We start from the raw sequence: 55971 nt of genomic DNA, 5'->3' as shown, positions 1-55971 counted from the left end.
AAGGACACACCCCACATGATCACCGCCAGCCACACGGCGTTCTTGACCATCAACTTGCCGTTCTGCGCGTAGAGCACGACGCCTTGCCTGGCGGTCTCGAAAGGTGAGTTGGAATTGATGCGGATGTTGTAGCCGAGGATGATCTCGTCGACATAGGTCAGCGACAGGCGGATAACGGTGTTGATGAAGCTCACCAGACCGCTCAAGCCTGGGATGGGCAGGAACGCAGCAATGCCGCCGATCAGCCCGGTGATGGCGCGGATGGCGCCTTTGACGAGCTGGTCGACGACGAAAAGGATGTTGGCCTCGGCGAAGCGCTTCGTCACCACTTCGCGCGCATAGGCGATCTGGCCCTGGCCGTCGGGAACGTCGTGCCCGTCGAGCAGATGGACCATGACGGCGATATGGCCGGCCTTGAGCACATAGAGGATGTATTCGCGGATCCAGTAAACGGCAATCGAGACCACGCCGAAGCCGACGACCCCACCCCACAAGGCAAAGGACATCGGCCCGTCCGGATCGGTCGAGATGTGGCCGACGCCGTAACCGACGCTGGCGCCGGTGCCGGTCGCCATGATGTAGGCCACCGTGATGCCGAAGTAGACGATGATTCGAAAGACGATGAACGGCCACGTCCGCATCATGATGGACACCGACCGGCCGATGCTGAAGTCCCACATGGCCCCGACCCTCCGCCTCAGAGAATTGGCGGGAGAGGATGCGCTCGCTCCTGCCAAAGTCAATGTCGCAGGGATTTTGAGCGGGGGACAATTGTTGGGGGCAGCGCGGACCCGGGTGATCGCCCGGAACGCCGCGGCCGCATGCTATTTGCTTTTCAGGCCTTCCAACAGCTGCTTGAACGCCGCCACAACCTTCTTCGATGTCGCTTCCGGATCCTTGGAATTGGCGATGCGCTGCGAGGCTTGGCTGCTGGCGCCGTTGATGAGCCGCGCCGCGGTCTCGGGATCGAGATCGGGAACGACGATGCCCTCCTCCTGCAGCTTTGACAGGTGATCGGTCATTGAAGCCGTGCAGGCGCTGGCGTTGGGCCACTGAGCCGGATCGCCGAGCACGGCCGGGCCGTCCCGGAACATGATGCGCTGGATTTCCGGCTCAAGCGCCATCTCGATATAGGTGGTGCATTCGTCGACGAAATGCTGCCAGCGAGTAGGCGCCCGCGAGGCCACCTCATTTACCCGCGCCGCCATCTCGGCGTCGATCTCGGCGATCACCGCCTGCAGCAGCCCCTTCTTGTCGCCGAAATGGTGATAGAGCGCGCCGCGCGTCAGACCCGCCGAAGCGGTGAAATCATCCATCGAGGCCTCGGCATAGCCAATGGCGCCGAAGGCTTGGCGCGCGGCCGCGATCAGCTTGGCGCGCGTCTCGGCGATCATCTCCTTGCGGGGTTTGTGCATGCCTTCTGGCCCTGTTCACATACGTCGCGTATGCCAATTGACATACGCCACGTATGAACTATATGACACTCATACGCTGCGTATGTAATTGCGGCGCCTTCCCTTGTCGAGGAAAAGCACCATGCGAAACCCCTATTCGGAAATCTTTCGGGCTCCCGGCACGAAGGGCTTCGCCGCGGCAGCCTTTATCGCCCGGCTGCCGATCGCCATGGCGCCGATCGGCATTGTGGCGATGCTGTCGCAAACGCATGGCGAGTACTGGCTGGCCGGCGCGGTCTCGGCCACATACGCCCTGGTCAACGCCTTCCTGTCGCCGCAGGTCTCGCGGATGGTCGACCGCCTCGGCCAGAGCCGCGTTGCCGTGCCGACGACGCTTGTCTCGGTGCTTGCTTTCGCGACCTTGATCGTCGCGGCCAACCAGCACTGGCCGGTATGGACCTTGTTCCTATCCGCGCTGCTTGCCGCCTTAATGCCCAGCATCCCGGCGCTGGTCAGGGCGCGCTGGACCGAGATTTTTCGCGACCGCCCCGAGCTCAACACCGCCTTCGCCTTCGAATCGGCCGCGGACGAGCTGGTCTATGTCGCCGGGGCCTCGCTGTCGGTGGGCTTGAGTGCCGCGCTGTTCCCGGAAGCCGGGATGGCGGTGAGCACCTTGCTGCTCGCCTTCGGCTCGGCGGCATTCCTGCTGCAGCGTTCGACGGAGCCGCCCATTCGGCCGGCCGAGGATGGCGCGGCCGGTTCGGCGATCCGCCTGCGGCCGGTGCAGATCATCACCTTCGCGCTGATCTTCGTCGGCGCGACCTTCGCGACCACGGAAGTCGCCACCGTTGCCATTACCGAAGAGCTCGGCCAGCCCGAAGCAGCCAGCCTCGTCATCGGCGTCTATGCACTGGGATCCTTCGTGCTCGGCATCGTCGTCGGCGCGCTCAGTCTGCGCACGCCGCTGCAGCGCCAACTTGCGATAGCGGTCGCCGTCATCGCGCTCACCACGCTGCCGCTGCTTTTTGCCGACACGGTGCCGACGCTGGCGCTTGCCGTCTTCGTCAGCGGCGTTGCGATCTCGCCGACCTTCATCACCGCCTTCGGCCTGATCGAACGCCACGTGCCGCCGGCAATGCTCACGGAAGGCGTGACATGGGTGACCACCGGGATCGGCATCGGCATGGCGCTGGGCTCCTTCGCCGCCGGCTGGATGGTCGACACTTTTGGAGCGCAGAACGGGTTCTGGGTGTCGGTGGCGGCAGGCGCAGTCGCTTTGGTCACCGTCCTCGCCGGCCAGTGTCGGCTGGCGACGCCGGACTGCGACTTGGACGGAGACGAAGCGGCTGTCCCGGCCGAATGAACCGATGCATCCGACTCTGGCTGGCTATATGTCCTGCTGTCGAACGAACTTCGCCGCCGGGAATGCGTAAAGCCCCGTCGGCGCACCATGGAGCATGACCTCCCGCTCGAAAACGAAGCCGCATTTCTCCAGCACGCGCCGCGATGCCGGATTGGCGGGACGCGCCAGTGCGATCACCCGATCGGCGCGCAAGCGGCCAAAAGCCGCGCGCAGGGTCCCCCGGACGAGTTCCGTCGCGTAGCCATGTCCCCAGGTCTCGGGATGAAGATGATAGGACAAGTTCAGCCCATCGAAATCGCTCGATGAGGTGACGCCGCCGAAGCCAATCAGCTTCTCGTTGACTTCGACCGCCCAGCGACCAAATCCGTGCCTGTCCCAATGATCGATGTCGCGAGCGAGCCTTGCGGCACTCTGTTGCGGCGTGTCCGGCGTCGGGTCGGGGCGATGCGCAACCAGTTCGGGGCGCGAGAAAAGATCGGCCAAAAACTCCAGATCCGCCGGTGTGGGTCGGCGCAGCAGCAGTCGTTCGGTCCGCTGGCTGACAGGCAATGGCGCGGCCATCGTTTGTTCTCCGCCCCCTGTCGGCCGAAATGTCAGAGAATTTCCGTCTTGGCGATGTGGATGCCGAATCCTTCGAGGCCGACATAGTGGCGCTCGCGCGAGGCGATCAGGTTGATCGAGGAAATCCCGAGATCCTTGAGGATCTGGGCGCCAAGGCCGATCTCGCGCCACTCGTTCTCGCGACGGCGCGCCTCTTCGTGATCCTCGCGGTCGCCGCTCTGTGGCCGCTTGCGCTCCTGATGGGCGACGCCGACCGAGCCTTCGCGCAGGTAGACGATGACGCCACGCTTGCGCTCGCCCATCGCCTTCATGATGTGGTCCAAGCGGTGGGTGGTGCCGAAGACGTCGCTCACGACGTCTTCCGAATGCAGCCGCACCGGCACCTCCTCGCCGTCGCGGATATCGCCGAACACGACCGCGAGATGGTGCATGGAATCCCAGGGCAGCGTGTAGGTGAAGACCTGCGCCTTGCCGCCGGGCGTCTCGATGTCGGAGCAGGCGACACGCTCGACCAGCGTTTCCTTGCGCTGGCGATAGGCGATGAGATCGGCGACCGAGACCTGCTTCAGCCCGTGCTGCTCGGCGAAAGCCTGCACCTCCGGCCCGCGCTTGACGGTGCCGTCGTCGTTGACCAGTTCGGAGATGACGCCGATCGGCGGTAGCCCGGCGAGCTTGCAGAGGTCGACCGCGGCTTCCGTATGGCCCGAGCGCATCAAGACACCGCCCTCGCGCGCGATCAGCGGGAAGATGTGGCCGGGCCGCACGAAGTCGGAGGCACCAACATTGCCGTTGGCGAGGTTACGCACGGTGAGCGTGCGGTCGTCGGCCGAAATACCCGTCGTGGTGCCGTGCTTGAAGTCGACGCTGACGGTGAAAGCCGTGGTGTGGGCGGAATCATTGTCCGCCACCATGGGCGCAAGGTTCAGCCGCCTTGCGTCCTCGCGCAGCATCGGCGTGCAGACGATGCCGGAGGTGTTGCGGACGATGAAGGCCATCTTTTCCGGCGTGCAGTGGACGGCGGCAACGATCAGGTCGCCCTCGTTCTCGCGCCCGTCATCGTCCATGACGACGACGATCTCGCCGCGCTCGAAAGCACGGATCGCTTCGACGATCTTCTTCTGGTCGTATGGCATGGACGCTCGCTTCGCTCGCAGTGAATGGTGAATAGTGAATGGTGAATGGTCAGTAGTGAGTAGTCGGTAGCGGGAAATCACTGGTTGGGCGTAACGCACACATTGTGCCTTCCCGACCATTCACTATTCACCATTCACTATTCACCACTCCCTTCCCCGTCTGTCCTCTATGCCGCAGATAATGATCCGCAATCGCGCAGGCAACCATGGCCTCGCCGATCGGCACGGCGCGGATGCCGACGCAGGGATCGTGGCGGCCCTTGGTCATGACCTCGACATCCTTGCCGTCCTTGTCGATCGATTTCCGCGGCGTCAGGATCGAGGAGGTCGGCTTGACGGCGAAGCGGGCGACGATCGCCTGGCCGGTCGAGATGCCGCCGAGGATGCCGCCGGCATTGTTGGACAAAAACACCGGCTTGCCGTCATTGCCGATCCGCATCTCGTCGGCATTCTCTTCGCCGGTGATGCGGGCGGCTTCGAAGCCGTTGCCGATCTCGACGCCCTTGACGGCGTTGATAGACATCAGACCGGAGGCGATGTCCTGGTCGAGCTTGGCATAGATCGGCGCGCCGAGGCCCGCCGGAACACCTTCGGCGACGATCTCGATCACCGCGCCGACCGAGGAGCCGGCCTTGCGGATGCCGTCGAGATAGGCGGCAAAGACCGGAACCGAGGCCGGGTCGGGGGTGAAAAACGGGTTTTCCGCATCGCCGATGAAATTCCAGTTCCAATTGGCGCGATCGATTGACTTTTCGCCCATCGAGACCAGCGCGCCGCGCACCACCATGCCCGGAACCACCTTGCGTGCCAGCGCGCCCGCCGCCACCCGCGCTGCGGTCTCGCGCGCCGAGGAGCGGCCGCCGCCGCGATGGTCGCGCAACCCGTATTTGACCTGATAGGTGTAATCGGCATGTCCCGGCCGGTACTGGCGGGCGATCTCGCCGTAATCTTTGGAGCGCTGATCGACATTCTCGATCAGCATCGAGATAGGCGTGCCGGTGGAGATCATCGTCTCGCCGTCCTCGTCGAGGACGAAGCCGGAGAGGATCTTGACCTCGTCCGGCTCGCGGCGCTGGGTGACGAAGCGCGACTGGCCCGGGCGGCGCCGGTCGAGCTCGGCCTGGATGTCCTCGCGCTTGAAGCGGATGCCGGGCGGGCAGCCGTCGACAACGCAGCCAAGCGCGGCGCCATGGCTTTCACCCCAGGTGGTGACGCGGAAAAGATGGCCGAAGGTGTTGTGAGACATGGAAAAACGCCCTGCCCGGCGGCGGAGCCGGTTCGCCGGTTCAAGCGTGCCTTCTATTGGCGTTTTCCACAGCGGTCAAACGATGATCGGATGCATCAATCTGTGATCCGGAGGATTTAGTTTTGACACATTCGGTTGGTTTCTGCTCTCTTCCATCCGCCGTTGAGGATCCGCCGTTGCTCATGCCGGCGCAATGACCAAAGAGGACGACGATGCGTACCCTGATTGGCGCCGCCTGCGCCATGTTGCTCATTTCCACCGCCGCCGCGTTCGCCGGCCAGACCGAAGGCCTGATCAAGAAGGTCGACAAGGACACGCTGACGCTGACGCTGGATGACGGAAAGTCCTATAAGCTCAACGCCGAAACCGATCTCGACGCGCTAAAGCCCGGCATGGATATCGTCATCGCCTACGACGTGACCAATGGCGAGAATGTCGTGACCGATATGCAGCTGCCGGACAGCGACTAGAATCATCTACGCCGCGAGGTCTAGCCGAGGACGCAGTGCGAGGGCCGAGGACGCCTTGGCATTGGCCCGAGCCCCAAACGCTTGGTCATTCTGGAGCGAAGCCAGGAGCGCAGCGACGCAGTGCAGACCCCAGGATGACGACGTTCGAGGCCTTTGGCCGACCCCAACACACGACCTAAAACGCAGGCCCTACAGCCACTCCAGGCTGCGGCCCTCGAGCCGGAGCAGGCGGTCCTGCGGCATCTCGAGACTGGCCGCTTCCTTCTTGGACATGCCTTCGACGATGCGAAACAGGCAACGCATGACGCCGCCATGGGTGACGCAGACCGTCTGCCGTTGAAGCGCGTCGACCCACGGCCTGATCCGTTCGAGCAGCGTCTCGTAGCTTTCCGCACCCTCGCCGGGCGGCTGGAAATCCCATTTGGCGTGCCGGCGCCCGTCGGTCGAACCCGGAAGCCTGGACTCGAGCTCGGCAAAGGTGAAACCCTGCCAGTCACCGAAGCTCATTTCGACAAGCCGAGGATCGGTGCGGTAGGCGAACGGATCGAGCCCCATCGCGGCGCGCATCAGCTCCATCGTCTCGCGCGTGCGCCGCATCGGGCTGGCGACAAAGTCGAAATCCGCAGGATCTCTGACGAACTCAGCCAGCCGGCGACCGTTCCGGGTCGCCTGCGCGCGGCCGAGCGCGTTGATGTCGGTGTCTGCCTGCCCCTGCAGCCGACGCTCGGCGTTCCACTGCGTCTGGCCGTGGCGGGCGATGTAGACGAGCGGATACATCAGGTCTCCGGAGGTCGGGCCAGGGCCTGGACGGATAGATAGGCGGAGAGAACTAGTCCTTGACGGTCGAGATGTCGGGCGCGTCGACTGCCTTCATGCCGACGACATGGTAGCCGGAATCGACGTGATGGACCTCGCCGGTCACGCCGCGCGACAGGTCCGACAGGAAATAGACGCCGGAATCGCCGACCTCTTCCTGCGTCACCGTCTGCTTGAGCGGCGCGTTGTACTCGTTCCATTTGAGGATATAGCGGAAGTCGCCAATGCCGGAGGCGGCAAGGGTCTTGATCGGGCCGGCCGAGATGGCGTTGACGCGGATCTTCTTGGCGCCGAGGTCGACGGCGAGATAGCGAACGCTGGCCTCGAGCGCCGCCTTGGCGACGCCCATGACGTTATAGTGCGGCATAACCTTCTCGGCGCCGTAATAGGTCAGCGTCAGCAGCGAGCCACCTTCGCTCATCAGCGGCTCGGCGCGCTTGGCGATGGTGGTGAAGGAAAACACCGAAATATCCATGGTGCGCAGGAAATTGTCGCGCGTCGTCTCGACATAGCGGCCGGTGAGCTCGTCCTTGTCGGAGAAGGCGATGGCATGGACGAGGAAGTCGAGCTTGCCCCAATGCTTGGCGATGTCGGCAAAGACCGCGTCCAGGCTTTCCGGATCGGTCACGTCGCAATGGCCAGCGACATGCGCGTTGAGTTCCGCCGCCAGCGGCTCGACGCGCTTTTTGAACGCCTCGCCCTGATAGGTCAGCGCGATTTCGGCGCCGTGATCGACGCAAGCCTTGGCGATGCCGAAAGCGATCGACCGATTGTTCGCGACGCCAAGGATGAGGCCCCGCTTACCGGCCATCAGGCCCTGTCCACCCGCCATGTGCGCAATTCTCCGCAAGAATGTCTGCTTTGTGGAGCCCTATCGCACAGGCACAGGGCCCCTTCAAGCGTCGAAAACAGACTGGCTTGAGGAGAAAACCGCTTCGATCAGCCTTTCCGCCGGCGCATCAGGGCTTCGAGATCGGCGTCTCCACCCTCCGGCAGCATCAGCCGCACATGGGCGTAGAGGTCGCCGTGGCCGCCTACTTTTTCCGGCAGACCCCTGCCCTTCAGGCGCAACACCTTGTCCGAGCTCGACCATGCAGGAACGTTGACCGCGAGCCTGCCGGTCGGCGTCTCGACGGCCACCTTGGCGCCGAGCACCGCGTCGGCGAGTTCCACAGGCAGGTCGACATGCAGGTCGCGGCCCTCGATGCGATAGCGCGGATGGCGGCGAATGTGGATCTTGACCAGTGCGTCGCCCGGCTCGCCGGGCCCCTGCTCGCCCTGACCCTTCAGGCGGATGGTCTGGCCCTCCTCGACATAGGCGGGAAGCTTGACCGCCATCTTGCGACCGTCAGGGAACATCGCCGTCACCTTCTCCGCGGTGGCGGCCTCTTCGACGGTGATGTCCAGCGTGACATTGAGGTCAGGCGCCTGGACCGGCTGGCGACGGTCGCCACGGCCTGGACCGCGCGCACCCGAAAAGGCCTCGCCGAAGATCTGGCTGAAGATATCGCTGTTGCCGTCGAAAGGATCGCCGCCCGGACGACCGCTGCGGAATTCGAAATGCGCCCCGCCAGGGCCCTGCTGACGGCGGAACCCGGCAAACGGATCGCCGCCGGCCGCGCCCTCGAAGCCCTGGAATCTCGGCTTTCCGTCGGCGTCGATCTCGCCGCGATCGTAAGCTGCGCGGCGCTTCTCGTCGCCGACGATCTCATAGGCCTGATTGGCGGCGGCAAAACGCTCTTTCGCCTTCGGATCATTCGGATTCTGGTCCGGATGATGCTGCTTGGCGAGCTTGCGGTACGCCGATTTTATTTCCTTGGCCGAGGCGTTCTTGGCAACGCCCAGCACCTCATAGGGGTCGCGCATGCTTCCTGCCTGAAAAAGAGATTGGGTCCACAGTCGCCCTCTATATGCGCTCGCATAGGAAGAAATTCCAGTGGCGCAAGTTGCCTGGAGAGTGAAATTAGAGCGCCTTGAACTCCTGCATGCGCCAGCCTCCGGCGCTGGCCATGCAGAGTTCGCCCTGGTACATGGCGACGCCGTCGAAACTTTCCCGCGTCGCGTTGAAGCGGCGGCAGGTCAAGTCGCCATCCTTGAGTTCCACCAGCTCGGTGATCGAGCCGCGCGAGCCGGTGCCGGCATTGGCCCATGGCACTGCCTGGCCGCCGAGCTCCTGGACGTCGGCGGAAGACACCGCATTGCCGATCGTGGTCTGGTCCGAGTCGTTGTCGCTGGTTGCCGGCATGGCGGGCGAGGACGGCGCGCTGGAGGTGATGATCGAGCGGTCAACCTCCGCCTTCTCGAGGCTGAAGCCGCCGGCGCCACAGGCCGCGAGCGGAAGCGCCAATGTCAGCAACGCAGCCTTGGCGCTGGCCGAAGCAATAACGCTCCATTGCCCGCTGTCAAAAGCTTGCGCGATACGCGACAATCGGCGAACTCCTCCCGCAACGTTAAAAATTTGGAAAACTATGAACGAAAGCGAGTTAACAAGCGGTGACTTCGCCGGGGCTTTGGAGCCGTTCCGGCTGTTTGCCGAGTGGCTGGACGACGCTGTCAAGAGCGAGATCAACGATCCCAACGGCGTTGCGTTGGCAACCGTCGATGCCGATGGCATGCCGGATGTGCGGATGGTGCTGCTCAAGGGGTTCGACGAAAGGGGGTTTGTCTTCTACACGAATTTCGAGAGCGCCAAGGGCCGCGAGATTCTTGGCAGCATGAAGGCGGCGATGTGCTTCCACTGGAAATCGCTGCGCCGCCAGGTGCGCGTGCGCGGGCCGGTGGAGATCGTCAGCGACGCCGAGGCCGACGCCTATTATGCGACGCGGCCGCGCGGCAGCCGCATCGGCGCCTGGGCCTCGAAACAGTCGCGGCCGCTGGAAGGCCGCTTTGCGCTGGAGAAGGCGGTGGCCGAGTACACGGCGCGCTATGCGATCGGCGAAATCCCGCGGCCGAAACACTGGTCGGGCTTCCGCATCCTGCCGCAGACGATCGAGTTCTGGCACGACCGTCCGTTCCGGCTGCATGACCGCATCGTGTTCTCGAGAAACGACGCCGGCGGCTGGGACAAGGCGCGGCTCTACCCCTGAGATCGCCGAGAGTGGAGATTTTCAGCCTTTCTTGCGGGCCATGAAGGCGGTCAACGCTGCGCGCGCCTCGTCGGACTTCAGTCGCTCGCCAAAATACTCACTTTCGACCTTGATGCGGGCGACGAGTTCCTCGCGCGGCTCACGCATCAGGTCGCGGGCAATTTTGAGCGCCTGCGGCGGCTTGGCGGCGATCTCGGCGGCCGCAGCCAGCACCGCACCCTCCAGCGCGTCTTCCGCGACCACATCGTAGATCAGGCCGGCGGCCTTGGCGCGCTCAGCCGAAAAACCTTCGCCGAGACCGAGCAGCGCGAAGGCGCCCTGGCGGCCGAGGATCTGTTGTGCCAGCAGGCTGGAGCCGGCTTCCGGCACGAGGCCGAGGTCGACGAAGGGGGTGCGAAAGAGCGTGCGCGGCGTGGCGAAGGTCAGGTCGCAATGCAAATTGAGCGTGGTGCCGATGCCAACCGCGATGCCGTCGACACCCGATACCATCGGCTTCTCCGCCTTGGCCAGCGCCATCAGGAAATCCCACACCTCGTTGCCGCCCTCGCCGCCGGTGGCGATCACCAGGAAATCCGCAAGGTCGTTGCCGGAAGAAAAGGCGCCGGGCACGCCAAGGAAGACATGGGCGCGAACCGCCGGGTCGGCGTCGCCTTCAGAAAGGGCGGCCGACATTTTCGCGTACATGGCACGTGTCAGCGCGTTCTTCTTGTCCGGCCGATTCATGCGGATGATCTGCACGGCACCGCGGCGCTCGATGAGGATATGGTCGGTCACGATGGGTTCCTTCGGCTGACTGGCTCTTCAGGCGATCAGCGCCTTGCCGGCGGCGGCGAGACTTTCGGCGCCGTCGATGACGCGCTCCTTGAGCGCGCGTGTCTCGCCGAGGAGGTTTTCGGCAAAGAAGCGGCAAAGCGGGACGCGGCGGCGGTCGACGAGGCCCCCTTGCGCCAGATAGGCGCCGCCGGCGGCGAGCGAGATCAGGCGCAGATAGGGCGTGGCGCCGGCCATCGCGGCATCGGCCTTGCCGTCGGCCATCAGCCTTTGCAAGAAGCGCGTCGCCTCGTCGAGATCGGCAAGCGCGCGGTCGAGATTGTCGGCGGTGCGGCCAAAACCCTCGATGTTGGAGGTGCGCACCGCATCGGCCATCGCTTTCAATTCGCCGATGTAGCGATGCATATGCTCGCCGCCGCCGAGCGGCAGTTTTCGCGAGACGAGGTCGATCGCCTGGATGCCGTTGGTGCCTTCATAGATCGGCGCGATGCGGGCGTCGCGATAGAGCGCCGCCGCGCCTGTCTCTTCGATGAAGCCCATGCCGCCATGCACCTGGACACCCAGCGAAGCGACCTCGACGCCGACATCGGTCGAAAAGGCTTTCGCCAGCGGCGTCAAAAGATTGGCGCGGTCGCGCCAGTTCGCGCCGGCCTCGCCCTCGGCGACACGTGCACGGTCGATGGCGTGCGCACAGGAATAGGCGATAGCCCGCGCGATCTGGGTCAGCGCCCGCATGGTCAAGAGATTGCGCTGCACGTCCGGGTGATGGACGATCGGCGCCATGCCGGACCCGGCATAGTCCGAGGCCTTCCCCTGCCTGCGCTCATTGGCATAGGCGATCGCCTTCTGCGTTGCCGTCTCGGCCACCGCAACGCCCTGCATGCCGACGGCGAGGCGAGCGTTGTTCATCATCGTGAACATGCAGGCCAGCCCTTTGTTTTCCTCGCCGACCAGCCAACCGATGGCGCCGGGCGTAATGCCCTCAAACCCGTCGCCATAGATCATGGTGCAGGTCGGCGAGGCATGGATGCCGAGCTTGTGCTCGAGGCCGGAACAGAAGACATCGTTGCGGGCGCCGAGCGAGCCGTCGTCATTGACCAGAAATTTCGGCACCAGGAAGAGCGAGATGCCGCGCGTGCCGGCCGGCGCATCGGGCAGCCGCGCCAGCACCAGATGGACGATGTTGTCGGTGAAATCGTGCTCGCCATAGGTGATGAAAATCTTCTGGCCGAAGATGCGGTAGGTGCCGTCGCCGGCGGGCTCGGCGCGCGTGCGCAGCGCCGCAAGATCCGAGCCGGCCTGCGGCTCGGTCAGGTTCATCGTGCCCATCCACTCGCCGGAGACGAGCTTGGCGAGATACTTCGCCTTGAGCTCCTCCGACGCATGCTTGTCGAGGGCTTCCACCGCGCCCATGGTCAGCGTCGGACCGATGCCGAAGGCCATGGCGGCGGAGTTCCACATTTCGAGCGCGGCGACGGCCAGCATCGTCGGCAGGCCCTGGCCGCCATATTCGGCCGGCCCGGACAGCGCGTTCCAGCCGCCTTCGATCCAGCGCTGGTACAGCTCCTTCCAGCCGGGCGGCGTGGTGACAGAAGCTCCCTTCAACACCGCGCCACGCTCGTCGCCGATCTTGTGGAGCGGCGCCACCTCCTCGCTGGCGAAACGGCCGGCCTCGGCCAGGATCGCGTCGACCAGGTCCTCGCCGAGATCGCCGAAGGTGCCGGCATCCAGCGCGGGCTTCAGGCCGGCCACATGCTTCAGCGTGAAGGCGATGTCCTCGACCGGTGCGCGATACATGTTTGCTGCTTCTCCTCCAGTGCGGCCAACCGTAGTCGCGTGGCCGAAGCAAGGCCATCCATTCTTGGGTTGGCCTGTCCCTTCTTTTTACGTAAACGTCAAACTTTGTCACGCGGATTTTGCAAGCGTAGAACTTCGTCATCCACGGGCGGAAAGACGCGTAGCGTATTATCTGCCGTTGGCAGACCAGAGAGATATCGTGCACCGGGAAACCATGCTTGCCAGACCTGACGCCTATCGCTGCATCGAACGCGGTCTCCCATGGGCCGGCCTACTGGACGAACCGCGGCATATTGTGCTCGCCGCAATGCTCGCTGGCGCATCACGAGAAGCGCGCCGCCGAAGGCTCGCTGCCGCAGGAGTCGGCGCCCGATCCGTTCAAGGTTCAGTCGCTGTTCCGGCGCTGAACACCTCGCGGTTTGAAAGCACTTCCTTAACCATAGCGGTCCAGGATGGTCCTCTGGTCAGTGGGGACACCCTGATTGAAAAAGCCGGCGCGCCCTCTTCGCCGCCTGGCGCTTCTCGCGGCTGCGATGGTGCTGGGCACGGCGGCAAAGGCCTCGGATTTCTCCGAGCCGTGGAAGAATGCCGACCGCGCGCTGGTGATCGACGCCTACGAATATAATTCCATCGACTGGGCTGAGCTTGCCACCGACAAACGCATCGTCGGCTTCATCAACAAGGCGTCCGACGGGCTGCCGCCGCCCTATTTCTGCTTCGGCGACGAGACCGAGGTGAAGCTCTGCAAGGCGCTGTGGAAGCGCCATGCGGTGACGCGCGAGCTTTTCCAGACGCGCAAGGTGGTGGCCAAAACGCTCGGCCTGAAATGGGGCGCCTATCACCTCGCCCGCCCCGGCAATCCGGTCGAGCAGGCCAACAATTTCGTCGATTTCGCCGAGCCGGCGCCGGACGATCTCATTGCTCTCGACATCGAGGGCATCGATCCCACGCAATGGATGTCGCTCGAGGACGCGGAAGAATTCGTCCGCCAGGTTCACCGCCGCCTCGGCCGCTTCCCAGTGCTCTATTCGAACGGCAAGACCGCCCAGTACATCGCCGACAACCGCTACACCTACCGGCTGCTGTCGCGGCTGCCGCTCTGGTATGCGCGCTACAAGCCCGACATCGACGTGCATTTCCCGATGGGCAACTGGCAGGGTTACGCGCTTTGGCAGTTCTCGGCAAAGGCGAACTGCGGACGCTTCAGCTGCCCCTATCGCGTGCCGGGCACGCCCAACGACATCGACGTCAGCGTCGCGCCGTTGAAAGCCGATGAGTTGCGCCAGCAATGGGCGTTCGGCGGGCTGGTCGACGTGCCGGCGGATTACCTCGCCTCGATCCCGGTGCCGATCCCGCGCGAAGCGGGCCTCGCCGGCAAGGTCACCATCACCTATGCCGATGTGGCGACACCGCCGACCATCGAGGAAATTGTCGCGGTGCTCGGCGCGCGCTGGGTGAAATTCCGCGATGGATTCCGCATGCCGGTGGTCAAGACCGTGCCGCAGCGGCCGAGCTTCGGCATCGTGCAATATGTCGCCTGGAAACGGGCCGGACAGCGCACGCCCGAACAGCTCGACGCCGCCTTCGCGGCCGCCGATCCGGTCAGCACCGCATCGACGACGCTCGACCACCGCAGGCAGTAGTCGACGGCAGCGTCAACGATGATTACCCAAGCTGGCATACATGCCAGTGGTGCGAAACTGTGTAGGCGTGATGCCGTAGCAGCGGCGAAACACCTTTGAAAAGTAGTTCGGGTCGTCGAAACCGCACAGAACAGCGACTTCCTTGACCGGCAGGAAATCGGCCTTGGTCAGCAACTTGGCGGCGCGCTGCAGCCGCTGCTGCAGGACGAATTCGGCCGGCGGCAATCCTTCGCTCTCGGCGAAGCAGCGCGAGAAATGGGCGCGGCTGAGGCCGCTGATTTCGACCAGTTCCGCCACCGGCAGCGGCTTGTCGAGATTGACGTTTATGTGATCGATGACCGGCTGCATGGCGCTCTGCTTTTCGGCGAAGGCGTGCGAGCCGAAGACATCGTCGTAAAGCGCCATCGCCGCCTCATAGGCGATCGCCGACGCCGCGCCCGGCGAGGCGGCGCCCTTGATGAGGCGCAGGCTGCAATCGGCAAGGTGATCGATGGTCGCCGGCTGCAGCCGGAGCACGGGGCCTGAGACGCTGAGGATCGACTTGTGGACGCGCAGCGCCTCCTCGCCGTTCATCGAGATCCAGAAATATTCCCAGCGGTCGCCCTTGGCCAGCCAGTAGCGATGGTTGTGCGGCACCAGCACCAGCAGCGTATCGTTCGCCTGCAGGCGGTAATTGCGGCTTTCATAGCGCAATTGCCCGGTGCCGCTGATCGTATGCTGGAGCACCGTGAACGGGGTCTGGCCGCGCTTGCGCCCGTCCCAGTCGTAAGTCTCATCCTCGCGCACCTCGTAGCCGGTGCTGGTCGGCATGGCATGCAGGCGCTGGCGCCCGCGCGGGAGCGAGATCGTGCGCATCAGCTTTCCATTGGCGATCAGGTCGTGCAGCACAAAATTACCCTCGAAAGCATAATCCTTCTCTGGCCGCGCCGGCGAATAAGCGCATAATCCGGCTCACTCAAGAACGGGAAGACCCGCGGTCGAGGAGCGGACGGGAGGAGAAAGAGCCGGATTTCCGGCTCCAAATGGCGAGCGCGCCAGCCGGCGCACGGCCATATCCTCCCTTGCTGCTCCTTGCCTAACATTCGATCGGATCGAGGTGAAGGTGATGAGCTTCAAAATCGCTATTATCGGCGCCGGCAGTGTCGGATTCACCAAGAAGCTGTTCACCGATATTCTCTGCGTGCCCGAATTCAAGGACATCGAGTTCGCGCTGACCGACATCAGCGAGCACAATCTCGGAATGATCAAGGCGATCCTCGACAGGATCGTGGAAGCAAACGGGCTGCCGACCAAAGTGACGGCGACGACCGACCGCCGCAAGGCGCTGGAAGGCGCGCGCTACATCATCAGCTGCGTGCGCGTCGGCGGCCTCGAAGCCTATGCCGACGACATCCGCATCCCGCTGAAATACGGCATCGACCAGTGCGTCGGCGATACGATCTGCGCGGGCGGCATCCTTTACGGCCAGCGCAACATCCCGGTGATCCTCGACTTCTGCAAGGACATCCGCGAGGTCGCCGAGACCGACGCCAAGTTCCTCAACTACGCCAACCCGATGGCGATGAACACCTGGGCCGCGATCGAATACGGCGAGGTCGACACGGTCGGGCTCTGCCACGGCGTGCAGCACGGCGCCGAACAGATCGCCGAGGTGCTCGGCACGAAGTCCCCCAGGGAGCTCGACTATGTCTGCTCCGGCATCAACCACCAGACCTGGTTCATCGAGCTGCGGCTGAACGGCCGGCCGATCGGCAAGGACGAGTTGGTCGCCGCCTTCGAGGCGCATCCGGTCTATTCGAAGCAGGAGAAACTCCGCATCGACGTGCTGAAGCGCTTCGGCGTCTATTCGACCGAGAGCAATGGGCATTTGTCCGAATACCTGCCCTGGTACCGCAAGCGCCCCGACGAGATCACACGCTGGATCGACATGTCGGACTGGATTCACGGCGAGACCGGCGGCTATCTGCGCTACTCGACCGAGACCCGCAATTGGTTCGAAACCGAGTATCCGCAGTTCCTCGAAGCGGCGTCGAAGCCGATCGACCCGGCCAAACGCTCCAACGAGCATGCCAGCCACATTCTCGAGGCGCTGGAAACCAACCGCGTCTACCGTGGCCATTTCAACGTCAAGAACAACGGCGTTATCACCAACCTGCCGCACGACGCCATCATCGAGTCGCCGGGCTTCGTCGATCGCCTCGGCATCAACATGGCCGCCGGCATCACGCTGCCGGAGGCGTGCGCGGCCACCTGCATGTCCTCGATCAACGTCCAGCGCATGTCCGTGCATGCCGCGATCGCCGGCGACATCGATCTTTTGAAGCTTGCGGTGCTGCACGACCCGCTGGTCGGCGCGGTGTCGACGCCGGAGGAAGTCTGGCAGATGGTGGACGAGATGGTCGTCGCCCAGGCCGCTTGGCTGCCGCAATATGCCGATGCCGTGCCGGCGGCAAAGGACCGGCTGGCGAAGTCAAAGGTCAAGACCCGCGAATGGGCGGGCGCGGCGCGGCGCAACGTGCGCTCGATCGAGGAATTGCGCGCCGAAAAGGCGGCACTGAAACAGGCCGGCTGAGATTTCGGGCAGGCGGACCCGCAGGAGGCAGGCCTGCCGAAAATCGGCCGCCCAGAATCAAGATCAAGCGGCGGGCAGCAGCAGACGTCCAAAACAACTGGGAGGAGACAATGAGGAACTTACATAGAATTGGCATTGCCGCCGGACTGGCGCTCGGCGTTTCTATTCCGGCGCTCACCGCTTTCGCTTCCGAACCGACGATCCCGCCCGAGCCGGCGACATTCCCGGCCGAGGGCAAGATCCACTATGTGGCGCGCGACTCTATCCTGGAGTTCAAGGCGCTGTCCGAATATCACGAGCCGGATTGGGTGACCGAGAAATACGTCAAGACCGGCAAGCTGCCGCCGCTCAAGGACAGGCTGCCGAAGGAGCCGCTGGTCTTCAAGACCGCCAACATGCCGGACGGCATCGGCGTCTATGGTGACACGATGCGCCATGTCATCGGCGGCAGGCCGGAAGGCTGGAACTACGGCGCCGGCCAGACGCAAGGGTGGGGCGGCATCGACATCGCGCTTTCCGAGTGTCTGACACGCACCGCGCCGCTGTTCCAGGTCGATGCCAAGGACACCGAGCCGCTGCCGAACCTTGCAAAGAGCTGGGAATGGTCGAAGGACGGCCACAAGCTCACCATGCATCTCGTCGAAGGCGCCAAATGGTCGGACGGTGTGCCCTTCAACGCCGACGACGTCATGTTCTACTGGGACGACGAGGTCGTCGACCCTAACGTCTCGCCGCTCAACGGCGCGACGCCGGAAACCTTCGGCGTCGGCACGACGCTCAAGAAGATCGACGACTACACCGTCGAATGGACGTTCAAGGAAGCGTTTCCGAGGCAATATCTCTATGCGATGGCCTACGGCACCTTCTGCCCCGGCCCGGCGCACATTTTGAAGCCGCAGCATCCGAAATATTCGAAGAACACCTACGACCAGTTCAAGAACGCGTTCCCGCCGGAATACATGAACATGCCGGTGATGGGCGCCTGGGTGCCGGTCGAATACCGCCCGGACGACATCGTCGTCATGCGGCGCAACCCGTACTACTGGAAGGTGGACGAGAAGGGCAACCAACTGCCTTATCTCAACGAGCTGCAATACAAGCTCTCGACCTGGGCAGATCGCGACGTCCAGGCCGTCGCAGGCTCGGGCGACTTCTCCAATCTCGAGCAACCCGAGAACTTCGTCGCCTCGCTGAAGCGTGCGGCTGACAAGAACGCGCCGGCACGGCTTGCCTTCGGCCCGCGGCTCATCGGCTACAATCTGCGTATGAATTTTTCCGCCAATGGCTGGGGCAACCCGGACGAGCGCGGCCAAGCGATCCGCGAATTGAACCGCAACGAGGATTTCCGCAAGGCCGTGACCATGGCGATCGACCGCAAGGCGCTCGGCGACTCGCTGGTCAAGGGTCCGTTCACCGCCATCTATCCCGGCGGCTTCTCCTCCGGCACCAGCTTCTATGACCGCAAGTCGACGGTTTACTACCCGTTCGATCTTCAAGGCGCCAAGGCCGAGCTCGCCAAGGCCGGGCTCAAGGATACTGACGGCGACGGCTTCGTGAACTTCCCGGCCGGCACCGCCGGCGGCAAGAATGTCGAGATCGTGATGCTGGTCAACAATGACTATACCACCGACAAGAGCCTTGCCGAAGGCGTTGTGGCTCAGATGGAGAAGCTTGGGCTGAGGGTCGTGCTCAACGGGGTCAACGGCACGCAGCGCGACGCGATCCAATACTCCGGCCGCTTCGACTGGCTGATCCGGCGCAACGACCAGGAGCTCACCTCCGTTGTGCAGAACACGGAGCAACTCGCTCCGGTCGGTCCGAAGACCAGCTGGAACCATCGCGCGCCTGAAAGCGGCGAAGTCGATCTGATGCCGTTCGAGAAGGACCTCGTCGACATCGTGAACAAGTTCGTCACGACGCAGGACAACGAGCAGCGCACCGACCTGATGAAGAAGTTCCAGAAGATCTCGACGGAAAACGTCTACAATGTCGGGCTGACGGAATACCCCGGCGCGCTGATCGTCAACAAGCGCTTCTCCAACATCCCGCAGGGAACGCCGATCTTCATGTTCAACTGGGCCGAAGATTCGATCATCCGCGAACGCGTCTTCGTCGCAGCCGACAAACAGGCGAAATACGAGCTCTTCCCCGACGAGCTTCCCGGCAAGCCCGGAGACAAGGGGCCGATGAACTAGTTAACCTCCCTGACGAAGAGAGCTCCGGTCGCGCCAGCTGGCGCGGCCGGACAGAACCAAATCTCCGGTGGCGCCCAAGGAGCGACCGGCCAGCAAAGGAAGCTGACCATCCATGTTGCGATTTCTGCTCATGCGCATCGCCTCGGCGCTTCCCGTGCTCGCCATCTTGAGCCTCGTCACCTTCGCCATCATCCAGGCCCCGCCTGGCGACTATGCCGACTACATCAAATCGCAGCTCATCAACCAGGGCGGCGCCTCCTATGCCGAGGCGGATGCGCAGGCCCAGGCCTACCGGAAAGAACACGGTCTCGATAAGCCGCTGCCCGTTCAATATCTCAACTGGATCGGCGGCATCGTCACTCGCGGTGATTTCGGCTACAGCCTCTATTACAACAGGCCGGTGGCCGATGTGGTGGGCGAGCGCCTGCCGCGCACGCTGCTCTTGGCGCTGGTCTGCCACCTGCTCGCCTCGGTGCTGGGCATAAGCTTCGGCATTTGGGCGGCGACCCGGCAGTATTCCTGGATCGATTCGACGCTCTCAGCCATCTCTTTCCTCGGCATGACGGTGCCGCGCTTCCTGATGGCGCTGATCATCGTCTACCTGCTGGTCTTCCAGTTCAACGTGTCGGAGATCGGCTCGTTCTTCTCGCCGCAATATGGCGGTGCGCCATGGTCGTGGGCGAAATTCCTCGACCTCGTCAAGCATGTCTGGCCGGTGGTGGCGATCGCGACCTTCGGCGGCCTCGCCTACAATATGCGCGTCATGCGCGGCAACCTGCTCGATACGCTCAACGCCCAATATGTCGAGACGGCGAAGGCAAAGGGCCTGACCGGCGGCGCCGTCGTGATGCGCCATGCCGTGCCCAATGCGCTGCATCCTTTGGTCATGTATCAAGGCGTGGTGCTGCCCTATATGCTGACCGGCGAGATCGAGACGGCGATCATCTTCGCGCTGCCGACCGTCGGGCCGGCGATCGTGGGCTCGATGGCGGTGGGCGACGTCTATGTGACCGCAACCTTCATGATGGTTCTGTCGGCGACGCTGATCGTCGGCAACATCATCGCCGACATGCTGCTGGTCCTGCTCGACCCCCGCGTGCGCCAGTTCGGGGAGCGCTAGATGCTGGCCCGCGATCCCTCACCCCCGCCACCCGCCGAAGGAACCGCGCTTTCGGCCCCGCATGGCAATGAGAGCTACATCGCGCTCGTCTGGCGCCGGCTGAAGCGCTCCTGGACCGGCATGGCCGGGTTATGCCTGGTCGTGCTGCTGCTTCTCATGACCCTGTTCGCGGAATTCCTGGCGCCTCTCGACCCGAAAGCGACCGATATCGCCTTCGCACCGCCGCAGGTACCCAGCTTCCACGACAAGGACGGCAATTTCGTCGCGCGGCCGAGAATCTATGCGCTGGCCGAATCGACCGACCTCGATCCCGTGACCTTCCAGCCGATCGTCGGCCCCGATTACGACCATCCACGACTGCTCGGCTTCTTCGTTCAAGGCGCGCCTTACAGGCTTTTCGGCGTCATCCCGGCGGATCGGCATTTCTTCGGCTCGATGGACGGCCAGCCGGTGCATTTCCTCGGCACCGACAAATTCGGCCGCGATGTGCTGTCGCGCGCCATGTACGGCTCGCGCGTCTCGCTGATGATCGCGCTGACGGTCGTCTTCATCATCACCGTTATCGGCACCAGCGTCGGCATGGTGTCGGGCTATTTCGGCGGCCGGTTCGATGTCTGGATGCAGCGCTTCGTCGAACTGGTGCTCGCCTTCCCGCAACTGCCGCTTTATCTGGCGCTCACGACGCTGATCCCGGTCACCGCGCCGACCAATGTCTTTCTTGCCTTCGTCATCATTGTCATGTCGGCGCTGGGTTGGGCGCAGATGTCGCGCGAGGTGCGCGGCAAGACGCTGGCGCTGGCGCGCATCGACTATGTGCGCGCCGCCATGGCGGTTGGCGCCACCGACCGGCGCATCATCATCCAGCACATCTTTCCCAATGTGATGAGCCATGTGATCGTCGCCGTGACGCTGGCGATCCCGACGGTGGTGCTTCTGGAATCCTTCCTCGGCTTTCTCGGCTTCGCGGTGAAGCCGCCGCTGATCTCGTGGGGCCTGATGCTGCAGGACACCGCAACCTATTCAGTCATCGGCACCTATCCGTGGATCCTGTCGCCGGTCGGCTTCGTGCTGGTCACGGTCTTTGCCTTCAACGCGCTGGGCGACGGCCTGCGCGATGCCGTCGATCCCTATTGAGGTGGCCGGGATGACGACGATAGCGCTTGCAGACAATTTCGCACCGGCCGTCCGGCATGATCATGGCGGTCGCCATGATCAGCCTGTGATCGACGCCCGCAACATCGAGGTCGCCTTTAAGGTCGAGCACGGCATCGTCGAGGCCGTGAAGGACGTGTCGTTCCAGCTCTATCGCGGCGAGACGATCGCAATCGTCGGCGAATCAGGTTCCGGCAAATCGGTAACGGCGCGCACCGTCATGGGGCTCTTGTCGCGGCGGGCCACCGTATCGCCGAGATCAAGCGTCGAATATCTCGGGCAAAACATCCTGAAATTCGCCGAGACTGCCCGGCGCAAGCTGCGCGGCAACCGCATCTCGATGATCTTCCAGGAGCCGATGAGCTCGCTCAACCCGATCTATTCGGTCGGCAGCCAGATCGTCGAGGCAATCCGGGTGCATCGCAAGGTGAGCCGCAAGGAAGCCTGGGCGCGCGCGCTCGAACTTCTCAAGCATGTCCAGATCCCCGAACCGGAAGCACGCCTCAAGCAGTATCCGCACCAACTCTCCGGCGGCCAGCGGCAGCGCGTCATGATCGCCATGGCCTTGGCCAACGAGCCCGATGTGCTGATCGCCGACGAGCCGACCACCGCGCTCGACGTCACGGTCCAGGCGCAGATCCTGAACCTGATCCGCAATCTGCAGACAGAAATGCGGATGGCGGTTATTCTGATCACCCACGACCTGACCGTGGTGCGCAAGTTTTCCGACTATGTCTATGTGATGCAGCATGGCGAGATGCGCGAGCATAACGTCACCGAGCGGCTCTTCGCCGATCCGCAGCATCCCTACACAAAGCGGCTGCTCGCATCCGAACCACACGGCCGGCCGAAGCCGCTGCCCGATAAGTCCAGCACGATCCTCGAGGCAAACGGCGTGCGCGTCTGCTTCACGCTTCGGCATGGCACGTTCCTGAAGCCCAACTGGCGCGAGCTGGTCGCTGTCGACGACCTAGACCTCAAACTATGCCGCCACGAGACGCTTGGGCTGGTCGGCGAATCCGGCTCCGGCAAGACCACCTTCGGCCAGGCGCTGCTCCGGCTGTTGGAGGCCAAGCGCGGCGAGATCCGTTTCGATGGCCAGCCGATCCAGGATCTCACGCGCGCCGAGATGCGGCCGCTGCGCTCGCGCATGCAAATCGTCTTCCAGGATCCGTTCTCCTCGCTCAACCCGCGCATGACGATCGGCCAGATCATCGAGGAAGGGCTGGTCGTCAACAGGATCGGCGCGACGCGGCGCGAGCGGATCGAGCGGGTGCGTGAGGCGCTGGTCAGCGCCGGCATGCCCGGCGATATCCTGTCGCGGTTCCCGCATGAATTCTCCGGCGGCCAGCGGCAGCGCATCGCGATCGCGCGGGCCATCGCACTGGAGCCGGAATTCATCCTTCTCGACGAGCCGACATCCGCGCTCGATCTTTCCGTCCAGGCGCAGATCATCGACCTGCTGCGCAAGCTGCAGGACGAGCGCGGCCTGAGCTATCTCTTCATCTCGCACGACCTCAAGGTGGTGCGGGCGCTCTGCCACCGCGTAATCGTCATGCAGCACGGCAAGATCGTCGAACAGGGGCCCGTGGACGAGGTCCTCACCAATCCCAAGACCGCCTACACCGAACGGCTCGTCCGGGCCGCTTTCGATGTGGCGTGACCATATTCCGGAGGTTCATAGTGGCTAGAAATCCCAGGATCACCTTCATCGGCGCCGGCTCGACGGTTTTCATGAAGAACATCGTCGGCGACGTGCTGCAGCGCCCGGCGCTTTCAGGGGCGACGATCGCGCTGATGGACATCAACCCGCAGCGGCTGGAAGAGAGCGCCGTCGTCGTCAACAAGCTGATCGCGACCCTCGGCGTGAAGGCAAAGGCCGAGACCTATTCCGACCAACGCAAGGCGCTCTCCGGCGCCGACTTTGTCGTCGTCGCCTTCCAGATCGGCGGCTACGAGCCCTGCACCGTCACCGACTTCGAGGTGCCGAAGAAATATGGCCTGCGTCAGACAATCGCCGACACGCTCGGCGTCGGCGGCATCATGCGCGGCCTGAGGACCGTGCCGCATCTGTGGAGGATCTGCGAAGACATGCTCGCCGTCTGCCCCGACGCGATCATGCTGCAATACGTCAACCCAATGGCGATCAACACCTGGGCGATCGCCGCGAAATTCCCCCAAATCAAGCAGGTTGGGCTCTGCCATTCGGTGCAGGGCACGGCGATGGAGCTGGCGCACGATCTCGACCTTCCCTACGAGGAGATCCGCTACCGCGCGGCCGGCATCAACCACATGGCCTTTTATCTCAAGTTCGAGCATCGCCAGGCGGACGGCTCCTTTCGCGACCTCTATCCCGACCTTGTCCGCGCCTATCGCGAGGGCCGCGCCCCGAAGCCCGGCTGGAGCCCGCGCTGCCCGAACAAGGTGCGCTACGAGATGCTGACCCGGCTCGGCTATTTCGTCACCGAAAGCTCGGAGCATTTCGCCGAATACACGCCCTATTTCATCAAGGACGGTCGCCCCGACCTGATCGAGAAATATGGCATCCCGCTTGACGAATATCCGAAGCGTTGCATCGAGCAGATCGAGCGCTGGAAGGGCCAGGCGGAGGCCTACCGCTCGGCCGACCGGATCGAGGTCGAGCAATCCAAGGAATATGCCTCCTCGATCATGAGCTCGGTTTGGACCGGCGAGCCGTCGGTGATCTACGGCAACGTCCGCAACAACGGCTGCATCACCTCTCTGCCTTTCGATTGCGCGGCGGAAGTGCCGTGCCTGGTCGATGCTTCCGGCATCCAGCCGACCCATATCGGCGAGCTGCCGCCGCAGCTGACGGCGCTGATCCGCACCAACATCAACGTTCAGGAACTGACCGTGCGGGCGCTGATGAACGAAAGCCGCGAGCACATCTACCATGCGGCGATGATGGACCCGCATACCGCGGCCGAGCTCGATCTCGACCAGATCTGGTCGCTGGTCGACGACCTGCTTGCAGCGCATGGCGACTGGTTGCCGGCCTGGGCGCGGACAGGCAAAAGCAAGGCTGCCTGATTAGAGCAATTTCAGGAAAAGTGTGAAGCGGTTTTCCGTCCGAGATTGCGTCAAACAAAGAGATAGGACATTTCGCCGTGTCGGTGAAACGGTCAACATGTCCTATCTGCCGGTCTGCTCGCGCTCGACGGCGCGCCAGCCGATGTCGCGGCGGAAGAAACCCTGCGGCCAGTCGATACGATCGATCGCCGCGTAGGCGTTTTTCTGCGCCTCCCCGACCGTGGCGCCGGTTGCCGTGACGTTGAGCACGCGGCCGCCATTGGCGACCAGCGCGCCGCCGTTGATGGCGGTGCCCGCGTGGAAGATTTCGGTGCCGTCGCTCGCCGCCTCGTCGAGGCCGCGGATCACCGAGCCCTTTTCCGGCGTGCCGGGATAGCCCCTTGCCGCCATCACCACGGTCAGCGCCGCCTCGTCGCTCCAGCGGGCCGACATGTGCGCGAGCTGGCCGTCGACGGCGGCGTTGAGCAGGACCAGCAGGTCGTCCTTCAGCCGCATCATCAGCACCTGGCACTCGGGATCGCCGAAGCGGGTGTTGTACTCGATCAGCTTGGGGCCCTGGTCGGTGATCATCAAACCGGCGAAGAGAATGCCGGCGAAAGGCGCGCCGAGATTGGCCATGCCGCGCATGGTCGGCTCGATGATCTCGCGCATGGTGCGCTCGCTCATCTCGGGCGTCATCACCGGCGCCGGGGAATAGGCGCCCATGCCGCCGGTGTTCGGGCCGGTGTCGCCGTCGCCGACGCGCTTATGGTCCTGCGCGGTGCCGAAGGGCAGCGCGGTGGCGCCGTCGCAGAGGCAGAAGAAACTCGCCTCCTCGCCGGTCAGATATTCCTCGACGACGACCTCCGCGCCGGCGGGGCCAAACGCGCCGTCGAAACAGGCGTCGAGCGCGGCAAGCGCCTCATGCTGTGTCATGGCGATGGTGACGCCCTTGCCGGCGGCAAGCCCGTCAGCCTTGATGACGATCGGCGCGCCCGTCTTTTCGACATAGGCCTTGGCCGCGGCGAGATCGCCGAAGCGGCCATAGGCTGCGGTCGGGATGTTGAACTTGGCGCAAAGATCCTTGGTGAAGCCCTTCGAGCCTTCGAGCCGCGCCGCCGCCTTGGAGGGGCCGAAGACGCGGATGCCCCAGGCGCGCAAATCATCGGCAATGCCGGCCACCAGCGGCCCTTCCGGACCGACCACGACGAGGTCGATCTTCTTCTCCTGGCAGAAGGCGGCGACCGCGGAATGGTCGGCGACGTCCAGCTTGACCAGCTCGGCGAAACGGCCGATGCCGGGATTGCCGGGCGAAGCATAGAGCTTCGTCAGCAGCGGCGAGGCGGCGATCTTCCAGGCGAGCGCGTGTTCGCGGCCGCCCGAGCCGAGAAGAAGAACGTTCATGGCCACCTCTTGCTGATCGTCTCCCCGAACCCGCTATTGGTCCAAGGGCGACGGGTCAAGGCGTCTTGGCGTTTTGGCGGCGATTGCACACGGGAACATTGCCCACATCAAGACGCAATCAGGCGATTGCCAGTGAGGGGAACGATCTCGCCGGCCGAATCCGAAGTCCACTGAGCTCAGAGCTGCAGCGCAGCATGGTGGCGAACGGCTTCAGCGTTGCGGTGAGTTACACCAGGCCGCATGGCGACGGGAGCTATGACGGCCTGCCGCTGGTCTGCAAGCCAACTTCCGATCCGCTTCCCATGCAGCGCATTATTCTCGCCCACGACGCCGGCCTGCGCCTATCGAAGACGGCGCTCGCCTTCATCGAGACAGCGAAAGCAGGGTTCGCCAGTCACGATGTTTTCACTGGCTGAGCGACAACGCGGCCGCTTGACGGCGCCCATCGCTGCTGCCACTCCAGCACGATGGAAACCATCCAGTCGAAAGCAGCCCAGGGCCGCGTCGCTGACGCGCCGAGCGGCCATTGGGTTTACCGAGTGCTGCCGCGCTGGCTGTGGCCTTATGCGCAGCTTGCGCGCTGGGATAGGCCGATCGGCTGGCAATTGCTTTTGTGGCCCTGCTGGTGGTCGGCGGCTCTTGCGGCGAGCGCCTATCCGCGCCCGACGGATCCGCTTTTGACGCTGCTGCCGGCGCCCTGGTACCTGTTCCTGTTTTTCGTCGGCGCCGTCGCCATGCGCGGCGCCGGCTGCACGTACAACGACATCGTCGACGAAGACATCGACAACCAGGTCGAGCGCACCCGCTCGCGGCCGCTGCCGGCCGGCAAGGTGACCCGCCGCCAAGCCTGGGCGTTTCTGATCATCCAGGCGCTGGTCGGGCTCGCCGTGCTTTTGCAGTTCAACAGCTTCGCCATTCCGCTCGGCATCGCCTCGCTGGCGATTGTCGCGATCTACCCGTTCATGAAGCGCATCACCAACTGGCCGCAATTCGTGCTCGGGCTCGCCTTCTCCTGGGGCGCGCTGATGGGCTGGGCGGTCGAGTTCGGCGATCTCGATGGCCCCCCCATCATGCTCTATATCGGCTCGATCCTGTGGGTGATCGGCTACGACACGATCTACGCGCATCAGGACAAGGAAGACGACGCCATCGTCGGCGTGCGCTCGACGGCGCGGCTGTTCGGTGACAACACCAAGACCTGGCTCACCGGGCTCTATGGCGGCACGCTCGTCTGCTTCGCCATCGCCTTTGCCTCGGCTCAAGTGCCGATGCCGGCGCTGGCCGGGCTGATCGCCGCCGGCGCGCATATGGCGCGCCAGATCATCCGGCTCGACATCAACGATCCCGATCAGTGCCTGAAGCTGTTCAAGTCGAACAACCAGGTCGGCTGGCTGATCTTTCTGGGGCTGATCGGCGGGGCGTTTTGGGTGGTGCTGAAGCCGCTGTTGTAGCGGGACTCCCCCTTCTCCCTTGTGGGAGAAGGAGAGGCGCCATGCCTACTCGCGCGCGATAATCTCCTGACCGCCGATGACGAGACGCAGGCCGAGATTGCCGGTCCTGCGGCGGGCGAGGAAGCGCGGGCGGCGCATGTTGGAGACACGGCCCTTGCGGCGTTCCTGCGGCGGCAGCGCCTTGATGGCGGCGCCGAGCGATTCCTCCAGCGTGCGGGCAATGCCGTCGGCCTCGATCAGAAGCATCGGCAGGCGATAGGCGTCGGCCCAGGCGCGCCAGTCGGCGGCGACGTCGTCGAGATCGTCGGCGACCAAAAGCGGCACCGACAGCATCGGATCATTGTGCAGAAGTTCCAGCGTCACGGTGACATTGCCGTCCGGATCCTCCATGGCGCGGGCGGCGACACCGCGGAAGGCATTGGCGGGCAGCGCGATGATCGCCGGCACGCCGCTCATCTCCAGCGTGCGGCGGATGACGGCGCCGCGCTGGTCGATGGTGAAGGTTACATCGCCATAGTCGTCGCGCGTGGCATAGCTTACCATCTGCGGCAGGCGAAACGGGTCGAGACGCATGTTGCGCCCCGCCCAGACTGGCTTCAGTCCAGTGTTCATCGAATGCCTTCCTGTTTCTCCTGAGGGCCGTTTTCCGGTTCTCTCCGGGCCGGTTTTTCCGGCCTCGTTATGGGAGAAACATTAGCGCTCGCTTCTTACCGCCGCGCTTAAGAAAGTCAGTTAAATTTTGCTGATCGGAGCCGATGGTTATCGGATTGCGACCAGCCGCAAGAGTGTTGGAAGAATTAGATAACCTTACCGGGATTCATGATGCCGGCCGGGTCGAAGGCCGCCTTCACCCGGCGCATCAGATCGATCGCCATTGGCGGCGCCGTGGCGATCAGTTCATCGCGCTTCAACTGGCCGATGCCGTGCTCGGCCGAGATCGAGCCGTGGAAGGAACGCACGACATCGTGCACGGCCTTGTTCATCGGGTGGTAGAGTTCAAGGAACGGCTCGTCCTGCCAATCCACCGGGCGAGAGATGTTGTAGTGAAGATTGCCGTCGCCCATGTGGCCGAAGCAGACGACGCGGGCGCCGGGACAGACAGTCTGGACCACGCCGGCAGCCTTTTCGATGAACTCTGGAATCGAGGCGATCGGCACCGAGATGTCGTGCTTGATCGAGGCGCCCTCCGGCTTCTGGCATTCGGGCAGCGTCTCGCGGAAATTCCAGAAGGCGTCGCCCTGGGCAAGGCTTGCCGACACCACCGCATCGCCGACGATGCCCTGCGCGAGGCCGGCGGAAAGAATCTCCTCGATCAGCGCCTTGCCATCTTCTTCCGAGCGACCTGAGGAGACCTGCATCAGGGAATACCACGGCCAGTCATCCGCCAGCGGCCGGGTGATGCCTTGGCCGTGCTTTAGCGTGAAGTCGTAAGGCCTTCTGGCGATCAACTCGAAAGCCGTGAGCGAAGCGCCGGCGCGGTCCATCGCCAAAGTGAACAGCGACAGCGCTGCCTTGGGCGACGACAGGCCGGCGAAGGCAACCTCCCTGCCCTTCGGCTTGGGAAAGAGCTTCAGCACCGCGGCGGTGATGACGCCGAGTGTGCCCTCGGCGCCGACGAAGAGGTTTTTTAGATCGTAGCCGGTGTTGTCCTTCTTCAGCTTGCGCAGATCGTCGAACACTTCGCCGGTCGGCAGCACCACTTCGACGCCGAGGCAAAGCTCGCGCGCATTGCCATAGGCAAGCACGCCGGTGCCCCCGGCATTGGAAGAGAGATTGCCGCCGATCTGGCAGGAGCCTTGGGCTGCAAGCGACAGCGGGAACAGCCGGTCGGCGGCGTCGGCCACTTCCTGCAGCGTCTGCAGGACAACGCCGGCCTCGGCGGTGATCGTGTTCGACAGGACATCGATCTCTCGGATGCGGTTCAGGCGCGACAGCGAGAGCACGATGTCGCGGCCGGACTTGTCCGGCACCTGGGCGCCGACCAGCCCGGTGTTGCCGCTCTGCGGCACGACCGGCGTTCCGGTCTCGGTCGCGAGCCGCATGATGCGGCTCACTTCCTCGACGCTGCCCGGCCTCAGCACCAGCGATGTCCGGCCATGCCAGAGGCCGCGCCGCTCGGTGATGTAGGGCACGATGTCAGCCTGATCGCGCAGCGCGTATTTGTCGCCGACGATGGCAGCGAAGCGGTCGATGAGGGCGGGATCGAGGTCGAAGGGCTGGTCGTTCATGCCCAAACCTAGAGCAATTCCAGGAAAAGTGTGAAGCGGTTTTCCGTCCGGAATTGCGTCAAAACAAAGAGATAGGCTCAGTCGATCTGGTCACGCGGGGCGGCGGCGCGCGCGAGCCGGTCGTTGATCGCCTCGCCCAAGCCGTCGGCCGGGATCGGCTCGACGGCGATAGTGGCCGCGCCGCTACGGTCGAGCGCCTGCATATAGGCGAACAGATTGGTGGCGGCCTCCCGCAGATCCCCCGCCTCGGAAAGATTGCGCAGCGCCACCGCATCCTGCCAGCCTTCGGCACGCTTGCGGCCGAAGGCGAGCAGCGCCTCGCCGCTCGCGATCTTGCCGGCGTTGAGGCGCATCGAAGCGTCCGGCGCATAATGCGAGGCGAGCATGCCCGGCGCCTGGATTCCGGCAGCGCCACGCATCAGCTTTGCGCCGGCGACCGCTTCAATGTCCCGGGCAGCGATGCCGCCGGGTCGTAGCAGACGCAGCTTGCCGTCTGCGATCTTGACGATGGTCGATTCCAGGCCGACGGGCGTCGCGCCGCCATCGACCACCAGCTTGATCTTCTCGCCGAGATCGGCCGCCACGGCCTCGGCCGTCGTGGCGCTGATCCTGCCGGAAGAATTGGCGCTGGGCGCGGCGAGCGGCCGGCCTAGTCTCGCGATCAGCTCGCCACCGAAGCCTCTCGGCATGCGCAGCGCGATCGTGTCCAGCCCGGCGGTGACGAGCGGATGGATGCCGTTTTCCGTGCGCTGCGGCAGCACCAAGGTCAGCGGACCGGGCCAGAAAGCTTCCGCCAGCTTTGTTGACAACGGATCGAACGCAGCCATGCGGTTTGCCATGGCGAGATCGGCGACGTGGGCGATCAGCGGGTTGAAGCGCGGGCGACCCTTGGCCTCGAAGATACGCGCCACGGCAGCCCCATTCGTGGCGTCACCGGCCAGCCCGTAAACGGTCTCGGTCGGGATGGCGATGACATCACCGCCTTCGAGCAGCGACAGCGCGCGTTCCATCGCCTCGCCGACGGCAAGTATCTCAGCCAAATTCACCACCGATCCTGAACATGCCGGTCCCGTAATACGACATGGAAGCAGGGGCAAGGGCGGGCATTGGCGATTTATCAATCCCTAAAATGCTAAGTTTCCGCGCAAGCCGGCATCAATTCGCCGGCACTAGGGTGCGGATTTCCAGTAGCTGGGCTCGGGAGTTCTCGTGTTGCGTATGCCTTGCGTTTATGCAATTCCGGACGGAAAGCTGTTACGTCCCTTTCCTGGAATTGCTCTAGGAGCGGTCTGTGTCGGCCTCTTGGCGACTGGCGGCTTGGCACAGGCTTCGTCCATCGTCGTGCTCGGCGCTGCGACCTCGACGCCATCCGTTGTCAGGCTGGCCGCGATCGAGCCCGGCAAGGCTACACCGTCAGTTGTGGCGCTCGGCGAGCCGGTGCCAGCCGTCACCGATGAGAAAGTGGCCGCGATCCCGGAGAAATCCGGACAGAGGCACGCGCAGGCGCCGACAATCATTCGCGGCGGCATCGTCGGCGGCGCTTCGGCGACGCCCGCGGTGACTGCCACGGATCAGGAGGCCGCGACACCGGCAAACGGCACCGCGCCCGCCGGCACGCCTCCTAACGGTACGGCTGCGGCTACGCCCCCCAACGGCACGGCTCAGGCTGCCCCCAACGGCGATACCAACGCGTCCGAGAACAACCCCGCCACGACGGCAACTGCGTCCGACGGCGAGACGCAACCGGAAGCCCAACCGGAAGCTGCCCCGACGCCGCCGCGCTTCAGCAAGGCAATGTAGGCGCGACGGCCTCCCGTGCCTGACGGAGCATGCGGCTTCGGAACCGGCATCTTGGGCTGTCAGCCGACGATTTTTGAAAAGTCGGCGACCTGGTCGGTGGCGGCGCGGATGCGGGCAAGCAGAGCCAGCCGGTTGGCTCGCACGGCCTGGTCCTCATCATTCACGAGAACCCCTTCAAAGAATGAATCAACCGGTTCACGCAAAACGCTAAGCGACAGCATGGCGGCGGAAAAATCTTCGTTTTGAATCGCTTGGCCGGCTTCCTTCTCGGCCTGATTCACCGCAACAAACAGGCTCTTTTCCGCGTCTTCGCGGAACAGCGCCGGCTCAACAGTTTCGGCGACCAGCGTTTTCTTCTTCTCCTCGGCGGCCAGGATGTTGGCGGCGCGCTTGGTACCGGCGAGCAGGTTCTTGCCGTCCTCGGTGTCGAGGAACGAGCCCAGCGCCTCGACGCGGCGGACGATCTGCAGAAGGTCGTCGGACTGCGGCGTGATGACGGCGTCGATCAGATCGTACCGTGCGCCCTGGTCGCGGAGATAGACCTTGAGGCGATCATGGAAGAAGCCGAGGAGATCCGAAATTTGTGCGGCACCGCCGGCGAAGCTCGCAAAGGCCTTGGCGAAGACCGATGTCAGTCCGAGGCGAATGCGGTTCTCGATCAGGATTCTGACCACGCCGAGTGCAGCTCTTCTGAGTGCGAACGGATCCTTGCTGCCTGTCGGCTTTTCATCAATCGCCCAGAAGCCGGTCAGCGTGTCGAGCTTGTCGGCAAGCGCGACAGCAACCGACACCGGATCGGTCGGCACCCGGTCGGACGGGCCTTGCGGCTTGTAGTGCTCCTCGGCGGCCGCAGCCACCGACGGATGCTCGCCCTGCAGCAAAGCATATTTGCGGCCCATGGCGCCCTGCAATTCCGGGAACTCGCCTACGACCTCGGTCTGCAGATCTGCCTTGGCCAGCACCGCGGCGCGGGCGACGAGCGCGGTGATCTCTCCCCTTGAGGGGAAGATGTCGCCGAAGGCGACAGAGGGGGGCGTCTCGCCTGGAGCGCCGACGCTTCCTCTCAGCGCGGAAGATGTCGGCGCTTCACGCGCGGCGACCCCCTCTGGCCTGCCGGCCATCTCCCCCTCAAGGGGGGAGATCGACTTCGCCACCGTCGGCGCCAGTTCTTCCGCCAGCCGCTCGATCCGCTCGACCCGGGCGCCTTGCGTGCCAAGCTTGGCATGGAAAGTCACGTTGAGATGGTCGAGGCGGGCCATGCGCTGGTCGAGCGGCTTCTTCAGGTCGAGGTCGAATTTCGCCGCCGACTCCTGCAGAGTGCCGAGGTCGGGCAGGTCGCCCTGGTCGGTCTTCCAGAAATAGAGCGCATCGGAGAGGCGCGCCCTGACCACCTTGCCGTTGCCGTATGCGATCTCCTTGCCTCCGTCCTTCGCCTCGATATTGGCAATCAGGATGAAGCGGTCGGAAAGGTCCTCAGCCGCACCTTGCGGCCGGGTGACGAAACACTTCTGGTTGGCGCGAATGGTCAGGCGAATGACCTCGGCCGGGATGGTGAGAAAATCTTGCTCGAACTCGCCCATCAGGACGACCGGCCATTCGACCAGGCCGGCGACCTCTTCCAGCAGGCCCTCGTCCTCGACGAGATCGAGGCCGTTGGCGAAGGCGACGTTGCGGGCATCGGCCAGGATGATCTCCTTGCGCCGATCGGCATCAAGCACGACCTTGGCCGCTTCGAGCTTGCTCACATAGTCGTCGAAGCGGCGCACGGTGATCGGGCCCGGTGCGTGGAAGCGGTGGCCGTAGGTGACGTTGCCGGAGCGGATACCGTCGACCTCGAAATCGACCACCACCGGCTCCTCAGTCTCGGGGCCGAAGGTGCAGACGATCGACTGCAGTGGCCGCACCCAGCGCAGCGAGCCGGGTTTGGCCGAGGCCGGCCCCCAGCGCATCGATTTCGGCCAGGGAAAGTTCTTGATGATGCCCGGCACCAGTTCGGCGATGATCTCTTCGGCCGCCCTGCCCGGCTTCGAGATGTGAGCAACGTAGAAGTCGCCCTTCTTGGGATCGGAATGGACATGCGCCTCGGCGATCGATGAAAGGCCGGCCTTGCGCAGGAAACCCTGCACCGCCTGCTCGGGCGCCGTGGTCGAGGGACCCTTTATTTCCTCGCGAATGTCCTTCGAGCGCGCCGTCAGCCCGCGGATGTCCAGCGCCAGCCGGCGCGGCGTCCAGTATTCGCGCCCCGCCTCATAGGTGAGGCCCGCCTCGACCAAGCCGTCGGTCAGCGTCTTGCGCAGATCGCCAGCCGCCTTGCGCTGCATGCGCGCGGGGATCTCTTCCGAGCGGAGTTCTAGGAGTAGGTCAGGCATTAGTTAGCTCCTTACCCTCCCCTTGATGGGGAGGGTCGGCGCGTAGCGCCGGGGTGGGGTGGCGCGTTTCAGCCGCCAGCACCTTCGGCACCATCGCGCAGACCAAGGTGTGATTTTCGTTCTTCCACCGCCGCATAGATTGTATCGAGTACGGAATCCAGTTCGTTTTTTATCTCGTGGTTCCAGAAGCGGACGACGCGATAGCCTTGGCTCTCAAACCATCTGGTTCGGACTTCATCATGGCGCTGCTGGCCATCAAAACCATGTTGGAAGCCATCCACCTCGATGATCAGCTTCAGCCGATGTGAGATAAAGTCAGGATAGTAACCGCCAACCGACGCTTGTCGACGAAAGTGCGTTCCTTCGACCGGAATGCGCCAGAGGTGCCGCCACAGCCTGCGTTCCTCCTCGGTCATTGCCGCGCGCAGCCTTCGTGCGGACTGCAGCTTGAACCGATCAAGTTTTGGCATAGGGAAGCGCCCGTCACCCCCACCCGCCGCTTTGCGGCGACCTCCCCCATCAAGGGGGAGATAGAGGGCGCATAGCAACTCGGCTCGCGCCTGTCACCCTGCCTGCCGATCGCCAGTTCGAGCTATTTCAGGAAATTTTCAGTTCTTTGTCGGGACGACGCGAGCCCACCCGTCTTAAGAACAGACATCCCATGAACCAAACGCGGTGCTGAAGCGACCAACGCTCAGGCGGAGAACTATTGGCTGAACGACCATGAAGACGGCATCGAGAATCCTGCAGATCCTGGCACTGAGCGCCTGCTTCGCCGCCCAGATGCATGGCACATTCTCGATGCCGGGCGTGCGACAGGCACTGCGCACGATCGATGCCGCGACAGTTCAGATCACGTTGCCGATTGCAGCCGCCGCCGAGATCGCCAGCTAAGCCGCCAGACCGCCCGCCCGCGTCTGCAGGAACGCCTCCCCGCAAGCCTTGGCCAAGTTGCGCACGCGCAGAATGTAACTCTGGCGCTCGGTCACGGAAATCACGCCGCGGGCGTCAAGCAGGTTGAAGACGTGGCTTGCCTTGATGCACTGGTCGTAGGCCGGGAAGACCATGCGATGATACCCCTCCCCCTTGAGCGGAGGGTGGCCAGACGAAGTCTGGTCGGGAGGGGTCGCCCGCGACGCGCTCGACGCATTTCTGGCGGTGCCTTGTGCGAGGACCCCCTCTGTTGGCTTCGCCGACATCTCCCCCTCAAGGGGGGAGATTGGCGCGCCGGCGGCCAGCAGCGCCTTGCACTCGGCTTCGGCGTCCTCGAAATGCCGAAGCAGCATCGCCGTGTTGGCGAATTCGAAATTGTGGCGCGAATATTCCTGCTCGGCCTGCCGGAAGACGTCGCCATAGGTGACCTTCTCAGGCCCTTCGCGGCCGTTGAAGTTCAAGTCGTAGATATTGTCGACGCCCTGCACATACATGGCGAGCCGCTCGAGCCCATAGGTGAGCTCGCCGGCCACCGGCGCGCATTCGATGCCGCAAACCTGCTGGAAATAGGTGAACTGGGACACTTCCATGCCGTCGCACCAGCACTCCCATCCGAGGCCCCAGGCGCCCAGCGTCGGGCTTTCCCAGTCGTCCTCGACAAAGCGGATATCATGCAGCAGCGAATCGATGCCGATGGCTTCCAGCGAACCGAGATAGAGCTCCTGCAGGTTCGGCGGGTTCGGCTTCAGGATCACCTGATATTGATAGTAGTGCTGCAGCCGGTTCGGATTCTCGCCGTAGCGGCCGTCCTTCGGCCGGCGCGACGGCTGCACGTAAGCCGCGTTCCAGCGCAGCGGACCGAGCGCGCGCAAGGTGGTCGCCGGGTGGAAGGTGCCGGCGCCGACTTCCATGTCGTAAGGCTGCAGGATGACGCAGCCGTAAGCTGCCCAGTAGTTGTGCAAGGTCAGAATCAGCCCCTGGAAGGAGCGGCTGGGATGCATGTGGGCAGGGATCTCGACGGTCACGGCGGCCTCGGAAAGCGCTGGGAGTGGGCCTTCCCTAGTTGCCGGGCCGGCAAGCGTCAAGGCAGGGCGCCACATCGAGGAGAGGTTGAACGCTTTGCCGGCGGCTGGCCCATTGCCGGCCGCTCACGCGGGCCGTTTGCTTTGGCAAGCCGCAACGACAAAGGTGCCCGCCATGCCCGGTCAACTCATCGTCCGTCCCGTCACCCGGCAGGACTACGAGCAGTGGCTGCCGCTCTGGGATGGCTACAACGCATTCTACGGCCGCTCGGGCGAGACCGCGCTTGCCGGCGAGATCACCCAGATGACCTGGTCGCGCTTCTTCGACGCCTACGAGCCGGTGCATGCGCTGGTGGCCGAGCGCGACGGCAGGCTTATCGGCCTCGTCCACTATCTCTACCACCGCTCGACCACGGCGATCGCGCCGAACTGCTACCTGCAGGATCTTTTCACCTCGCAAGCCGCACGCGGCCAAGGCGTCGGCCGGTCGCTGATCGAAGCCGTTTACGAGCGCGCCAAAGCCGCTGGCTCGGGTCGCGTCTACTGGCTGACGCACGAGACCAACCACACCGCCATGCAGCTCTATGACAGGATCGGCGAACGCTCGGGGTTCGTCGTCTACCGCAAAATGTTTTGAGAACGTGGCGGGGCCCAAAGGGCCCCGCCTGACTACAGGCTTGTGCGCCTCAGCCCTTCGGCGGTGCCGGCGGGACCGGTTTCACTTTCGGCGTTTCCTGCGCCGTGTTGGACTCGATCGGCGGCAGGCCCTTGAGCAGCTTCTGCTGCAAGGTGGCGAGCACGTCCGGGTCCGGCTTCAGGTCGCGTGCCTGGGTCCACTGGAAGGTTGCTTCGAGCTTGCGGCCGACGCGCCAATAGGCGTCGCCCAGATGGTCGTTGAGGACCGGATCCTCGGGCTTCAGCGACACGGCACGCTCCATTTCGCGGACGGCGTCGTCGAAGCGGCCGAGGCGGTAATAGGCCCAGCCAAGCGAGTCGACGATGTAACCGTCGCTTGGCCTGAGATCCACGGCCTTCTGGATCATCGCCAGGCCTTCCTTGAGGTTCATGTTCATGTCGACCCAGGAATAGCCGAGATAGTTGAGAACCTGCGGCTGGTCGGGCTGCAGCTCCAGCGCTCTGCGGAAATTGGGCTCGGCCTTCGGCCATTCCTTCAGCCGCTCATAGGCGATACCGCGCTGGTAGAAGATGTTCCAGTTGGCGGCGGTCGGCGTCTTCAGCTGTTCGACCGCCTTGTCGTAGAGATTGGCGGCAGAACGGTAGTCCTCCTTGGAGGAGTAGACGCCGCCAAGCGCCAGGTAGCCGCGCATGTCGGTCGGATGCGCGTCGACATAACCCTTGAGGTGCGCGATGGCTTCGTCGTGATGGTCGATGTCCGCAAGGTTCAGGCCAAGCTGCAGCTCAGAAAGCTCCTTCAATGGAGAGGAGGCCGGAATGCGCCGATAGAGCGCGATTGCGCCTTCGCCGTCCTTCAGCTGCTCGGCCACGGCGGCGAGTTGCACGAGGGCGGCGTCGCTGTCCGGCTTAAGCGCCAGCGCATATTGCAGATAAAGCCTCACGAAAGGCTCGCCGCCGCCACGGTTGAGCGCTGTGGCGAGGTCGAGCAGGATTTCCGAGGCGCCGTCGGCGGGGGTAGCGACCAAGGGCTCGATCTTATCGCCCTTGCTGATCCTGTCGCGCAGCGTGGTGATCTCGAGCTTGCCAGGCGCGAAGGCTTCGGCCTGGTTCAGCACCGCCATCGCCTTTGTCTTGTCGCCCTTGCGAGCGAGGAACGAGGCATAGGCCTGGGCATTGCGCATCCAGGTCTCGGGCGCGGAGCCGCCGGCGGCGGTGTCGGCCAGGGTGGCCGCGTAAATCTCGTCGGCCTTGTCCGAAAGGCCGGCGGCGTCTGCGATGAGCGCGCGGTGGAAAGACTTGAACAGGCCGAACCAGTCCGGCCCCTTGAGTTTGTCTACCGCAGCCATCGCCTCGGAGGCATCGCCCGCGCCTTGCTTGGCCCAACCGTCCATGACGCCGGAGAGCAGCCGGTCGAGATCGGATTCGAGCGACAGCTTCAGCCAGTACTGGGCCTTGGTGTAGTCCTTCTTGTGGAAGGAATCGACGGCAAGCGCCAGACGCGAGAAGCGCTCAACATCGGGAACTTCCTTGAGCTTGTCGGCATAGACCAGCGATTCCTCGAAGCGGCCCTGCGCGACCAGCGCCAGCATCAGGCTCTGCTGCAACTCGGTGTCATTGGGGGCAAAGGCCAGCGCCTGCTTGTAATAGGCGATGGCATTGTCGAGATCGTTGTCGCTTTCGGCAATATGAGCGGCAAGATAGGCGCCCGAAAAGGACGTGATCTGGACCGGTTGGGGGTTTTCCTTCGCATGGGCAGGCAGCACCGACAGCGCCACACCCGCTAAAAATGCCAGCCTCGTCAGCCAGCGCGCACGTCCTTGCCGCATTGTATCCCTTTCAGCCAGACGCGATCCCCCCTTGGCGGACCGCCCACAGAGTCGATGTTTTCCTGACAAAGCATGGCCTTTTTGGGGTCAGGCTTCAATCCGCAGCGAATCACAATGCAATCATCGGGCTTAAAAAACACCGCGTGCGACCAAGAAGTCCGGCGTGGGAAGCCGAAGATAGCTCCGGCTGAAGATAGCTCCGGCTAGAGACGCGTATCTTGGAATCCGCTGCGGGCAACCGCGCCGCACAGGTCGGACCACTCGCAGCCCGAGCACGCCTGACGCGTCAGGCCGGAGGAAAACGCCTTCCGCATCCGCGTCAGACTGGAGGCATCCAACACGAGCCGGTCGCCGGCCCGGAGGGGCCGGCCGAGGAGCGCACCGACATCGCGCGCCGCGAGCCCGTCGCGCTCGGCGGCGCCTTCGCGCAGGCAGTGCGGCTCGGGCTCGTCCAGCATCGGGGCGCAGATGTCGTCAGGCCCGGACACGATCAGGATCGCCTCGCCCTCGCCCAGCCGCTTCACCACCTTGTCGTAGTTGGCGGTGAAGGCGGCCGAGTAGCCTTTGCCGACATAGGTCAGCAGGCAGAGCAGATGGTGGGCACGCAGCCTGACGGTCATTGCGTCTCGGACGAGCGGTCGCGCGGTTCGGCCCGATAGGTGGAGAAGAGCTTCAGCGTCGCGGCGGCCAGCGCCGACTTCAGCAGTCCGCCGACGATGAAGGGCAGGAAGCCGAAGGTGATGGCCTTCTCGGCGCCGATCATGGCGGCAAGCCAGGCCGTGCCGAGAACCAGGCACAGAAGATTGCCGATCAGCATGGCGGCGAAGGCAAGCACCACCCGATTGCCGTTCCAGCCGCGCTCGGCCAGCCAGCCGACGATCGCACCGACGATCGGGAAGGAGAAGAGATAGCCGCCGGTCGGGCCCACAAAGTGCTGCACGCCGGCCGCGCCGCCGGCCAGAACCGGGAAGCCGGCAGCACCCTCGACAAGCCAGGCCGCGATGGTGAGCGCGCCGAAGCGCCAGCCATAGAGCGCGCCGACCAGCGTCACCGCGAAGGTCTGCATGGTCACCGGAACCGGCACCATCGGCACCTCGATGTAGGACGACAGCGCCAGGAAGAGCGAGCCGAGGACGACGGCGCCGAACTGCCAGACAATGGAGCGGCTGTGAAGTTGGAGCGGGCTGAAGGAAGGCTTGCGGGTGGAAACGGCGATGTTTGTCACGGTGATGTCCTGGTTGAACTTATAGATAATTCCTGCAATCGATCTATTATCGAATCCACATTTTTGCGGAGATGGCAAGCGCTCCATCGCGCGAGGCAGGTCACAGGAGCGATGAGGCTGAGCCATTCACCGGTTATCGGGGCGCCCAAAACCGACATTTGACTGCGATGGAGCGCCGAAAGGCAGCTGTGTCTGCGCTCCCGCTAGCCGACGATGGCGAAGGCGTCGCGCGTCCTGCCGGAGGCGGTCTTGACCGGTTTCTGGCCGATCCATTGCACATGCCGGCCGAGCGTGGCGGCGGCCGATTCCGTGTTGCCTTGCCTGAGCGCGCTCAGGATCGCGCGGTGATCCTGATCGGTGCGGGTCTCCCATTCGGAGCGCCAGGCGGCGAACAGGAAACGCGCGCTTGCGGCATGCAGGTCGTCGATGGTGGAAAGCAGGCGCGGCATGTTGCAGGGCGTCAGGATCAAGCGGTGGAAGGTGCGATTGGCCTCTTCCCAGGAGCGGACATCGCGGGATTTGTCGCCCGCCTTGGTCGCCTCCTCCGCCCGGTCGAGGATCGCCGGCGTCAGATGCGGCGCGGCGTGGCGCAGCGCCAGCACTTCGAGCGCCGCGCGCATCTCGGCCACTTCCCTGACCTCGCCGAGGTCGAAAGCGGCAACGCGCACGCCGCGGCGCGGCTCGCTGATGGCCAGACCCTGCGCCTCGAGGCGGCGGAAGGCCTCGCGCACCGGCACGTGGCTGGTGCCGAATTCCGCCGCGACATAATCCTGGCGCAGCCGCGATCCGGGCTCGATCGCACCCGAAATGATGCGGTCCGCCAGTTCCTTGCTGATGCGGACGGCGATCGTGTCCTCTGTGTTGGCCATATTTTATAGATAATTTGTGCTGTGGCCGTTTGTCGAGATGGCCACAGCGGGATTCGCAGGTGCTCCTGCCCGGCGGACGCCAGGCGATGCCAAGAAAGGCCGACAGGCGCTCAGTTGACGCGGCTGATGCAGAAATCGATGACGTCGATCAGCGCCGATTTCTGCGGCGTCGCCTCCAGCGGCGCGAGCGCGTCACGGGCGATCTCGCCGAAGTGACGGGCGCGGCCGATCGTGTCGGCGATGGCGCCATGGCGGGTCATCAAGCCGATCGCCTTTTCGAGCCCGGCATCGTCGGCGACATTTTCCTCGATGGCGCGCTTCCAGAAGGTGCGCTCGGCCTTGGTGCCCCGCCGATAAGCGAGGATCACCGGCAGCGTCACCTTGCCCTCGCGGAAATCGTCGCCGACATTCTTGCCGAGATCCTTGCTGGAGCCGCCATAGTCCAGCGCGTCGTCTATGAGCTGGAAGGCAAGGCCGAGATTCATGCCATAGGAGCGCAGCGCCGCCCGGTCGGTGCGGGAAGCGAGCGCGATCACCGGACCGACCTCGGCGGCGGCCGAGAACAGGGCGGCGGTCTTGGCCTTGATGACAGCGAAATGCTCGTCCTCGGTGGTCTCCAGATTCTTGGCGGCGGCAAGCTGCATCACCTCGCCCTCGGCAATGATGGAGGCGGCGCTCGACAGGATGTCGAGAGCCTCCAGCGAGCCGACCTCGACCATCATGCGAAAAGCCTGGCCGAGCAGGAAATCGCCGACCAGCACGCTCGCCTGGTTGCCCCAGATCATGCGCGCCGTCTTCTTGCCGCGGCGAAGCGCGCTCTCGTCGACGACGTCGTCATGGAGCAGCGTCGCGGTGTGCATGAATTCGACTGCGGTGGCGAGCTTGACGTGCCCCTCGCCCGCATAGCCGAACATCTGGGCGGCAGCGAGCGTCAGCATCGGCCGCAGCCGCTTGCCGCCGGACGAGATCAGGTGGTTGGCGACCTCCGGGATCATCTCGACGTCGGACCCGGCCTTCGACAGGATCAGCTCGTTGACGCGTCCCATGTCGGCTGCCGTCAGGTCGATGAGATCCTGGATGGAAGCAGGTTCCCGCTTGCCTTCTATATTCAGAACGACACCCACCACGATCACTCCCGTCTCATTGACGCGCCCGACAACACCCTGGTCCCGGTGGGACTCTAGGTCGGCACAACCGCGCACGGCAAGAGGCGAATTGGCGCGGTTTGGCTGGCGCTGGGCTGCCTCGGCGTTTACATGAGCACCGCAACCTGCGATTTTCATTCCATGATCGAGCTTGTCCGCACTAACGACGCCGTCCTCATCTCCTTCGTCGAATCGCTCATGCGCGACGCCGGCATCGCCTGCTTCGTCGCCGACCAGAACATGAGCGTGCTCGACGGATCGATCGGCATCCTGCCCAGGCGCGTGATGGTCGATGCCGAGAAAGCCGATGCCGCGCGGCGCATCCTGAAGGATGCCGGCATCGAGAACGAGATCCGCCGTAAATAAATGGCAGCATCAACCGCCCTCGCCCAGGACACGCCGGCCCACACGGTCGACGCCTTCCATCGCGGGCGCTTCTGGCTGGTGCAGCCGCGGCAAGGCCACCGTGCCGGCATGGACGCCATGATGCTGGCTGCTGCCGTCCCATCTGGCTTTTCCGGCCGGCTCGCCGATTTCGGCGCGGGCGCTGGTGCGGCGGCGCTCGCCGTGCTGTCGCGCTGCCCTGAAGCACACGCGGTTCTGGTCGAGCGTTCCGCGGAGATGGCGGCCTTTGCCGCCGCCACGGTTGCCCACCCCGGGAACGCGCATCTCGGCGACCGCGCCTCGGTGCTTAAGGCCGACGTCACGCTTGCGGGACGGGCACGGCACGGAGCCGGACTTGCCGACAATTCGTTCGACTTCGTCGTCATGAACCCGCCCTTCAACGCGGCGCAAGACCGCGCCACGCCGGACGCGCTGCGCAGAGAAGCGCATGTCACGGAGGACGGGCTGTTCGAGCGCTGGATCAGGAGTGCGGCCGCCGTCGTCAAGCCGCGCGGCGGGCTGGCGGCGATTGCGCGGCCGGAGCAGCTTGTCGTCATCCTCGATGCGATGGAAGGCCGCTTCGGAGATGCCGAGATGCTCTGCGTCCACCCGCGCCCGGACGCGGCGGCGATCCGCATCGTTGTCAGGGCTGTGCTCGGCGCGCGCGGAAAACTGTCGATCCGGCCGCCGCTCACCTTGCACGGAGCATCCGGTAACGAGCCGACGGAGCGGACCGAGATGATCAACAACGGGCTCGCGTCGCTGTTCGGCGATTGATCAGAGGCCGGCGATGCGGCATTGCCGTTGCGCGGCGAATTCCTACATGCCGGAAGCAAGGACGAGGTTTCACCTTGCTCTAGCACCTCTTGTGGAGACAAGCTTTCGTGAAACGCTTCTTCAACCGCTTGCTGCCGAAATCCTGGCGCTCGACAGTCGTCACCATTCCGGTCATCCGGCTGCATGGCACGATCATGCCCGGCGGCGGCCAGTTCCGGCCAAGCCTGTCGCTCGCCTCGACGGCCGGGGTTATCGAGAAAGCGTTCGGCTTCGACGCGCCGGCGGTTGCGATTTCGATCAATTCGCCTGGCGGCTCGCCGGTGCAGTCGCGGCTGATCTTCAAGCGCATCCGCGACCTCGCGGCAGAGAAGGACAGGCGAGTGCTTGTCTTCGTCGAGGATGTGGCGGCCTCGGGCGGCTACATGATCGCAATCGCCGGCGACGAGATCTTCGCCGACCCTTCCTCGATCGTCGGCTCGATCGGCGTCGTCTCCGCCTCCTTCGGCTTCCCGGAGTTGATGAAGAAGATCGGCATCGAGCGGCGCGTCCACACCGCAGGCCAGAACAAGGCCGTGCTCGACCCCTTCAAGCCGGAGAAGAGGGAAGACGTCGAGCGGCTGAAGGCGCTGCAGCTCGAAGTGCATGAGACCTTCATCGATCTCGTCAAGGAACGGCGCGGTACCAAGCTCAAGGACGACCCGGAGCTATTCACCGGGCTGTTCTGGACCGCCAAGAAGGGCCTCGAGCTCGGTCTCGTCGATGCGCTGGGCGACATGCGCAGCGTGCTCAAGACCCGTTTCGGCGAAAAGACGCAGCTCAGGCTGATCACCGCGCCGCGCGGGCTTTTTGGCCGTTTCGGCCTGTTCGGATCGCGTTCTACCGTCCCCGACATCGCCGCGGCCGCGGCCAGCGGCGTTATCGATGCGGCGGAAGAGCGCGCGCTGTGGGCGCGCTTCGGGCTTTGAAAAAGCCATGATTGCGTCTAGCATGACCGCTTGACCGACCCATCCGGCCGGCCTTGCCGCGAGAAGCGCGGGAGGAGTTGTGAGATGCCGCAAATCATTTTCTTCGTTGTCGTCGGCGCTGCCGCCTATTTCGGCTATCGCGCTTTCGTACGCGAGGCCGAGCGCGTGACGGCCAAGATCCGGCGCACCGAGAAGCAGGCGGCCAACGGCACGATGGGAACGCTGGTCAAGGATCCGAAGACCGGCGAGTACCGTCTGGCCAAGGACTGAACCCCATCTCGCCAACAGCCGACATTCTGGAGGCCGAGGCCAAGTCCCGGACATGGCTTGCGCCTGCCAAGATCAACCTCGCGCTGCATGTCACCGGACGGCGCGCGGACGGTTACCACCTGCTCGACAGCCTCGCCGTGTTCACGCGCTTCGGGGACCGGCTGCAGATCGAGCCGGCCGAGCGCGACGCGTTCGCGGTCTCTGGACCCTTCGCCGCCGGCGTGCCAATCGATGGCGACAATCTGGTAATCAAAGCTCGCGACGCGTTGCGGCGGGAAGCCGGCGCGCAACAGACGCCACCAGTCGCCATCCGGCTGGAGAAGAACCTGCCGGTCGCTTCCGGCGTCGGCGGCGGCTCGAGCGACGCGGCGGCGGCGCTCAGCGGCCTTTCGCGCCTCTGGGAGCTCGACATCGAGGAGGCCGGGCTGGGGCGGATCGGGCTGACGCTCGGCGCCGATCTGCCGATGTGCCTCAAGGCAAGGCCGCTCATTGCGCGCGGCATCGGCGATGAACTGTCGCCGCTGACGGAGTTTCCGGCGCTGGCGCTGGTCCTGGTCAACCCGGGCGTGGCCGTTTCGACACCCGAAGTGTTCAAGGGGCTTTCCAAACCTGACAATGAGGCATTGCCGCCGCTGCCCGGCCGCCTCGACTTTCACAGCATTCGCAATTGGCTGGACACGACGCGGAACGATCTCCAACCTGCCGCTCGCGCCATCCAACCGGCGATCGGCGACGCGCTCAAGGCGCTAAAAAAAGCGGGAGCCGGCTTTGCCCGTATGTCGGGCTCCGGCGCTACCTGCTTCGGCCTGTTCGAGACCGGCAATGTCGCCAAGCGCGCGGCGATCGAGATCCGCGGCCGGCATCCCGGCTGGTTCGTGGCCGCGACGCGCAGCATGGAGACCGAGTGATGGCCAACGAAAGCCGCCCCTTCATCCCGGTGCGCATCGCAGTGCTGACGGTTTCCGACACGCGCAGCCTGGCCGATGACAAATCGGGGCAGATATTGGCCGACCGCATCGCGGAGGCTGGCCATATATTGACCGCTCGCGACATCGTCACCGACGACCGCGAAAAGATCCGCGAAAAAGTGCTCGCCTGGTCGAAGGATGAAACGGTGGACGTCGTCATCACCACGGGCGGCACCGGCTTCACCGGCCGCGACTTAACGCCGGAAGCGCTGGAGCCGATTTTCGAAAAGCGCATGGACGGCTTTTCGGAAGTCTTCCACCGGATTTCCTACGACAAGATCGGCACCTCGACAATCCAGAGCCGGGCGACCGGCGGCGTCGTCAACGCCACCTTCGTCTTCGTGCTGCCGGGCTCGCCCGGCGCCTGCAAGGATGCTTGGGACGGCATCATCAAGGCGCAGCTCGACTACCGGCACATGCCCTGCAACTTCGTCGAGATCATGCCGCGGCTGGACGAGCATCTCAGGCGAGGTGGCAAGCCGGAGTAGCGGCCCCCGTCCGGCTCAGCGGATGACCGGCTCGCCGTGGAAGCGGCGGCGCGACGGCCGCGAGACGCCGAAGCCGATCTCCATCATCAGTCGCGGCGTATGCGCCGGCACCGTTCCCATGTGGAAGCCGAACGGATCCTCGACGAAGCCGAGGCCGGCCTCGCCCGTCAGCGTCACAGGGCTTTCCGGACCGTAGACGTCCAGCACTTCTTCCGCGGGGTGGCCGACCAGAAGCGTGAGCTGGTGCTTGAGCGAGCGGCGCCTGTGGCTGCCGCGGACATAGACATGCGGGCCGGTGCCGGCGTCGACCGGCACCAGATAGAAGAAGAATTTCAGCATCCGCCAGTCGTCGAGATCGAAATGGTATTTGCCGAGCGAGGCGAGATTCTTGTCGGCATCCGAGGCCTTGCCGGTCGGAAAGCTCCACCAGACGCGCGTGGTGATCAGTTTCGCCTGGCCGCCGAGATAGTTCTGCGCGACGTCGAGGAGCAGCGGATCCCGCTGGATGGCAAGCGCCGCCGGGCAATCGAGAATGCGCTCGAAATAATGCCCGCTGAGCAGCGAGCGGCCGAAACGCTTCTCCGCCTCGGCATGGTCGCCCGGCATGAATTCGAGACGGCGGTCGAAATTGCCGAAACAGGGCGTGCGTTGCGCAAAAGCGGCGATCTCCTCATGGATCGCCGGCGGCAGCGTGAACCCCGAAAACAGCCCATCGGAGCGAAGGCCGGCGACCACCGCCTCGCAATCGACGCCGGCAAACATCGTCTCTCCCGCATTGTCGAGCGGGCGGACGCGTCTGGCGCCTAGCCAGTGCATGCGTCGCCCCGGCATGGTGCGCGCCAGCACGAACATCGGCAGCCAGGCCGGATTTTCGCGCAGATCTTTCAGATAGGTTGGGATGCGTACGGCGATGCGCCTGAACAGGCTGCCATTACGGGCGATCGCCTCCAGGCTGGCCGCGCCTGAATTGTCTGGAGTACCAAGGGTCATCGGGTTCCTCGTATGCATGGCGTCCAACGAAGCGCCAGCCGTCCGCTTCATCGTCACCCAATCCCGATTGTCCCGCTTCAAGAAGATGCTAATGCATCGCAATTTTTTGTGCAATGCACAATAGAACGGGCCGGCAAAAGTTTGCGCTTTTTCTCCCCTTCTTGTGAGAGAAGGAGGGCGTGCGCTCACTTCGGCGGCGCCACCCAGATTTCGGCATTCAGCCTTCTGGTAGCGAGGCCGCGCGCCAGGGCTTCGGCGCTGCGGGCGCTTTTCGCCAGCGCCGTGGCCTGGCGCTTGCTGATGACAAGCCCTTCCTCCAGAGCGCGGTTGCCGGAAAAAACCCGGACCAGAAACGGCGTGCGATTGCCGCGGGCGCGTGAAAAGCGCGCCGGCATCGTCTGCCTTGCCGTGTGAGCGACGACCTCGTCGATCCAGCCTTCGGCGAGCCGGGCGCCGGGTTCCAAAAGCAGCAGCCAGTCGCCCTTGGCCTGGCCGATGCCTGTTGCGATGCCGCCAGCCACAAAGTGGCAGCCAGCATGCTCGGCGACGCGATGCGTCTGGTCGGTCGAGCCGGTGTCGCAGATGATGACGTCGCGCACCACGCCCTCGACCGCGCCGCCGATCAGCGAGGCCAGCGTGCGGGCAAGGCCTTCTTCGTCGTTCCTGGTTTCGATGAGAACGCTGAGCATTTTAGCCGAATAGCGGAAAGCGCGGCGCTGCGCCAGTTGCGCGTTCTGAGCGAAAAAGTTCTTGCTTTGTTCTCCTTGGCAAAATAGGAATAGTTTCATGAACAGAGCGATTCGACAGCCTGCCGACAGTCCCTGGGAGAGGGCGAAAATGGAACAGATCGTGCGCGCCGACATTGCCGCTTTCGGAGCAGGCAGAGCCGAAATGGCAAATGCGATGATGGAACAGAGCGGCATGCGCGTGCGGCCGGACCGCAATCGCGGACGCTCCGCTGGCATCAACCCGTCCGGCCGCTTCGAGCCGGTCAGCCGGCATGTGTTCGACGATGGCTGGAACTCGCTGGAGGAACTGCCGCCCTTCAAGACGGAGGTGCAGGTCGAGAAGCCGCGCACCATCATCACGCGCAACGAATCGCCGGACATTTCCTTCGATCGTTCGATCAATCCCTATCGCGGCTGCGAGCATGGCTGCGTCTATTGCTTTGCCAGGCCGACGCATGCCTTCATGGGGCTGTCGCCGGGGCTCGATTTCGAATCCAAGCTCTTTGCCAAGCCGGATGCGGCGCGAATGCTGGACAGGGAATTGTCCAAGCCCGGCTACCAGCCGCGCACCATCGCCATCGGCACCAACACCGATCCCTACCAGCCGATCGAAAAGCAATACCGCATCATGCGCGAGATCCTGGAGGTGCTGGAGGCGCGCGGCCATCCGGTCGGCATCGTCACCAAGTCGGCGCTGGTGACGCGCGATATCGACATCCTGTCGCGCATGGCCGAACGCGGCCTCGCCAAGGTGGCGCTGTCGGTGACGACGCTCGACCGCATGCTGGCGAGAACCATGGAGCCGCGCGCCTCGACGCCGACTAAGCGGCTGGAAGCGATAAGGCAGCTTTCGGATGCCGGCGTCCCCGCCTCGGTGATGGTGGCGCCGATCATTCCTGGCCTCACCGATCCGGAAATGGAGCGCATCCTCGATTCGGCGCGCGCAGCAGGCGCCAGGGAGGCAGGCTATGTCGTGCTGCGTCTGCCGCTCGAGGTGGCGCCGATCTTCAAGGACTGGCTCTTGCGCCATTATCCGGACCGCTACCGGCATGTGATGTCGCTGATCCGCTCGATGCGCGACGGCAAGGACTACGATTCGGAATGGGGCAAGCGCATGAAGGGCGCCGGACCGTATGCCTGGCAGATCGGCCGGCGCTTCGAGATCGCCGCCAAGCGGCTCGGCCTCAATGCCGAACGGCGGCAGCTTCGAACCGACCAATTCGTCGCAGGCTCCGGCGTCGGCGAGCAACTGATGCTGCTGTGAAGACGATGCCGGCCGCGAAGGCCGACGCTAGCAACTCCGGAGGCAGAGTTTTGCGCCCGGATTGCGATCCCCTAACCATCTGTTTTTGATGTAACTTCGTACGGAAGGCCCGCTACGCAATCTTCCTAGAATTGCTCAAGAATCCCGTCCGGCCCAGTCCCCGGCCGTGAGACGGTGCCCTCCCGGTCCGACGCCCCATCCGACCCGGAGGGACTTGCGGAGAATCGGAGCCGATGCGAACCTCGTCGCACCATGGCTCGCGCGCGTTCCGATTCTCCGCTTCTCTTCGAATTGGTCGAGAAGCCCGACTTCTCGATTGAAACGAAGGCGATGGCTGAGGGGCTTTGGCCGGTGGCGGGCATGGATGAGGCGGGCCGCGGCCCGCTTGCAGGTCCGGTCGTAGCGGCGGCCGTGGTGCTCAACCCCGCCAACATTCCCGAAGGGCTCGACGATTCCAAGCGCCTCACCCATCTGCAGCGAGAGGCGCTGTTCCTCAAAATCCTGGGCTCGGCGCTCAGCGTCTCGATGGCCTCGATCAGCGCCGAAGGCATCGACAACAGCAACATTCTGAAAGCCAGCCTGGAAGCGATGCGCCGCGCCGCCGCCGGCCTGTCGCTGCCGCCCAAACTGGCGCTGGCGGACGGCCGCGACGTGCCGCCAGGGCTCACCTGCGAAGGCCGCGCGCTGATCAAGGGCGACCAGCGCTCGCAATCGATCGCCGCCGCCTCGATCGTCGCCAAGGTCATGCGCGACCGCATGATGTGCGGCTGCGGCGGCCATCACGAGCATTACGGCTTCGAAATGCATATGGGCTACGCGACGGTCCGCCATCGCACCGCCATCGAGGCGCATGGGCCGGTAGCGCGCTTGCACCGGGCGTCGTTCGCGCCGTTCCGGTTGGGCGGCGTTGAGATGGCGGAAGAGGACGAGAGCTTCGCCGGGTTGGAGTGAGGCGACGAAGCTCGCGACAGCTGATCTCCCCCACGAGGGGCGAGATTGCCAGCTTCAGCGCCGCGCTTTTTCAAACAACAAAAAAGCCGCCGGGTTGCCCGGGCGGCCTCATGTTAGCAACGGCAGAGCCGCTCAGTTCAGCTTGGCTTTCACGTCCTGCAGCGCCGACTGGAACAAGTCCGCGCCGGCCTTGGCATCGACCTTGGCGGCCAGCAGCGCACGGGCGGCCTCGACGGCGATGTCGACGGCGCTGGCACGCACCTCGCCGATCGCTTCGCGCTCGGCCTGGCTGATCTTCTGCTCGGCAAGCGCCGTGCGCCGGGCGACATAGTCCTCGGTCTTCTTATGCGCCTCGGAGGCAAGGAGCTCGGCCTCGCGCTTGGCGGCGGCGACGATATCGGCGGCCTCCTTCTCGGCTTCCTTGCGCTTCTGCTGATATTGGCCGAGCAGCTGCTGGGCCTCTTCGCGCAGGCGGCGCGCTTCTTCGAGCTCGCTGCTGATCTTGGCCGCACGGGAATCGAGCGACTTGGCGAGCATGCCCGGCACCTTCAGATAGATGACGGCGCCGAGGAAGATGATCAGGGCAATGGTGGCCCAGAGCGTGGCAAGTGATGTGGCGTCCATGGTGGCCTCCTCACCGAGTAGCGGATTTGACCGCGGCCGAAATCTCGGCCTTGTCGGTCTTGCCGCCAACCAGCGCCTCGACGATGGCCGACGTGGTGTCTTCGGCGATCGTGCCGACTTCCTTCATCGCCTTGGCCTTGATCGAGGCGATGCTCGCCTCGGCGTCGCCGAGCTTCTTCTCGAGTTCCGCCTCAAGCTTCTTGCGCGTGCTTTCGGCTTCGCTCTTGGCGGCGTCGCTCGCCTGCTGGCCGATCTTGTTGGCATTGGTCTTGGCTTCCGCCAATTCCTGCTCATAAGCGGCAACGGCAGCGTCCGCCTCGCCCTTCAGCCTGGCGGCGTGGTCGAGATCCTGGGTGATGCGATCGTTGCGGACATCGATGATACCGCCGATGCGCGGCATCACAACCCGCTTCAGGAACAGATAGAAAAGCCCGAAGGTGATGACGAGCCACAGGATCTGCGACGGGAAGGTCTCGGCATTGAACGGCGGGAACGTGCCATGCTCCTCGGCAGGCACGGCGGTGCCCGCATGCGTATCGCCTTCGGCCGCGGCCGGCGCGGATTCTTGCGCAAAGGCAGATGTCACGAACATCTCATTCCCCTGTTCATACGGCGGGGCCGCACCATGCGGCCCCTTTCGTCAGCGCGTGGTTCTTACCTGAAGACCAGCAGCAGCGCGATGAGGAGCGAGAAGATGCCCAGCGCTTCGGTCACGGCGAAGCCGAAGATCAGGCGGCCGAACTGGCCGTCAGCGGCCGACGGGTTGCGGAGCGCACCCGAGAGATAGCTGCCGAAGATGTTGCCGAGGCCGATGCCGGCGCCGCCCATGCCGATGCAGGCGATACCAGCGCCGATAGCAGCTGCTGCAGTTGCGTCCATTTCAAAACTCCTGTGGTTTTCGTAATCGTTGCGGTTGGTACGTTGGGTATGCTGGCGCCGGGGCGCCGGTGAAAATCGATCAGTGGCTCGGGTGCAGAGCGTCGTTCAGATACATGCAGGTCAGCACCGCGAAGACGTAGGCCTGCAGGAAGGCGACCAGCAGTTCCAGCGCCGTCAGCGCAACCGCCATGGCGAGCGGCAGGACCGAGCCGGCGATGCCGACGGCGCCGAATGCACTCAGCGTGACGACGAAGCCCGAAAACACTTTCAGCGTGATGTGGCCAGCCAGCATGTTGGCGAAAAGACGAACCGAGAGGCTGACGGGACGCGAGACGAAGGAAATGACTTCGATCGCCACCACCAGCGGCATCAGATAGCCAGGCACGCCATGCGGCACGAACAGCTTGAGGAAGCCGAGGCCGTGCTTGGCGAAGCCGTAGACGATGACGGTGCCGATGACCAGCGCAGCCAGCGTGAAGGTGACGATGATGTGGCTGGTGATGGTGAAGAAATAGGGGAACAGGCCGATGAGGTTCGCGACCAGCACGAACATGAACAGCGAAAACACCAGCGGGAAGAACTGCATGCCCTGCTTGCCCGCTGCATCGCGCAGCATGTTGCCGACGAACTCATAGGCCATTTCGGAGACCGACTGCAGGCGGCCCGGAATGAGGGAGCGGCTGGCGGTGCTCATGTAGAGGAAAGCGGAAGCGACCGCGATCGTCACGACCATGAACAGAGCGGAATTGGTGAAGGACAGGTCGTAGCCGCCGATGTGAATCGGGACGATCGGATGGATCTGGAACTGGTGGATCGGATCGACCTTGTCAGCAGCAGCCACTTTGTTTTCCCCGTCAAAGCCGCAAGCGGCTCCACTGTCTCTGTCTCGCGCCGGAACGGCGCCACTTCATTCCTTCGGATCGCGCGGCTTGCCGCCCTGCCCGAACTGCGCCACCTGCCCCGACGAACGCAGGACATTGAGCACGCCGGCGCCAAAGCCCAGCAGCAAACCGACGATCAGCCCAAATGGCGCTGTTCCCGCCAAGCGGTCGATGATCCAGCCCAAACCGACACCAACCACCACGCCGGCGATGAACTCGCTGGACAGCTTCAGTGCCTGACCGTAACCGGTCGCTGCTTTCGCGTCGTCTTTCCCCTCGAGCCGGTCCGTGCGTCTTGATGCAAGCGATGCTTCAAGCTCGCGCCGGCGGCGCTCAAGTTCGTCGTCGCGGATGGTGGCTTCTGGCTGCCTGCCGCGGCCGGTTTCTCCGGTTCCGTCTGGCCTGTTTTTGTCGGCCATCGCAACCCCCCTGCCCGGGCAGACGATCACCGTCCGTCCGCTTCTAAAGTCGCCGGCAACATAGTTACCGGGTCCGCGCCCGTCAAGCCACGGGCCGAACTTCAAAGCGATGTATTTTCGCGTTTCAAATCAACGGCTTATCCAGGTGCGACATCGTGCCCGTCACGCCTGCGCGAGGACTCGGCGCGAATCCGAGCGGCAAGCCGCGCCGATCGGTGCGCGCGGCGAGCGGCAAGGAGCGTTGCCGCGGGGTGCCGATTAAGCGGCTCGGTTCGAGCCGCCCAAACGGCTCAACTCCAGCCGCCGCCATAGGTGCGATAGAAGATATGCAGGCCGATCCTGGTCATGCGCTGCATGGCGCGCGCCCAGCCCGGATGGACGTAGTTGGCGTAGTAATGCGTCGAGGATCCGACCTCGGGGATAAAAATCTTGCCGGCGGTCACTGCCATGGCGACATCCTGGGCGGTCTTATACGCGACCGGGTCGTTGATGCGCTTCTTCCTGCCGTCGCAGGCGAAGGAGAACTGGCAGCGGTTGAACCAGTTGTCGTTCTGGTAGACGACGCCGCAGATCGTCTTCGGATAGGCAGGGTTGCGGACGCGGTTGAGGATCACCTGCGCCACCGCGGCCTGGCCGCGCACCGGTTCGCTGCGCGCCTCGAAATAGATGCCCTTGGCGAGGCATTCCTGTTCCGGCTTGGAGAAGACGGCCGCCGGCAGCGGGTTCTGCATCCAGGCGTGATCGCCCTTGCCCATCGGCGGGATGAAGCGGCCGTCGTTCGGATCGTCCTGCAGCAGAGCCTCAAAGGGCGAGGCCTTGGCATAGTCGGGCGCCGACTGGGCATAGGCGGTGGCGAGGATGTCCGGCTTGTCGTTGTTGACGAGAGCGACGAGAGCCGCCGGCAAATCCGGATCGGGCTTCTTGTCCTCGCGGATGTGGAACGCCTGGGCGATCTGGATTTCCTTGCCCTTGATGCCGGGCTTGGCAAAAGTCAACTTCAGGCCGCTGTCCATCGCCGGACGCAGCAGCGACGAGGTGCGCTCGAAAATGGAGCCGGCACTGAAATTCTTCGGCGGCGCAACGGGCGACACCTGGACGAGGCGGCCCTTCTTGTCGGCGCGCACGACGCGGTCCTCATCGGGCGTAGCGCCGGCGACATTGCCCTTGCCGCGCAGCGCCACCGTGCCGACGCCAGGCAGGTCCACGCCGGAGCCGGAGATCGAGCCCGTGGCGGCCGAATCGACGAACGGCATCTCGGCAGCGTGCACCGAGCCGGCGACGGATTTTTCGACATAGGCATTCCAGCGATGGCTGGGCGACTCCAGCCCAGACACGAGGCTTGCCATGTCCTGGTAAGCGACGACGGACGGAAAGCCGACCCAGAAGCCGAGCCCCAGAACCAAAGGAGGAAGGAAGGAACGTTTATTCGCAACGGCGGCGGCGACGAGCCGCGTAAGAACGCGTCGATGCACGGAACTCTCCAGAAACGCTACTGACCCCGGAGAGCCAAAATGAAGCATTAACCTTGATGGGGGGTTAACGGCACCGATCGTGTTTTTTTCATGTTGAAGACAGGCCGGCCTCCGCCAGCTATGGAAAGCCGGCGAAAGGTCAGGCCGTGCGCAGAAAGATCGGCCATGCGATCGCCGCGCAGATCGCGGCCGCCAGCCACACGCCCGTCCATGCGAAGAGAAGCACAAGCCAGGGAATGGCGATCGGCACCAGGCAGAAGCCGACAAAGACCAGAGTGTTGGCGAGGCTGAGCGCGGTGCCGACATGGCCGGCACCGGCAAGTGTCGCAAGCTCGGTATAGGCAACGCCATGCCAGGCCGAGACGCAGATGCCGGCTATGATCATAAAAAGGGGCAGGAGCAACAGCAGCGATGGCTGCCTGGCCGCAGTGATGGCCAGGATCCATAGCACCAGGAAGGCCAGCGCGCTGAGCGCGCTGCAGAACCTCAGGAACGGCCTTCGGTTGCGGTGGCGGTCGGTGAAGCGGCCGCTCCAAACGCGCATCACCATGGCGCCCGTCTGCACGACGGCAAGGCTGGCGCTGGTCACCCATATGCCCATGCCGGCAAAGTCGTGCAGGAAGACGGAGGCAAAGGTGAGCACCGCCACCTGCGGGAAGCAGAGCAGGCCGATGGCTGCCGAGATGCGCCAGACCTCGAGCTTGCGCAGCGGCGCCGGGCCGCTCGTCACGGTGGCAGCCTGCGCGTCGCCTTGCGTCGGCGGCTCGTGCAGCCAGCGCCAGGCGAAGACGGCCGAGAGCGCGGACAGAGCCGCCAGCAGGACGAAGACAGCGGCGAAGCCGAAGCCCAAGGCTAGCGACGGCAGGACGAGCGCGCCGAGCCCGCCGCCAAGCGGCACCGCCGTCTGCCTGATGCTCATGGCGAAGCCGCGCTCGCCTTCGCCGAACCAGCCCATGATGGCGCGGCCGCTGGAGCCGTTGACGCTGCCGCCGAGCAGGCCGGCAACGAGCAGGCTCGCCGAAAGCAGCACGACACCGGGAGCACCCGTTTTCGTCGGCACGACGAGGATTGCCATGGCAAAAAGCCACATGGCCGTCGCGCCGAGCCCGGTCAGCAGCACCCGGCGGTCGCCCCAGCGGTCGGTGAGCACGCCCCAGGGCAGCTCGCTGAGCGCCACGCCAAGGCCGAGAAGGCCGAGCGCCAGTCCAAGCGCGGCATCGTCGAGATGGTAGCCCTGGCGCATCGCCACCGCGGTCGCAGGGATGCCGGAGAAGGTAGCGGAGAAGCCGGCATTGGCGGCGACGCCGATGCCGAGCACCTTCCAGCGATGGTTGGGCCCGAAAGCGGGGCCAGCCGAAGCGGCGGTGCCTGCCGCAAGCGGCTGGCAATCGTTGCGAGTGACGATGGCGGCCATGATTTTTGCATTCCCTCTGCGCCGGTCGATCGGTCTTGACCGGGCGGATGTAGCGCCATAGGTTCATCCATAAAATCAGGAAGTTTTTGACCGATAATCCTGAAAACAAGGACGATCTCATGCGACGCGTCACATTCGACCTCGACGTGCTCAGGACCTTCGTCACCGGCATGGAGCTTGGCAGTTTCGCCAAGGCGGCCGAGCGGCACGGCCGCTCGACCTCTGCCGTCAGCGCGCAGCTGAAGAAGCTGGAAGAACAGGCGGCGACGTCGATCTTCCGCAAGGCGGGGCGCGGCCTGGCGCTTACCGAAGCCGGCGAGACGATGCTCGGGTACGCGCGGCGCCTCATCGAGCTCAATGACGAGGCGGCCTCAGCTATCCGCGACGTCGAGCTGGAGGGCTGGGTGCGGCTCGGCCTGCAGGAGGACTTCGGCGAGGCCGTGCTGCCGGAGGTGCTCGGCCGCTTTGCCCGTGCGCATCCCAAGGTTCGGATCGAAGCGCGGATCGGACGCAGCCATGAACTCGCAGAGCGCGTCCTCTCAGGTAGCCTCGACCTCGCGCTGGCCTGGCACGACGGCACGACGCTGCCCTACAGCCGGCATGTCGCCGAGGTGCAGGCGCGCTGGATCGGCCCGGCGAAACCAATGCAACCCGGCCACAATGGTGAAGCGCTGCCGTTGGTGGCATTCGAGGCGCCCTGCCTGCTGCGCACCGTGGCGACCGAGACACTCGACCGCGCCGGCCTCGCCTGGCGCATGGCGTTCTCCAGTCCCAGCCTCGGCGGCATCTGGGCGGCGGTCGCGGCGGGACTTGGACTGACGATCCGCACCGATATCGGCCTGCCCGCCAATGTCAGAGCGATTCCGCCGGGAGCGCTCGGCCTGCCGGCGCTGCCGAAGATGGCGCTGCATCTGCACCAGAAGGATGCCGAGCTCGATCCGGTGGCGACGCGGCTGGCGGAGATATTGCTGCAGGCGGCGCGCGAAGCATTGCCGCAAGGTGCAGAGACGAAAGAGCTACTGAAAGTGCCTTAGGCCCTGCGCGGTTCGTCATCCACGGGCGAAGCGACGCGAAGCGGAGCGCAGACCCGAGGATCCATTCCGTTACCTCGAACGAAGGGCGCAACGGAGCAGAATTCTGCACCGCTGCAAAGCTTCAAAGTCACGGCATGGCAACTGTGTTCACGCAAATGCAGTCTTGTCGCGAATGATGGCATTGAGGACGACCAGGAGCTTCCTTG

At 64.3% G+C, this 55971-nt stretch carries 56 protein-coding genes and 2 pseudogenes (1 of these 58 only partly in view); 25 read left to right on the top strand and 33 right to left on the bottom strand.

Annotated elements, in window-relative coordinates; translation table 11 throughout:
* Together CK220_RS22785 and CK220_RS22780 are read right to left on the bottom strand one after the other, a co-directional pair.
* Positions 1 to 680 carry the 5' portion of a hypothetical protein gene (locus CK220_RS22785; protein WP_095813688.1) on the bottom strand. 301 nt of this gene lie to the left of the window's left edge, so 680 of the gene's 981 nt are visible here — the first part of the coding sequence; it begins with the start codon at positions 678 to 680; the stop codon falls past the left edge of the window.
* A gap of 144 nt (positions 681 to 824) precedes the next feature.
* Positions 825 to 1415: a TetR/AcrR family transcriptional regulator gene (locus tag CK220_RS22780; protein WP_095813687.1), complete on the bottom strand. Its 591-nt coding sequence runs from the start codon at positions 1413 to 1415 to the stop codon at positions 825 to 827.
* 121 nt (positions 1416 to 1536) lie between these two features.
* Between CK220_RS22780 and CK220_RS22775 the strand changes: the two genes are divergently transcribed.
* The gene (locus tag CK220_RS22775; protein ID WP_095813686.1) at positions 1537 to 2757 is read left to right on the top strand and encodes an MFS transporter; all 1221 of its coding nucleotides are present in this window, start codon (positions 1537 to 1539) and stop codon (positions 2755 to 2757) included.
* 24 nt (positions 2758 to 2781) lie between these two features.
* Here the strand turns inward: CK220_RS22775 and CK220_RS22770 are convergent, their stop codons facing one another.
* From CK220_RS22770 to aroC, 3 genes are all read right to left on the bottom strand, one after another.
* Complete coding sequence (locus CK220_RS22770) at positions 2782 to 3318, bottom strand: GNAT family N-acetyltransferase (RefSeq protein ID WP_095813685.1); 537 nt, start codon at positions 3316 to 3318, stop codon at positions 2782 to 2784.
* A gap of 32 nt (positions 3319 to 3350) precedes the next feature.
* Positions 3351 to 4451, bottom strand: coding sequence for a 3,4-dihydroxy-2-butanone-4-phosphate synthase (gene ribB / locus CK220_RS22765; protein WP_095813684.1), 1101 nt, complete (start codon positions 4449 to 4451; stop codon positions 3351 to 3353).
* Positions 4452 to 4578: 127 nt separating this feature from the next.
* Complete coding sequence (gene aroC / locus CK220_RS22760; protein ID WP_095813683.1) at positions 4579 to 5697, bottom strand: chorismate synthase; 1119 nt, start codon at positions 5695 to 5697, stop codon at positions 4579 to 4581.
* Positions 5698 to 5909: 212 nt separating this feature from the next.
* Between aroC and CK220_RS22755 the strand changes: the two genes are divergently transcribed.
* Positions 5910 to 6167, top strand: coding sequence for a DUF1344 domain-containing protein (locus CK220_RS22755; RefSeq protein WP_095813682.1), 258 nt, complete (start codon positions 5910 to 5912; stop codon positions 6165 to 6167).
* 189 nt (positions 6168 to 6356) lie between these two features.
* On the opposite strand, the gene CK220_RS22750 is transcribed toward CK220_RS22755, so the two are convergent.
* From CK220_RS22750 to CK220_RS22735, 4 genes are all read right to left on the bottom strand, one after another.
* Positions 6357 to 6944, bottom strand: a complete 588-nt coding sequence (locus CK220_RS22750; RefSeq protein WP_095813681.1) for a histidine phosphatase family protein — start codon at positions 6942 to 6944, stop codon at positions 6357 to 6359.
* Between the two features lie 52 nt (positions 6945 to 6996).
* Positions 6997 to 7815, bottom strand: coding sequence for an enoyl-ACP reductase FabI (fabI, locus tag CK220_RS22745; RefSeq protein ID WP_059186698.1), 819 nt, complete (start codon positions 7813 to 7815; stop codon positions 6997 to 6999).
* A 107-nt stretch (positions 7816 to 7922) separates the two neighbouring features.
* Complete coding sequence (locus tag CK220_RS22740; protein ID WP_095813680.1) at positions 7923 to 8849, bottom strand: J domain-containing protein; 927 nt, start codon at positions 8847 to 8849, stop codon at positions 7923 to 7925.
* 97 nt (positions 8850 to 8946) lie between these two features.
* Positions 8947 to 9411, bottom strand: a complete 465-nt coding sequence (locus tag CK220_RS22735) for an RT0821/Lpp0805 family surface protein (protein ID WP_095813679.1) — start codon at positions 9409 to 9411, stop codon at positions 8947 to 8949.
* A gap of 40 nt (positions 9412 to 9451) precedes the next feature.
* Here CK220_RS22735 and pdxH point away from each other — a divergent pair, with 40 nt between their 5' ends.
* A complete protein-coding gene (gene pdxH, locus CK220_RS22730) occupies positions 9452 to 10069 on the top strand; it encodes a pyridoxamine 5'-phosphate oxidase (protein ID WP_095813678.1) in 618 nt (205 codons plus the stop codon).
* 21 nt (positions 10070 to 10090) lie between these two features.
* Here the strand turns inward: pdxH and CK220_RS22725 are convergent, their stop codons facing one another.
* Both CK220_RS22725 and CK220_RS22720 read right to left on the bottom strand, forming a co-directional pair.
* A complete protein-coding gene (locus tag CK220_RS22725) occupies positions 10091 to 10843 on the bottom strand; it encodes a crotonase/enoyl-CoA hydratase family protein (RefSeq protein ID WP_095813677.1) in 753 nt (250 codons plus the stop codon).
* 27 nt (positions 10844 to 10870) lie between these two features.
* Positions 10871 to 12637: an acyl-CoA dehydrogenase family protein gene (locus CK220_RS22720; protein ID WP_095813676.1), complete on the bottom strand. Its 1767-nt coding sequence runs from the start codon at positions 12635 to 12637 to the stop codon at positions 10871 to 10873.
* A gap of 214 nt (positions 12638 to 12851) precedes the next feature.
* Between CK220_RS22720 and CK220_RS22715 the strand changes: the two are divergent.
* A pseudogene (locus tag CK220_RS22715) lies at positions 12852 to 13044 on the top strand (hypothetical protein).
* A 126-nt stretch (positions 13045 to 13170) separates the two neighbouring features.
* Complete coding sequence (locus CK220_RS22710) at positions 13171 to 14280, top strand: glycoside hydrolase family 25 protein (protein WP_095813754.1); 1110 nt, start codon at positions 13171 to 13173, stop codon at positions 14278 to 14280.
* Between the two features lie 12 nt (positions 14281 to 14292).
* Here CK220_RS22710 and CK220_RS22705 read toward each other — a convergent pair whose 3' ends face one another.
* Positions 14293 to 15135 carry an AraC family transcriptional regulator gene (locus tag CK220_RS22705; RefSeq protein WP_095813753.1) on the bottom strand — a complete coding sequence of 281 codons (843 nt, stop codon included), beginning with the start codon at positions 15133 to 15135 and terminating at the stop codon, positions 14293 to 14295.
* Positions 15136 to 15385: 250 nt separating this feature from the next.
* Here CK220_RS22705 and CK220_RS22700 point away from each other — a divergent pair, with 250 nt between their 5' ends.
* The 6 genes from CK220_RS22700 (at position 15386) to CK220_RS22675 (ending at position 24370) form a co-directional block, all read left to right on the top strand.
* A complete protein-coding gene (locus CK220_RS22700; protein ID WP_095813675.1) occupies positions 15386 to 16852 on the top strand; it encodes an alpha-glucosidase/alpha-galactosidase in 1467 nt (488 codons plus the stop codon).
* Between the two features lie 110 nt (positions 16853 to 16962).
* Positions 16963 to 19047, top strand: coding sequence for an ABC transporter substrate-binding protein (locus tag CK220_RS22695; protein WP_095813674.1), 2085 nt, complete (start codon positions 16963 to 16965; stop codon positions 19045 to 19047).
* Between the two features lie 112 nt (positions 19048 to 19159).
* Positions 19160 to 20167 carry an ABC transporter permease gene (locus tag CK220_RS22690; protein ID WP_095813673.1) on the top strand — a complete coding sequence of 336 codons (1008 nt, stop codon included), beginning with the start codon at positions 19160 to 19162 and terminating at the stop codon, positions 20165 to 20167.
* The gene (locus tag CK220_RS22685; protein WP_095813672.1) at positions 20168 to 21301 is read left to right on the top strand and encodes an ABC transporter permease; all 1134 of its coding nucleotides are present in this window, start codon (positions 20168 to 20170) and stop codon (positions 21299 to 21301) included.
* 10 nt (positions 21302 to 21311) lie between these two features.
* Positions 21312 to 22982 carry an ABC transporter ATP-binding protein gene (locus CK220_RS22680; protein WP_095813671.1) on the top strand — a complete coding sequence of 557 codons (1671 nt, stop codon included), beginning with the start codon at positions 21312 to 21314 and terminating at the stop codon, positions 22980 to 22982.
* A 20-nt stretch (positions 22983 to 23002) separates the two neighbouring features.
* On the top strand, positions 23003 to 24370 hold the full coding sequence (locus CK220_RS22675) for an alpha-glucosidase/alpha-galactosidase (protein WP_095813670.1): 1368 nt from the start codon (positions 23003 to 23005) through the stop codon (positions 24368 to 24370).
* Positions 24371 to 24472: 102 nt separating this feature from the next.
* Here the strand turns inward: CK220_RS22675 and purD are convergent, their stop codons facing one another.
* Complete coding sequence (gene purD, locus CK220_RS22670) at positions 24473 to 25753, bottom strand: phosphoribosylamine--glycine ligase (protein WP_095813669.1); 1281 nt, start codon at positions 25751 to 25753, stop codon at positions 24473 to 24475.
* Between the two features lie 179 nt (positions 25754 to 25932).
* Here purD and CK220_RS22665 point away from each other — a divergent pair.
* Both CK220_RS22665 and ubiA read left to right on the top strand, forming a co-directional pair.
* Positions 25933 to 26169, top strand: a pseudogene (locus CK220_RS22665) (LysR family transcriptional regulator); the annotation flags it as partial.
* A gap of 51 nt (positions 26170 to 26220) precedes the next feature.
* Positions 26221 to 27204 (top strand): 4-hydroxybenzoate octaprenyltransferase, encoded by a 984-nt coding sequence (ubiA, locus tag CK220_RS22660; protein ID WP_095813668.1) that lies wholly within the window; start codon positions 26221 to 26223, stop codon positions 27202 to 27204.
* 45 nt (positions 27205 to 27249) lie between these two features.
* Here ubiA and CK220_RS22655 read toward each other — a convergent pair whose 3' ends face one another.
* The 3 genes from CK220_RS22655 to CK220_RS22645 form a co-directional block, all read right to left on the bottom strand.
* The gene (locus CK220_RS22655; protein ID WP_095813667.1) at positions 27250 to 27816 is read right to left on the bottom strand and encodes a DUF6101 family protein; all 567 of its coding nucleotides are present in this window, start codon (positions 27814 to 27816) and stop codon (positions 27250 to 27252) included.
* A 185-nt stretch (positions 27817 to 28001) separates the two neighbouring features.
* The gene (locus CK220_RS22650) at positions 28002 to 29432 is read right to left on the bottom strand and encodes an FAD-binding oxidoreductase (protein WP_095813666.1); all 1431 of its coding nucleotides are present in this window, start codon (positions 29430 to 29432) and stop codon (positions 28002 to 28004) included.
* Between the two features lie 77 nt (positions 29433 to 29509).
* Complete coding sequence (locus CK220_RS22645; protein WP_176479165.1) at positions 29510 to 30472, bottom strand: L-threonylcarbamoyladenylate synthase; 963 nt, start codon at positions 30470 to 30472, stop codon at positions 29510 to 29512.
* A gap of 277 nt (positions 30473 to 30749) precedes the next feature.
* Here CK220_RS22645 and CK220_RS22640 point away from each other — a divergent pair, with 277 nt between their 5' ends.
* Entirely contained in the window at positions 30750 to 31232 is a 483-nt protein-coding gene (locus tag CK220_RS22640; protein WP_141245202.1) for a hypothetical protein, read from the top strand.
* 59 nt (positions 31233 to 31291) lie between these two features.
* On the opposite strand, the gene glyS is transcribed toward CK220_RS22640, so the two are convergent.
* On the bottom strand, positions 31292 to 33601 hold the full coding sequence (glyS, locus tag CK220_RS22635; protein WP_095813663.1) for a glycine--tRNA ligase subunit beta: 2310 nt from the start codon (positions 33599 to 33601) through the stop codon (positions 31292 to 31294).
* A 68-nt stretch (positions 33602 to 33669) separates the two neighbouring features.
* Positions 33670 to 34071, bottom strand: a complete 402-nt coding sequence (locus tag CK220_RS22630) for a DUF559 domain-containing protein (protein ID WP_095813662.1) — start codon at positions 34069 to 34071, stop codon at positions 33670 to 33672.
* Between the two features lie 253 nt (positions 34072 to 34324).
* On the opposite strand from CK220_RS22630, the gene CK220_RS32025 reads away from it, so the two are divergent.
* Entirely contained in the window at positions 34325 to 34495 is a 171-nt protein-coding gene (locus tag CK220_RS32025; RefSeq protein WP_176479164.1) for a hypothetical protein, read from the top strand.
* On the opposite strand, the gene CK220_RS22625 is transcribed toward CK220_RS32025, so the two are convergent.
* Positions 34492 to 35559 (bottom strand): glycine--tRNA ligase subunit alpha, encoded by a 1068-nt coding sequence (locus CK220_RS22625; RefSeq protein WP_245429350.1) that lies wholly within the window; start codon positions 35557 to 35559, stop codon positions 34492 to 34494. The genes CK220_RS32025 and CK220_RS22625 overlap by 4 nt on opposite strands.
* Before the next feature lie 172 nt (positions 35560 to 35731).
* Here CK220_RS22625 and CK220_RS22620 point away from each other — a divergent pair, with 172 nt between their 5' ends.
* The gene (locus tag CK220_RS22620; protein ID WP_095813752.1) at positions 35732 to 36193 is read left to right on the top strand and encodes a GNAT family N-acetyltransferase; all 462 of its coding nucleotides are present in this window, start codon (positions 35732 to 35734) and stop codon (positions 36191 to 36193) included.
* Between the two features lie 49 nt (positions 36194 to 36242).
* Here CK220_RS22620 and CK220_RS22615 read toward each other — a convergent pair whose 3' ends face one another.
* From CK220_RS22615 to CK220_RS22595, 5 genes are all read right to left on the bottom strand, one after another.
* Positions 36243 to 38018, bottom strand: coding sequence for a tetratricopeptide repeat protein (locus tag CK220_RS22615; RefSeq protein WP_095813660.1), 1776 nt, complete (start codon positions 38016 to 38018; stop codon positions 36243 to 36245).
* A gap of 203 nt (positions 38019 to 38221) precedes the next feature.
* A complete protein-coding gene (locus CK220_RS22610; RefSeq protein ID WP_095813659.1) occupies positions 38222 to 38638 on the bottom strand; it encodes a DUF1284 domain-containing protein in 417 nt (138 codons plus the stop codon).
* On the bottom strand, positions 38635 to 39243 hold the full coding sequence (locus tag CK220_RS22605) for a biotin transporter BioY (protein WP_095813658.1): 609 nt from the start codon (positions 39241 to 39243) through the stop codon (positions 38635 to 38637). Before CK220_RS22605 ends, CK220_RS22610 begins: the two co-directional genes overlap by 4 nt.
* 203 nt (positions 39244 to 39446) lie before the next feature.
* A complete protein-coding gene (locus tag CK220_RS22600) occupies positions 39447 to 40112 on the bottom strand; it encodes a GntR family transcriptional regulator (RefSeq protein WP_095813657.1) in 666 nt (221 codons plus the stop codon).
* Positions 40113 to 40222: 110 nt separating this feature from the next.
* Entirely contained in the window at positions 40223 to 41236 is a 1014-nt protein-coding gene (locus CK220_RS22595; RefSeq protein ID WP_095801112.1) for a polyprenyl synthetase family protein, read from the bottom strand.
* Between the two features lie 162 nt (positions 41237 to 41398).
* Here CK220_RS22595 and CK220_RS22590 point away from each other — a divergent pair, with 162 nt between their 5' ends.
* From CK220_RS22590 to moaB, 6 genes are all read left to right on the top strand, one after another.
* The gene (locus tag CK220_RS22590) at positions 41399 to 41623 is read left to right on the top strand and encodes a DUF2007 domain-containing protein (protein WP_095813751.1); all 225 of its coding nucleotides are present in this window, start codon (positions 41399 to 41401) and stop codon (positions 41621 to 41623) included.
* Entirely contained in the window at positions 41624 to 42418 is a 795-nt protein-coding gene (locus CK220_RS22585; protein ID WP_095813656.1) for a methyltransferase, read from the top strand.
* A 107-nt stretch (positions 42419 to 42525) separates the two neighbouring features.
* Positions 42526 to 43383 carry a S49 family peptidase gene (locus CK220_RS22580; RefSeq protein WP_095813655.1) on the top strand — a complete coding sequence of 286 codons (858 nt, stop codon included), beginning with the start codon at positions 42526 to 42528 and terminating at the stop codon, positions 43381 to 43383.
* 84 nt (positions 43384 to 43467) lie between these two features.
* On the top strand, positions 43468 to 43653 hold the full coding sequence (locus tag CK220_RS22575; RefSeq protein WP_066999017.1) for a hypothetical protein: 186 nt from the start codon (positions 43468 to 43470) through the stop codon (positions 43651 to 43653).
* Between the two features lie 26 nt (positions 43654 to 43679).
* Positions 43680 to 44561: a 4-(cytidine 5'-diphospho)-2-C-methyl-D-erythritol kinase gene (locus tag CK220_RS22570; protein WP_095813654.1), complete on the top strand. Its 882-nt coding sequence runs from the start codon at positions 43680 to 43682 to the stop codon at positions 44559 to 44561.
* Positions 44561 to 45109 carry a molybdenum cofactor biosynthesis protein B gene (gene moaB / locus CK220_RS22565; protein WP_095813653.1) on the top strand — a complete coding sequence of 183 codons (549 nt, stop codon included), beginning with the start codon at positions 44561 to 44563 and terminating at the stop codon, positions 45107 to 45109. The genes CK220_RS22570 and moaB overlap by 1 nt, the downstream gene beginning before the upstream one ends.
* Before the next feature lie 15 nt (positions 45110 to 45124).
* On the opposite strand, the gene CK220_RS22560 is transcribed toward moaB, so the two are convergent.
* Together CK220_RS22560 and CK220_RS22555 are read right to left on the bottom strand one after the other, a co-directional pair.
* The gene (locus CK220_RS22560; RefSeq protein ID WP_095813750.1) at positions 45125 to 46099 is read right to left on the bottom strand and encodes a hypothetical protein; all 975 of its coding nucleotides are present in this window, start codon (positions 46097 to 46099) and stop codon (positions 45125 to 45127) included.
* Positions 46100 to 46284: 185 nt separating this feature from the next.
* Positions 46285 to 46788: a glycosyltransferase gene (locus CK220_RS22555; RefSeq protein ID WP_095813652.1), complete on the bottom strand. Its 504-nt coding sequence runs from the start codon at positions 46786 to 46788 to the stop codon at positions 46285 to 46287.
* 148 nt (positions 46789 to 46936) lie between these two features.
* Between CK220_RS22555 and CK220_RS22550 the strand changes: the two genes are divergently transcribed.
* On the top strand, positions 46937 to 48091 hold the full coding sequence (locus CK220_RS22550; protein ID WP_141245201.1) for a PA0069 family radical SAM protein: 1155 nt from the start codon (positions 46937 to 46939) through the stop codon (positions 48089 to 48091).
* Positions 48092 to 48343: 252 nt separating this feature from the next.
* Positions 48344 to 49042 carry a ribonuclease HII gene (locus CK220_RS22545; RefSeq protein ID WP_095813650.1) on the top strand — a complete coding sequence of 233 codons (699 nt, stop codon included), beginning with the start codon at positions 48344 to 48346 and terminating at the stop codon, positions 49040 to 49042.
* 132 nt (positions 49043 to 49174) lie between these two features.
* On the opposite strand, the gene CK220_RS22540 is transcribed toward CK220_RS22545, so the two are convergent.
* The 7 genes from CK220_RS22540 to CK220_RS22510 form a co-directional block, all read right to left on the bottom strand.
* Positions 49175 to 49666 carry a F0F1 ATP synthase subunit B gene (locus tag CK220_RS22540; protein ID WP_095813649.1) on the bottom strand — a complete coding sequence of 164 codons (492 nt, stop codon included), beginning with the start codon at positions 49664 to 49666 and terminating at the stop codon, positions 49175 to 49177.
* A gap of 10 nt (positions 49667 to 49676) precedes the next feature.
* Positions 49677 to 50258, bottom strand: a complete 582-nt coding sequence (locus tag CK220_RS22535; protein ID WP_095813648.1) for a F0F1 ATP synthase subunit B — start codon at positions 50256 to 50258, stop codon at positions 49677 to 49679.
* A gap of 62 nt (positions 50259 to 50320) precedes the next feature.
* Positions 50321 to 50545: a F0F1 ATP synthase subunit C gene (locus CK220_RS22530; protein WP_066999040.1), complete on the bottom strand. Its 225-nt coding sequence runs from the start codon at positions 50543 to 50545 to the stop codon at positions 50321 to 50323.
* Positions 50546 to 50624: 79 nt separating this feature from the next.
* On the bottom strand, positions 50625 to 51386 hold the full coding sequence (locus tag CK220_RS22525) for a F0F1 ATP synthase subunit A (RefSeq protein WP_095813647.1): 762 nt from the start codon (positions 51384 to 51386) through the stop codon (positions 50625 to 50627).
* 66 nt (positions 51387 to 51452) lie between these two features.
* A complete protein-coding gene (locus CK220_RS22520; RefSeq protein WP_095813646.1) occupies positions 51453 to 51845 on the bottom strand; it encodes an AtpZ/AtpI family protein in 393 nt (130 codons plus the stop codon).
* A 290-nt stretch (positions 51846 to 52135) separates the two neighbouring features.
* Complete coding sequence (locus CK220_RS22515) at positions 52136 to 53317, bottom strand: cell wall hydrolase (RefSeq protein ID WP_067327803.1); 1182 nt, start codon at positions 53315 to 53317, stop codon at positions 52136 to 52138.
* Positions 53318 to 53456: 139 nt separating this feature from the next.
* The gene (locus CK220_RS22510; RefSeq protein ID WP_095813645.1) at positions 53457 to 54731 is read right to left on the bottom strand and encodes an MFS transporter; all 1275 of its coding nucleotides are present in this window, start codon (positions 54729 to 54731) and stop codon (positions 53457 to 53459) included.
* Positions 54732 to 54850: 119 nt separating this feature from the next.
* Between CK220_RS22510 and CK220_RS22505 the strand changes: the two genes are divergently transcribed.
* Positions 54851 to 55765: a LysR substrate-binding domain-containing protein gene (locus CK220_RS22505; protein ID WP_095813749.1), complete on the top strand. Its 915-nt coding sequence runs from the start codon at positions 54851 to 54853 to the stop codon at positions 55763 to 55765.
* Positions 55766 to 55971: the final 206 nt, after the last annotated feature.

The sequence above is a fragment of the Mesorhizobium sp. WSM3860 genome, assembly GCF_002294995.1.
In the GTDB taxonomy this organism is placed as follows: Bacteria; Pseudomonadota; Alphaproteobacteria; order Rhizobiales; family Rhizobiaceae; genus Mesorhizobium.
The sequence above is the reverse complement of the archived record's forward strand: the minus strand, read 5'-3'. Positions and strand labels throughout refer to the sequence as shown.

Coding starts and splice junctions, on each gene's coding strand:
- CK220_RS22780 (WP_095813687.1), bottom strand. CDS start 1,415: ATGCACAAACCCCGCAAGGAGATGATCGCCGAGACGCGCGCCAAGCTG.
- CK220_RS22775 (WP_095813686.1), top strand. CDS start 1,537: ATGCGAAACCCCTATTCGGAAATCTTTCGGGCTCCCGGCACGAAGGGC.
- CK220_RS22770 (WP_095813685.1), bottom strand. CDS start 3,318: ATGGCCGCGCCATTGCCTGTCAGCCAGCGGACCGAACGACTGCTGCTG.
- ribB (WP_095813684.1), bottom strand. CDS start 4,451: ATGCCATACGACCAGAAGAAGATCGTCGAAGCGATCCGTGCTTTCGAG.
- aroC (WP_095813683.1), bottom strand. CDS start 5,697: ATGTCTCACAACACCTTCGGCCATCTTTTCCGCGTCACCACCTGGGGT.
- CK220_RS22755 (WP_095813682.1), top strand. CDS start 5,910: ATGCGTACCCTGATTGGCGCCGCCTGCGCCATGTTGCTCATTTCCACC.
- CK220_RS22750 (WP_095813681.1), bottom strand. CDS start 6,944: ATGTATCCGCTCGTCTACATCGCCCGCCACGGCCAGACGCAGTGGAAC.
- fabI (WP_059186698.1), bottom strand. CDS start 7,815: ATGGCGGGTGGACAGGGCCTGATGGCCGGTAAGCGGGGCCTCATCCTT.
- CK220_RS22740 (WP_095813680.1), bottom strand. CDS start 8,849: ATGCGCGACCCCTATGAGGTGCTGGGCGTTGCCAAGAACGCCTCGGCC.
- pdxH (WP_095813678.1), top strand. CDS start 9,452: ATGAACGAAAGCGAGTTAACAAGCGGTGACTTCGCCGGGGCTTTGGAG.
- CK220_RS22720 (WP_095813676.1), bottom strand. CDS start 12,637: ATGTATCGCGCACCGGTCGAGGACATCGCCTTCACGCTGAAGCATGTG.
- CK220_RS22710 (WP_095813754.1), top strand. CDS start 13,171: ATGGTGCTGGGCACGGCGGCAAAGGCCTCGGATTTCTCCGAGCCGTGG.
- CK220_RS22705 (WP_095813753.1), bottom strand. CDS start 15,135: ATGCGCACGATCTCGCTCCCGCGCGGGCGCCAGCGCCTGCATGCCATG.
- CK220_RS22700 (WP_095813675.1), top strand. CDS start 15,386: ATGAGCTTCAAAATCGCTATTATCGGCGCCGGCAGTGTCGGATTCACC.
- CK220_RS22695 (WP_095813674.1), top strand. CDS start 16,963: ATGAGGAACTTACATAGAATTGGCATTGCCGCCGGACTGGCGCTCGGC.
- CK220_RS22690 (WP_095813673.1), top strand. CDS start 19,160: ATGTTGCGATTTCTGCTCATGCGCATCGCCTCGGCGCTTCCCGTGCTC.
- CK220_RS22685 (WP_095813672.1), top strand. CDS start 20,168: ATGCTGGCCCGCGATCCCTCACCCCCGCCACCCGCCGAAGGAACCGCG.
- CK220_RS22680 (WP_095813671.1), top strand. CDS start 21,312: ATGACGACGATAGCGCTTGCAGACAATTTCGCACCGGCCGTCCGGCAT.
- purD (WP_095813669.1), bottom strand. CDS start 25,753: ATGAACGTTCTTCTTCTCGGCTCGGGCGGCCGCGAACACGCGCTCGCC.
- ubiA (WP_095813668.1), top strand. CDS start 26,221: ATGGAAACCATCCAGTCGAAAGCAGCCCAGGGCCGCGTCGCTGACGCG.
- CK220_RS22655 (WP_095813667.1), bottom strand. CDS start 27,816: ATGAACACTGGACTGAAGCCAGTCTGGGCGGGGCGCAACATGCGTCTC.
- CK220_RS22650 (WP_095813666.1), bottom strand. CDS start 29,432: ATGAACGACCAGCCCTTCGACCTCGATCCCGCCCTCATCGACCGCTTC.
- glyS (WP_095813663.1), bottom strand. CDS start 33,601: ATGCCTGACCTACTCCTAGAACTCCGCTCGGAAGAGATCCCCGCGCGC.
- CK220_RS22630 (WP_095813662.1), bottom strand. CDS start 34,071: ATGCCAAAACTTGATCGGTTCAAGCTGCAGTCCGCACGAAGGCTGCGC.
- CK220_RS32025 (WP_176479164.1), top strand. CDS start 34,325: ATGAAGACGGCATCGAGAATCCTGCAGATCCTGGCACTGAGCGCCTGC.
- CK220_RS22620 (WP_095813752.1), top strand. CDS start 35,732: ATGCCCGGTCAACTCATCGTCCGTCCCGTCACCCGGCAGGACTACGAG.
- CK220_RS22615 (WP_095813660.1), bottom strand. CDS start 38,018: ATGCGGCAAGGACGTGCGCGCTGGCTGACGAGGCTGGCATTTTTAGCG.
- CK220_RS22610 (WP_095813659.1), bottom strand. CDS start 38,638: ATGACCGTCAGGCTGCGTGCCCACCATCTGCTCTGCCTGCTGACCTAT.
- CK220_RS22600 (WP_095813657.1), bottom strand. CDS start 40,112: ATGGCCAACACAGAGGACACGATCGCCGTCCGCATCAGCAAGGAACTG.
- CK220_RS22590 (WP_095813751.1), top strand. CDS start 41,399: ATGATCGAGCTTGTCCGCACTAACGACGCCGTCCTCATCTCCTTCGTC.
- CK220_RS22585 (WP_095813656.1), top strand. CDS start 41,624: ATGGCAGCATCAACCGCCCTCGCCCAGGACACGCCGGCCCACACGGTC.
- CK220_RS22575 (WP_066999017.1), top strand. CDS start 43,468: ATGCCGCAAATCATTTTCTTCGTTGTCGTCGGCGCTGCCGCCTATTTC.
- moaB (WP_095813653.1), top strand. CDS start 44,561: ATGGCCAACGAAAGCCGCCCCTTCATCCCGGTGCGCATCGCAGTGCTG.
- CK220_RS22560 (WP_095813750.1), bottom strand. CDS start 46,099: ATGACCCTTGGTACTCCAGACAATTCAGGCGCGGCCAGCCTGGAGGCG.
- CK220_RS22555 (WP_095813652.1), bottom strand. CDS start 46,788: ATGCTCAGCGTTCTCATCGAAACCAGGAACGACGAAGAAGGCCTTGCC.
- CK220_RS22550 (WP_141245201.1), top strand. CDS start 46,937: ATGGAACAGATCGTGCGCGCCGACATTGCCGCTTTCGGAGCAGGCAGA.
- CK220_RS22545 (WP_095813650.1), top strand. CDS start 48,344: ATGGCTCGCGCGCGTTCCGATTCTCCGCTTCTCTTCGAATTGGTCGAG.
- CK220_RS22540 (WP_095813649.1), bottom strand. CDS start 49,666: ATGGACGCCACATCACTTGCCACGCTCTGGGCCACCATTGCCCTGATC.
- CK220_RS22535 (WP_095813648.1), bottom strand. CDS start 50,258: ATGTTCGTGACATCTGCCTTTGCGCAAGAATCCGCGCCGGCCGCGGCC.
- CK220_RS22530 (WP_066999040.1), bottom strand. CDS start 50,545: ATGGACGCAACTGCAGCAGCTGCTATCGGCGCTGGTATCGCCTGCATC.
- CK220_RS22520 (WP_095813646.1), bottom strand. CDS start 51,845: ATGGCCGACAAAAACAGGCCAGACGGAACCGGAGAAACCGGCCGCGGC.
- CK220_RS22510 (WP_095813645.1), bottom strand. CDS start 54,731: ATGGCCGCCATCGTCACTCGCAACGATTGCCAGCCGCTTGCGGCAGGC.
- CK220_RS22505 (WP_095813749.1), top strand. CDS start 54,851: ATGCGACGCGTCACATTCGACCTCGACGTGCTCAGGACCTTCGTCACC.